This window comes from Kitasatospora sp. Xyl93, from assembly GCF_055383135.1.
On record NZ_AP029185.1, the window covers coordinates 7330001 to 7386173 of the forward strand.

At 74.6% G+C, this 56173-nt stretch carries 50 protein-coding genes and 2 rRNA genes (2 of these 52 cut by a window edge); 31 read left to right on the top strand and 21 right to left on the bottom strand.

Annotated elements, in window-relative coordinates; genetic code table 11:
- Positions 1-2293: ribosomal RNA gene (locus tag ACZ5GH_RS31830) — 23S ribosomal RNA — on the top strand (it extends 827 nt beyond the left edge of the window).
- A gap of 80 nt (positions 2294-2373) precedes the next feature.
- Positions 2374-2490 (top strand): 5S ribosomal RNA (gene rrf, locus ACZ5GH_RS31835).
- Positions 2491-2557: 67 nt separating this feature from the next.
- Here rrf and pcp read toward each other — a convergent pair.
- From pcp to ACZ5GH_RS31860, 5 genes are all read right to left on the bottom strand, one after another.
- Complete coding sequence (gene pcp, locus ACZ5GH_RS31840) at positions 2558-3244, bottom strand: pyroglutamyl-peptidase I (RefSeq protein ID WP_387754086.1); 687 nt, start codon at positions 3242-3244, stop codon at positions 2558-2560.
- Between the two features lie 192 nt (positions 3245-3436).
- Positions 3437-4648 carry an alpha-hydroxy-acid oxidizing protein gene (locus tag ACZ5GH_RS31845; RefSeq protein WP_387754045.1) on the bottom strand — a complete coding sequence of 404 codons (1212 nt, stop codon included), beginning with the start codon at positions 4646-4648 and terminating at the stop codon, positions 3437-3439.
- 175 nt (positions 4649-4823) lie between these two features.
- Positions 4824-6071 (bottom strand): MFS transporter, encoded by a 1248-nt coding sequence (locus tag ACZ5GH_RS31850; RefSeq protein ID WP_387754042.1) that lies wholly within the window; start codon positions 6069-6071, stop codon positions 4824-4826.
- A gap of 84 nt (positions 6072-6155) precedes the next feature.
- On the bottom strand, positions 6156-6989 hold the full coding sequence (locus ACZ5GH_RS31855; RefSeq protein ID WP_464336004.1) for a MerR family transcriptional regulator: 834 nt from the start codon (positions 6987-6989) through the stop codon (positions 6156-6158).
- Between the two features lie 78 nt (positions 6990-7067).
- Positions 7068-7982, bottom strand: a complete 915-nt coding sequence (locus tag ACZ5GH_RS31860; protein ID WP_464336005.1) for an alpha/beta fold hydrolase — start codon at positions 7980-7982, stop codon at positions 7068-7070.
- 367 nt (positions 7983-8349) lie between these two features.
- Between ACZ5GH_RS31860 and ACZ5GH_RS31865 the strand changes: the two genes are divergently transcribed.
- From ACZ5GH_RS31865 to ACZ5GH_RS31880, 4 genes are all read left to right on the top strand, one after another.
- Positions 8350-9750: a DUF2079 domain-containing protein gene (locus ACZ5GH_RS31865; RefSeq protein WP_464336006.1), complete on the top strand. Its 1401-nt coding sequence runs from the start codon at positions 8350-8352 to the stop codon at positions 9748-9750.
- A gap of 96 nt (positions 9751-9846) precedes the next feature.
- Positions 9847-10251 carry a GntR family transcriptional regulator gene (locus ACZ5GH_RS31870; protein WP_387754031.1) on the top strand — a complete coding sequence of 135 codons (405 nt, stop codon included), beginning with the start codon at positions 9847-9849 and terminating at the stop codon, positions 10249-10251.
- A gap of 168 nt (positions 10252-10419) precedes the next feature.
- On the top strand, positions 10420-11328 hold the full coding sequence (locus ACZ5GH_RS31875; RefSeq protein ID WP_464336908.1) for an ATP-binding cassette domain-containing protein: 909 nt from the start codon (positions 10420-10422) through the stop codon (positions 11326-11328).
- The gene (locus tag ACZ5GH_RS31880) at positions 11325-12323 is read left to right on the top strand and encodes an ABC transporter permease (protein WP_464336007.1); all 999 of its coding nucleotides are present in this window, start codon (positions 11325-11327) and stop codon (positions 12321-12323) included. The genes ACZ5GH_RS31875 and ACZ5GH_RS31880 overlap by 4 nt, the downstream gene beginning before the upstream one ends.
- Positions 12324-12419: 96 nt before the next feature.
- On the opposite strand, the gene ACZ5GH_RS31885 is transcribed toward ACZ5GH_RS31880, so the two are convergent.
- Together ACZ5GH_RS31885 and ACZ5GH_RS31890 are read right to left on the bottom strand one after the other, a co-directional pair.
- Positions 12420-13076, bottom strand: coding sequence for a response regulator (locus ACZ5GH_RS31885; RefSeq protein WP_387754022.1), 657 nt, complete (start codon positions 13074-13076; stop codon positions 12420-12422).
- A complete protein-coding gene (locus ACZ5GH_RS31890) occupies positions 13064-14338 on the bottom strand; it encodes a sensor histidine kinase (protein WP_387754019.1) in 1275 nt (424 codons plus the stop codon). The genes ACZ5GH_RS31885 and ACZ5GH_RS31890 overlap by 13 nt, the downstream gene beginning before the upstream one ends.
- A 190-nt stretch (positions 14339-14528) precedes the next feature.
- Between ACZ5GH_RS31890 and ACZ5GH_RS31895 the strand changes: the two genes are divergently transcribed.
- Entirely contained in the window at positions 14529-15554 is a 1026-nt protein-coding gene (locus ACZ5GH_RS31895) for a hypothetical protein (protein ID WP_464336008.1), read from the top strand.
- 26 nt (positions 15555-15580) lie between these two features.
- Here ACZ5GH_RS31895 and ACZ5GH_RS31900 read toward each other — a convergent pair whose 3' ends face one another.
- Positions 15581-16642, bottom strand: a complete 1062-nt coding sequence (locus tag ACZ5GH_RS31900) for a GlxA family transcriptional regulator (protein WP_387754015.1) — start codon at positions 16640-16642, stop codon at positions 15581-15583.
- Between the two features lie 138 nt (positions 16643-16780).
- Between ACZ5GH_RS31900 and ACZ5GH_RS31905 the strand changes: the two genes are divergently transcribed.
- Both ACZ5GH_RS31905 and uppS read left to right on the top strand, forming a co-directional pair.
- Positions 16781-17371 carry an isochorismatase family protein gene (locus ACZ5GH_RS31905; RefSeq protein WP_387754012.1) on the top strand — a complete coding sequence of 197 codons (591 nt, stop codon included), beginning with the start codon at positions 16781-16783 and terminating at the stop codon, positions 17369-17371.
- 153 nt (positions 17372-17524) lie between these two features.
- The gene (gene uppS, locus ACZ5GH_RS31910; RefSeq protein ID WP_464336009.1) at positions 17525-19492 is read left to right on the top strand and encodes a polyprenyl diphosphate synthase; all 1968 of its coding nucleotides are present in this window, start codon (positions 17525-17527) and stop codon (positions 19490-19492) included.
- Here the strand turns inward: uppS and ACZ5GH_RS31915 are convergent.
- The gene (locus ACZ5GH_RS31915; protein ID WP_387754008.1) at positions 19446-20117 is read right to left on the bottom strand and encodes a hypothetical protein; all 672 of its coding nucleotides are present in this window, start codon (positions 20115-20117) and stop codon (positions 19446-19448) included. The two genes, uppS and ACZ5GH_RS31915, sit on opposite strands and share 47 nt — an antisense overlap.
- A 406-nt stretch (positions 20118-20523) precedes the next feature.
- Here ACZ5GH_RS31915 and ACZ5GH_RS31920 point away from each other — a divergent pair, with 406 nt between their 5' ends.
- The 4 genes from ACZ5GH_RS31920 (at position 20524) to ACZ5GH_RS31935 (ending at position 23146) form a co-directional block, all read left to right on the top strand.
- A complete protein-coding gene (locus ACZ5GH_RS31920) occupies positions 20524-21303 on the top strand; it encodes a DUF2071 domain-containing protein (protein WP_387754005.1) in 780 nt (259 codons plus the stop codon).
- Positions 21300-22172 (top strand): class I SAM-dependent methyltransferase, encoded by an 873-nt coding sequence (locus tag ACZ5GH_RS31925; protein WP_464336010.1) that lies wholly within the window; start codon positions 21300-21302, stop codon positions 22170-22172. Before ACZ5GH_RS31920 ends, ACZ5GH_RS31925 begins: the two co-directional genes overlap by 4 nt.
- On the top strand, positions 22169-22591 hold the full coding sequence (locus ACZ5GH_RS31930; RefSeq protein WP_464336011.1) for a hypothetical protein: 423 nt from the start codon (positions 22169-22171) through the stop codon (positions 22589-22591). The genes ACZ5GH_RS31925 and ACZ5GH_RS31930 overlap by 4 nt, the downstream gene beginning before the upstream one ends.
- A gap of 78 nt (positions 22592-22669) precedes the next feature.
- Positions 22670-23146: a hypothetical protein gene (locus ACZ5GH_RS31935; RefSeq protein ID WP_387753996.1), complete on the top strand. Its 477-nt coding sequence runs from the start codon at positions 22670-22672 to the stop codon at positions 23144-23146.
- Positions 23147-23171: 25 nt separating this feature from the next.
- Here the strand turns inward: ACZ5GH_RS31935 and ACZ5GH_RS31940 are convergent, their stop codons facing one another.
- Both ACZ5GH_RS31940 and ACZ5GH_RS31945 read right to left on the bottom strand, forming a co-directional pair.
- Positions 23172-23819 carry a response regulator gene (locus ACZ5GH_RS31940; protein ID WP_387753993.1) on the bottom strand — a complete coding sequence of 216 codons (648 nt, stop codon included), beginning with the start codon at positions 23817-23819 and terminating at the stop codon, positions 23172-23174.
- Entirely contained in the window at positions 23804-25024 is a 1221-nt protein-coding gene (locus tag ACZ5GH_RS31945) for a sensor histidine kinase (RefSeq protein ID WP_387753991.1), read from the bottom strand. The genes ACZ5GH_RS31940 and ACZ5GH_RS31945 overlap by 16 nt, the downstream gene beginning before the upstream one ends.
- A gap of 163 nt (positions 25025-25187) precedes the next feature.
- Between ACZ5GH_RS31945 and ACZ5GH_RS31950 the strand changes: the two genes are divergently transcribed.
- Together ACZ5GH_RS31950 and ACZ5GH_RS31955 are read left to right on the top strand one after the other, a co-directional pair.
- Positions 25188-25967 (top strand): ABC transporter ATP-binding protein, encoded by a 780-nt coding sequence (locus ACZ5GH_RS31950; protein ID WP_387754084.1) that lies wholly within the window; start codon positions 25188-25190, stop codon positions 25965-25967.
- A complete protein-coding gene (locus tag ACZ5GH_RS31955; protein ID WP_387753988.1) occupies positions 25967-28342 on the top strand; it encodes an ABC transporter permease in 2376 nt (791 codons plus the stop codon). Before ACZ5GH_RS31950 ends, ACZ5GH_RS31955 begins: the two co-directional genes overlap by 1 nt.
- An 18-nt stretch (positions 28343-28360) precedes the next feature.
- Here the strand turns inward: ACZ5GH_RS31955 and ACZ5GH_RS31960 are convergent, their stop codons facing one another.
- A complete protein-coding gene (locus ACZ5GH_RS31960) occupies positions 28361-29134 on the bottom strand; it encodes an alpha/beta hydrolase (protein WP_387753986.1) in 774 nt (257 codons plus the stop codon).
- Between the two features lie 198 nt (positions 29135-29332).
- Here ACZ5GH_RS31960 and ACZ5GH_RS31965 point away from each other — a divergent pair, with 198 nt between their 5' ends.
- Positions 29333-30139, top strand: a complete 807-nt coding sequence (locus tag ACZ5GH_RS31965) for a mechanosensitive ion channel family protein (protein ID WP_387753983.1) — start codon at positions 29333-29335, stop codon at positions 30137-30139.
- 10 nt (positions 30140-30149) lie between these two features.
- On the opposite strand, the gene ACZ5GH_RS31970 is transcribed toward ACZ5GH_RS31965, so the two are convergent.
- On the bottom strand, positions 30150-30503 hold the full coding sequence (locus tag ACZ5GH_RS31970; RefSeq protein WP_387753980.1) for a DUF6401 family natural product biosynthesis protein: 354 nt from the start codon (positions 30501-30503) through the stop codon (positions 30150-30152).
- Positions 30504-30678: 175 nt separating this feature from the next.
- Here ACZ5GH_RS31970 and ACZ5GH_RS31975 point away from each other — a divergent pair, with 175 nt between their 5' ends.
- The 4 genes from ACZ5GH_RS31975 (at position 30679) to ACZ5GH_RS31990 (ending at position 34052) form a co-directional block, all read left to right on the top strand.
- Positions 30679-31389 (top strand): AAA family ATPase, encoded by a 711-nt coding sequence (locus ACZ5GH_RS31975; protein WP_464336012.1) that lies wholly within the window; start codon positions 30679-30681, stop codon positions 31387-31389.
- 95 nt (positions 31390-31484) lie between these two features.
- Positions 31485-32471 carry a zinc metalloprotease gene (locus ACZ5GH_RS31980; protein ID WP_387753975.1) on the top strand — a complete coding sequence of 329 codons (987 nt, stop codon included), beginning with the start codon at positions 31485-31487 and terminating at the stop codon, positions 32469-32471.
- Positions 32472-32689: 218 nt separating this feature from the next.
- Entirely contained in the window at positions 32690-33151 is a 462-nt protein-coding gene (locus ACZ5GH_RS31985) for a universal stress protein (RefSeq protein ID WP_387753972.1), read from the top strand.
- A 52-nt stretch (positions 33152-33203) separates the two neighbouring features.
- Complete coding sequence (locus tag ACZ5GH_RS31990; protein ID WP_464336013.1) at positions 33204-34052, top strand: DNA-formamidopyrimidine glycosylase family protein; 849 nt, start codon at positions 33204-33206, stop codon at positions 34050-34052.
- Here ACZ5GH_RS31990 and ACZ5GH_RS31995 read toward each other — a convergent pair.
- A complete protein-coding gene (locus ACZ5GH_RS31995; protein ID WP_387753966.1) occupies positions 34000-34635 on the bottom strand; it encodes a nucleoside/nucleotide kinase family protein in 636 nt (211 codons plus the stop codon). The two genes, ACZ5GH_RS31990 and ACZ5GH_RS31995, sit on opposite strands and share 53 nt — an antisense overlap.
- A 121-nt stretch (positions 34636-34756) precedes the next feature.
- On the bottom strand, positions 34757-36079 hold the full coding sequence (locus tag ACZ5GH_RS32000) for an outer membrane protein assembly factor BamB family protein (RefSeq protein WP_464336014.1): 1323 nt from the start codon (positions 36077-36079) through the stop codon (positions 34757-34759).
- Positions 36080-36229: 150 nt separating this feature from the next.
- Here ACZ5GH_RS32000 and ACZ5GH_RS32005 point away from each other — a divergent pair, with 150 nt between their 5' ends.
- A complete protein-coding gene (locus tag ACZ5GH_RS32005) occupies positions 36230-36796 on the top strand; it encodes a Uma2 family endonuclease (RefSeq protein WP_387753960.1) in 567 nt (188 codons plus the stop codon).
- 8 nt (positions 36797-36804) lie between these two features.
- Here the strand turns inward: ACZ5GH_RS32005 and ACZ5GH_RS32010 are convergent, their stop codons facing one another.
- Entirely contained in the window at positions 36805-37137 is a 333-nt protein-coding gene (locus ACZ5GH_RS32010; RefSeq protein ID WP_387753957.1) for a DUF4326 domain-containing protein, read from the bottom strand.
- 126 nt (positions 37138-37263) lie between these two features.
- Here ACZ5GH_RS32010 and ACZ5GH_RS32015 point away from each other — a divergent pair, with 126 nt between their 5' ends.
- From ACZ5GH_RS32015 to ACZ5GH_RS32040, 6 genes are all read left to right on the top strand, one after another.
- On the top strand, positions 37264-39792 hold the full coding sequence (locus tag ACZ5GH_RS32015) for a SpoIIE family protein phosphatase (protein ID WP_464336015.1): 2529 nt from the start codon (positions 37264-37266) through the stop codon (positions 39790-39792).
- A 145-nt stretch (positions 39793-39937) separates the two neighbouring features.
- Positions 39938-41602, top strand: coding sequence for a sensor histidine kinase (locus ACZ5GH_RS32020; protein ID WP_464336016.1), 1665 nt, complete (start codon positions 39938-39940; stop codon positions 41600-41602).
- 149 nt (positions 41603-41751) lie between these two features.
- Positions 41752-42426 (top strand): response regulator transcription factor, encoded by a 675-nt coding sequence (locus tag ACZ5GH_RS32025; protein WP_387754081.1) that lies wholly within the window; start codon positions 41752-41754, stop codon positions 42424-42426.
- 550 nt (positions 42427-42976) lie between these two features.
- Positions 42977-43741 carry a transglycosylase family protein gene (locus tag ACZ5GH_RS32030; RefSeq protein WP_387753951.1) on the top strand — a complete coding sequence of 255 codons (765 nt, stop codon included), beginning with the start codon at positions 42977-42979 and terminating at the stop codon, positions 43739-43741.
- A 528-nt stretch (positions 43742-44269) separates the two neighbouring features.
- Positions 44270-45037 carry an SDR family NAD(P)-dependent oxidoreductase gene (locus tag ACZ5GH_RS32035; RefSeq protein WP_387754078.1) on the top strand — a complete coding sequence of 256 codons (768 nt, stop codon included), beginning with the start codon at positions 44270-44272 and terminating at the stop codon, positions 45035-45037.
- Positions 45038-45147: 110 nt separating this feature from the next.
- The gene (locus ACZ5GH_RS32040) at positions 45148-45747 is read left to right on the top strand and encodes a TIGR03086 family metal-binding protein (protein ID WP_464336017.1); all 600 of its coding nucleotides are present in this window, start codon (positions 45148-45150) and stop codon (positions 45745-45747) included.
- Positions 45748-45880: 133 nt separating this feature from the next.
- Here ACZ5GH_RS32040 and ACZ5GH_RS32045 read toward each other — a convergent pair whose 3' ends face one another.
- Both ACZ5GH_RS32045 and ACZ5GH_RS32050 read right to left on the bottom strand, forming a co-directional pair.
- Complete coding sequence (locus ACZ5GH_RS32045; RefSeq protein WP_387753947.1) at positions 45881-46348, bottom strand: (2Fe-2S)-binding protein; 468 nt, start codon at positions 46346-46348, stop codon at positions 45881-45883.
- A gap of 62 nt (positions 46349-46410) precedes the next feature.
- The gene (locus tag ACZ5GH_RS32050; RefSeq protein WP_464336018.1) at positions 46411-48876 is read right to left on the bottom strand and encodes a xanthine dehydrogenase family protein molybdopterin-binding subunit; all 2466 of its coding nucleotides are present in this window, start codon (positions 48874-48876) and stop codon (positions 46411-46413) included.
- A 478-nt stretch (positions 48877-49354) separates the two neighbouring features.
- Between ACZ5GH_RS32050 and ACZ5GH_RS32055 the strand changes: the two genes are divergently transcribed.
- Both ACZ5GH_RS32055 and ACZ5GH_RS32060 read left to right on the top strand, forming a co-directional pair.
- Positions 49355-50617: an MFS transporter gene (locus ACZ5GH_RS32055; RefSeq protein WP_464336019.1), complete on the top strand. Its 1263-nt coding sequence runs from the start codon at positions 49355-49357 to the stop codon at positions 50615-50617.
- 129 nt (positions 50618-50746) lie between these two features.
- Positions 50747-51601 (top strand): Mut7-C RNAse domain-containing protein, encoded by an 855-nt coding sequence (locus tag ACZ5GH_RS32060; RefSeq protein ID WP_464336020.1) that lies wholly within the window; start codon positions 50747-50749, stop codon positions 51599-51601.
- A 54-nt stretch (positions 51602-51655) separates the two neighbouring features.
- Here the strand turns inward: ACZ5GH_RS32060 and ACZ5GH_RS32065 are convergent, their stop codons facing one another.
- Together ACZ5GH_RS32065 and ACZ5GH_RS32070 are read right to left on the bottom strand one after the other, a co-directional pair.
- Entirely contained in the window at positions 51656-52732 is a 1077-nt protein-coding gene (locus ACZ5GH_RS32065) for a restriction endonuclease (RefSeq protein WP_464336021.1), read from the bottom strand.
- Positions 52733-52852: 120 nt separating this feature from the next.
- A complete protein-coding gene (locus tag ACZ5GH_RS32070; RefSeq protein WP_387753935.1) occupies positions 52853-53668 on the bottom strand; it encodes a hypothetical protein in 816 nt (271 codons plus the stop codon).
- A gap of 109 nt (positions 53669-53777) precedes the next feature.
- Between ACZ5GH_RS32070 and ACZ5GH_RS32075 the strand changes: the two genes are divergently transcribed.
- Positions 53778-54278, top strand: coding sequence for an inorganic diphosphatase (locus ACZ5GH_RS32075; protein WP_387753933.1), 501 nt, complete (start codon positions 53778-53780; stop codon positions 54276-54278).
- An 83-nt stretch (positions 54279-54361) separates the two neighbouring features.
- Here ACZ5GH_RS32075 and ACZ5GH_RS32080 read toward each other — a convergent pair whose 3' ends face one another.
- A complete protein-coding gene (locus tag ACZ5GH_RS32080; RefSeq protein WP_464336022.1) occupies positions 54362-55621 on the bottom strand; it encodes a pyroglutamyl-peptidase I in 1260 nt (419 codons plus the stop codon).
- A gap of 69 nt (positions 55622-55690) precedes the next feature.
- On the opposite strand from ACZ5GH_RS32080, the gene ACZ5GH_RS32085 reads away from it, so the two are divergent.
- On the top strand, positions 55691-56173 hold the beginning of the coding sequence (locus tag ACZ5GH_RS32085; protein WP_387753927.1) for a cytochrome P450 family protein. 711 nt of this gene lie beyond the right edge of the window; only the first 483 of its 1194 coding nucleotides appear in the window; its start codon is at positions 55691-55693; its stop codon lies beyond the right edge, outside the window.

A 56173-nucleotide genomic window follows, 5' to 3' on the forward strand; every position in this document is an offset into this window, starting at 1 on the left:
GGAGGACCGAACCCACCAGGGTTGAAAACCTGGGGGATGACCTGTGGTTAGGGGTGAAAGGCCAATCAAACTCCGTGATAGCTGGTTCTCCCCGAAATGCATTTAGGTGCAGCGTCACGTGTTTCTTGCCGGAGGTAGAGCACTGGATAGGCGATGGGCCTTACCGGGTTACTGACCTTAGCCAAACTCCGAATGCCGGTAAGTGAGAGCGTGGCAGTGAGACTGTGGGGGATAAGCTCCATGGTCGAGAGGGAAACAGCCCAGAACACCGACTAAGGTCCCTAAGCGTGTGCTAAGTGGGAAAGGATGTGGAGTCGCAGAGACAACCAGGAGGTTGGCTTAGAAGCAGCCACCCTTGAAAGAGTGCGTAATAGCTCACTGGTCAAGTGATTCCGCGCCGACAATGTAGCGGGGCTCAAGCACATCACCGAAGTCGTGTCATTGCAGCAATAGGGCCAACGCCTGCTGTGATGGGTAGGGGAGCGTCGTGTGCCGGGTGAAGCGGCGGTGGAAACCAGTCGTGGACGGTATACGAGTGAGAATGCAGGCATGAGTAGCGATACAAGAGTGGGAAACTCTTGCGCCGATTGACCAAGGGTTCCTGGGTCAAGCTGATCTGCCCAGGGTAAGTCGGGACCTAAGGCGAGGCCGACAGGCGTAGTCGATGGACAACGGGTTGATATTCCCGTACCCGCTTTGAAGCGCCAACGCTGAACCTCTTGATGCTAAGCCCGTGAAGCCGGCCTGGAGTCTTCGGACGAAGGGACGTGGTGGAGCCGGTGACCCAACGGGGTAGTAGGTGAGCGATGGGGTGACGCAGGAAGGTAGTCCAGCCCGGGCGGTGGTTGTCCCGGGGTAAGGGTGTAGGCCGTGAGGTAGGCAAATCCGCCTCACATGAAGGCTGAGACCTGATGCCGAGCCGATTGTGGTGAAGTGGATGATCCTATGCTGTCGAGAAAAGCCTCTAGCGAGTTTCATGGCGGCCCGTACCCCAAACCGACTCAGGTGGTCAGGTAGAGAATACCGAGGCGTTCGGGTGAACTATGGTTAAGGAACTCGGCAAAATGCCCCCGTAACTTCGGGAGAAGGGGGGCCATTCCTGGTGATGGGTCTTGCACCTTGAGCTGGGGGTGGCCGCAGAGACCAGCGAGAAGCGACTGTTTACTAAAAACACAGGTCCGTGCGAAGCCGTAAGGCGATGTATACGGACTGACGCCTGCCCGGTGCTGGAACGTTAAGGGGACCGGTTAGCTTGGTTTCGGCCAGGCGAAGCTGAGAACTTAAGCGCCAGTAAACGGCGGTGGTAACTATAACCATCCTAAGGTAGCGAAATTCCTTGTCGGGTAAGTTCCGACCTGCACGAATGGCGTAACGACTTCTCGACTGTCTCAACCATAGGCCCGGTGAAATTGCATTACGAGTAAAGATGCTCGTTTCGCGCAGCAGGACGGAAAGACCCCGGGACCTTTACTATAGCTTGATATTGGTGTTCGGTTCGGCTTGTGTAGGATAGGTGGGAGACTGTGAAGCAGCAACGCCAGTTGTTGTGGAGTCGCCGTTGAAATACCACTCTGGTCGTGCTGGATGTCTAACCTGGGTCCGTGATCCGGATCAGGGACAGTGTCTGGTGGGTAGTTTAACTGGGGCGGTTGCCTCCTAAAGGGTAACGGAGGCGCCCAAAGGTTCCCTCAGCCTGGTTGGCAATCAGGTGTTGAGTGTAAGTGCACAAGGGAGCTTGACTGTGAGACTGACGGGTCGAGCAGGTACGAAAGTAGGGACTAGTGATCCGGCGGTGGCTTGTGGAAGCGCCGTCGCTCAACGGATAAAAGGTACCCCGGGGATAACAGGCTGATCTTCCCCAAGAGTCCATATCGACGGGATGGTTTGGCACCTCGATGTCGGCTCGTCGCATCCTGGGGCTGGAGTAGGTCCCAAGGGTTGGGCTGTTCGCCCATTAAAGCGGTACGCGAGCTGGGTTTAGAACGTCGTGAGACAGTTCGGTCCCTATCCGCTGTGCGCGTAGGAGTGTTGAGAAGGGCTGTCCCTAGTACGAGAGGACCGGGACGGACGAACCTCTGGTGTGCCAGTTGTTCTGCCAAGGGCATGGCTGGTTGGCTACGTTCGGGAGGGATAACCGCTGAAAGCATCTAAGCGGGAAGCCTGCTTCGAGATGAGCACTCCCACCTCCTTGAGAGGGTAAGGCTCCCAGTAGACGACTGGGTTGATAGGCCGGATATGGAAGCCCTGTGAGGGGTGGAGTTGACCGGTACTAATAGGCCGAGGGCTTGTCCTCAGTTGCTCGCGTCCACTGTGTTGTTCTGAAACAACGACCCCAACCCAGCGTGGTTGGTGCGGTTGACAGTTTCATAGTGTTTCGGTGGTCATAGCGTGAGGGAAACGCCCGGTTACATTCCGAACCCGGAAGCTAAGCCTTACAGCGCCGATGGTACTGCAGGGGGGACCCTGTGGGAGAGTAGGACGCCGCCGAACAATCATTGCTGAAGAACCCCCATCCGGGACCCGGATGGGGGTTCTTCGCGTTTACGGGCCGACATCGTCAATTGCCGCCCCGGCGGGACAGCCAGCTCCGTCGGCGCGGTGCGGCCACCGTGGCGGAGGTCGGCGGGTGGAGGGCGGCCACGGCACTGCGGATCAGGATGCGCACCCCCTCGGCGGCCGTCTCCGCCGCCATCGACGCGCTCTTCTCCTGACCGGACGTCTGGCTGGGCAGGTAGGGCAGGCGGACGAAGCCGCCGCGCAGTTCCGGGCGTTCGGTGGCGATCAGGTGTGCCAGCCCGTAGAAGACGTGGTTGCAGAGGTGGGTGCCGGCGGTGTGCGAGAGGGTGGCCGGGATCCCGGCCTGCTGGACGGCCTCCACGCAGGCCTTCACCGGCAGGGAGGAGAAGTACGCGGCCGGGCCGTCCGGTACGACCGGCTGGTCGATCGGCTGATGGCCCTTCCGGTCGGGGGTCCGGACGGCGTCGTCGAGATTGACCGCCACCCGTTCGACCGTCAGGTCCGGGCGGTTGCCGCCCTGGCCCGTGGCGATGACCAGGTCCGGCCCGAACCGGGTGACCGCCCGGCGCAGTTCGGCGATCGAGTCGCCGAACGCCCAGGGCAGCTCGGCGAACTCCAGGGCCACTCCGGCCGGCGGACCGGCGGCGACCAGCCGGCCCGCCTCCAGCGAGGAGTTCAGTCGATCGCGGCCGAACGGTTCGAAGGCGGTCAGCAGGACGCGGATGATGGCGGACCTCCCAGCTTGCGGGATCGTACGGACCCGATTTGTGCCGTTCGAGCGTAGGGCCGTCCCGAATGTCCCGGCAAGCCCCACTGGTTCCCGGTGGGCACCATGACCTGAATTCACGTCAGATCCGGCTCGGCGCATCAGGTCCGGCGCGGTGCACCAGGTCGGGTGCGGCGCATCAGGTCCGGCACATCAGGTCCGGCGCAGCGCGCCGTCCGCGCGGAGGGAGGCGAGCGTGGGGTAACCGTCGACGGCCATCAGGAGGTCGGCCTCGGCGAGCAGGGAGCGCAGCACGTGGACGATGCCGTCGGTGCCCTCCAGCGCCAGGCCGTAGGCGTACGGCCGGCCCACGCCGACGGCGGTGGCCCCGAGGGCGAGCGCCTTGACGACGTCGGTGCCGGAGCGGACGCCGGAGTCGAAGAGGACGGGCAGGCCGTCGGCGGCCGCGACCACGTCGGGGAGCAGGTCGAGGGCGGCCAGCCCGCCGTTGGCCTGGCGGCCGCCGTGGTTGGAGCAGTAGACGCCGTCGACGCCGCCGTCCCGGGCGCGGCGGACGTCCTCGGGGTGGCAGAGGCCCTTGAGGATGATCGGCAGGTCGGTGAGCGAGCGCAGCCAGGGCAGGTCGTCCCAGGTCAGCGGGTTTCCGAAGACGCCGGCCCACTCCAGGACGGCGGCCTGCACGTCCTCCTCCGGCGCCTTGGCGAGGCGGGCGCGGAACACCGGGTCGGAGGTGTAGTTGGCCAGGCAGTGGCCGCGCAGCTGCGGGAAGTTGGCGGTGGCCAGGTCGCGCGGGCGCCAGCCGGTGACCCAGGTGTCCAGGGTGACGACGATGCCCCGGTAGCCCGCGGCCTCCGCCCGGTGCACCAGGCTCTCGGCCAGCGCCCGGTCGGTCGGGGTGTAGAGCTGGAAGAAGCCGGGGGTGCCGCCGAACTCGGCGGCCACCTGCTCCAGCGGATCGACCGTCAGGGTGGAGGCGACCATCGGCACGCCGGTCCGGGCGGCGGCGCGGGCGGTGGCCAGGTCCCCGTGGCCGTCCTGGGCGCACAGGCCGATCACCCCGATCGGCGCCATGAACAGCGGGGTCGGCAGGCGCAGGCCGAACAGCTCCACCGACAGGTCCCGCGTGCTCGCGCCGACCATCATCCGCGGCACCAGGCCCCACCGCTCGAAGGCGGCGACGTTCGCCCGCTGGGTGGACTCGTCGCCGGCCCCGCCCGCGACGTAGGAGAGCACCGAGGGCGGCAGCGCGGTGCTCGCCCGGGCCTCCAGGTCGGCGAAGGCCATCGGCATCGTCGGCAGGACGCCGCCGAGACCGCGCAGGTAGATCTCGGTCTGGTAGTCGCCGAACCGCCCGTGGAACGCCTGGTGCCCGTGGAACGCCCGATGGGTCTGCTGGCTGTCCATCCGCTGGCCGTCCTTCCGCCCTCGCCCGCCCGGGACCGTCCCGGCCGGCGGTGCCGCCGGCCCGCCCCGCTGTACGGGCGGACGGGCTGACGGCACCCCGGCATTCTCACCACGGACGGACCGGAGGGCCAGGGTCCGGCGACGGGTGCGTGGCGGCGGCGCCCACGGCGCGGGGTCACTGCGCCGGTTCGGGGCGGACCCGGTGGCCGTACCGCCACGCGGTGGCGGCGGCGAGCAGGGCGACCGACCCGCCGAACACCATGACGGTGCCGGGGGAGGAGTGGTCCACCACCAGGCCGCCGGTCAGCGCGCCGATCGAGAAGCTCGCCTGGAACGCGGAGGTGAACACCACGCCGGCGCCCTCCGGGGCGTGCGGGGCCGCGGCGAGGAACCAGCTGAGCGAGCAGACCGGGACGGCGCCGTACGCCACGCCCCAGAGCGCCAGCAGGACGGCGGCGCCCGGACCGCCGGTGCCCAGGAGGGGCAGCAGCAGGGCCGCGCCGGCGAGCAGCACGGCCGCCGCGCCGAACACCGGCCGCAGTGCCCGGGCCGCCCGGCCGCCGGCCAGGAGGTTGCCGAGCAGCCCGGCGGCGCCGTAGACGAGCAGCAGGGCGGTGATCGGACCGGGGCCGACGTGGGTGGTGTCGGCGAGGAAGGGCGTGACGTAGGTGTAGCTGCCGAAGTGGGCGACCACGATCAGGAAGGTCACCGCGACGCCGGTACGGGTGCCGCGGCCGGCCAGCAGACCGCGCAGCACGCCCAGCCCGGTGACGGTCAGCGGGGGCAGCGGCGGCAGCGACCGCAGGAGGGCGACCAGGGCGAGCAGGGTCAGCGCGGCCATCGCGAGGAAGGCCGCCCGCCAGCCGGCCAGCGAACCGAGGAACACCCCCGCCGGCACGCCGAGCACCGAGCCGAGCGGGACGGCCGAGAAGATCACCGTGTTGGCGCGTGCCCGCCGGTGCTCGGGGACGAGGCGCGGGGCGAGCCCGGAACCGATCGACCAGAACGCCCCGATGACCAGGCCGAGGGCGACCCGGGCGGCCAGCACCGCCCAGTAGGCGGGGGCGAACGCGCTGAGCAGGTCCGCCAGGGTCAGGACCAGCAGCAGCGCGCAGAGCATGGTCCGCCGGTCCGCGCGCCTGGTCGCGACGGTCACCACGGGTGCGGCCACCGCGGCGACGATGCCGGGCAGGGTCATCATCAGCCCGGCCGTGCCGTCGGAGATCCGGAAGGTGGCGCCGATCGGGGTCAGCAGGCCGATCGGCAGGATCTCGGTGGTGACGATGGAGAACACGCCGGTGGTGACGGCGAGCACGGCGAGCGTGCCGCCGTCCCGGGGGCGCGGGTTCCGGGTGCGCGGGTTCGGGGTGGGCGGCTCCGGGGCGGGCGGGGGAGTGGAGCGGACGTTGGCGCCGGTCGGCATGTCGGGGGTCCCGTCGACGGGTGGTGGGTGTCTGTCCCGAAGTCCACCAATTCGACGGGGGGTTGGGCTGGCGTGAATCCGACGTCAACGCTTCCGGGCCGGTTCGGCGGCCCGGCGGTGTGCGGCGGTCGGGCGGTCATCGGTGCCGCTGCGCCGCGCGGCGGCCCGGCGTTCCCCGGCGCTCCCGCGCTCCGCGGCGAGGCGGCGCTGCTTCGCGCGGTGGGCGAGCACGTCCAGGATGCGCTGCCAGGTCGGCGAGGCCTCGGCGATCCGGGAGAAGATCACCTCCTGGTTCCCGGGCCGGCGGTTGTCCCGCCCGTGGGCGATCTCCCAGGTGTCCAGCTCGTCGATCAGCCGGTCCACCCGCGGATCGTCCGGTTCCCAGTCGAGCGACTGGTCGCAGAGGAGGAACAGCCGCAGCGTCCCGGGGTCGTCGAAGCTGGCGTTCTTCTCCCGGACGCCCTGGCGCAGGGCTTCCGGGTCCAGGGTCTGGAGCAGGATCCAGGTGTCGCGTTCGAGCAGTACGGACGGCTCGCTGACCCCGAGCGCGCGCATCCGGTCCAGGATGGCGACGACCTCGGGCGGCAGGGCGAGCCGCTCGCCGCTCGCCAGGTCGGCGATCCGGCGGCGGTGCTCGGCGAGTCGGTCGATCCGGCGCTCCAGTTCGGCGTCGAGGTCGGTGACGGCGGCGGCGAACTCCTCCGGCTCCGCCCGCAGCAGCGCGTCGATCCGGGCCAGCGGCACCCCGGCGTCGGCGAGCGTCCTGATCCGGATGAGGTCCACTGCCGCCTGCGCGCTGTACCGGCGGTAGCCGGAGGCGTCGCGCTCGGGCTCGGGCAGCAGCCCGACCTGGTGGTAGTGGCGGACGGTGCGCACGGTCACGCCGGCGGTTGACGCGAGTTGACTGATCGTGAGCACCGTTCCCGCTCCGCCCTGTTGAAAGCCCGTCGAGATCGACGCCGAGATCGACGCCACGGTTGACGTCGAGGTCGAAGTCTAGGCGCGGCCCGCCCGGTCCACGACGTCGCGGATCGCCTGGACCACGTCATCGACCCGCTCGAAGACGAACTGGCTGTGGCCGGTGTCGGTGAGGATGCGCTGCTCCCCGTTCGAGACCGAGTCGGCCATGGCCGCGTACAGCCGGGTCTTGCCGTCGTGCATCGCCTGGAGGAGTTCCTCCGACATCAGCGCCTGCTGGCCGGGGTCGATGCCCAGCGGGGTGAGCGCGATCAGCGGGACGTCGGGCAGGTCCGCCCCGGCCCGCAGCTCGACGGCCAGGTCGGCCATCGAGGCGCGCTCGGCCATGCCGGCGTGGATCCAGCGCTCGCTCACGTGGTACTCGACCACCGCGTCCCGGACGTCCGCCGGGTAGTCCACGAGGAGCTCCGTGGCCATCTGCCGGATGGCCGGGAGGCCCTGCCGCAGCTGTTCCTCGGTGGGCGACATCCGCACGCCGGCGGCCAGGCTGCCCTCGGCGGGCACGTAGTCGTCCCAGTCCCGGTGGAACGCGTCCAGCCAGACCAGCCCGGCCACGTCCTGCGGGTAGAGCTGCGCGAACCCGTGGGCGTAGGCGCCGCCGACCGAGTGCGCGACCAGGACGTACGGGCCGGGAACGCCCTGGGCGTCCAGCAGTTCGCGCAGCTCGGTGGCGACCTCGGCGGCGGTGCGCGGCAGCGGGGCGTCGTCGCTGAAACCCGTGCCGCCGCGGTCGTACACCACGGCGGTGGTGAACTCCGAGACGCCCTGCTGGACGCCGAAGTAGTCCAGGCCGATCGCGCTGGCGCCGGGCAGGAGGACGACGGCGGGCCCGCCGCTGCCCTGGCGGTGCAGGTAGAGACGGCGGCCGTCGACCTCCTGGAAGCCGCCGATCGGGGGGTGGAGCGGGGTCGGGGTGGTGCTGTCGTTCGTCATGCGGCAAGCCTCCAACCCTGACGTAGCGTCAAGGTCAAGCGGCTGTCTCCGGCGGCTCATCGCGGGCACCGTCCCAGCCCTTTCGGGGGTGCTGCGGGGCCTTCGCGGGCAGCCCGGAGGCCCGGTCGGCGTCGTCCGGCCGGGTTTGACGGCGCTGCGGGGTTCCATCACCCTTCCACTAATCGAATAGTGAAAGGGTACTTTGCCGATGCCCGCTTCCTCCTCCCCGCCCGCCGCGCCGTCCTCCCCGCCCGCCGTGCCGTCCTCCCCGCCCGCCGCGCCGTCCGGCCGGGCTGTGCGACCCGAGCGGACTGCACGACCCGCCCGGCCCGCGCGGGTCGCCGTGCTCGCGCCGGCCGTCCGGCGGGTGAAGCCCCTCGTCCGCCGCCCCGCCGTGGCCGCCCGTCGCCCCGCCGTGCTCGCCTGGGGCCTGGCGGCCGGGTTCGCCGCGCTCTACGCCTGCGTCGCCGTCAACCGGCACCGGCGCGGCCTCACCAAGGCCTACGACCTGGGCATCTTCGAGCAGGCCGTCCGGGCGTACGCCCACGGGCAGGCGCCGATCGTGCCGCTCAAGGGGCCCGGCTACCACCTGCTCGGGGACCACTTCCACCCGCTGATCGCCGTCCTCGCCCCCGTCTACCGGGCCTTCCCTGGCCCGCTCACCCTCGTCGTCGCCCAGGCACTGCTGATGGCGCTGGCAGTCGTCCCGCTGACCCGCTGGGCCCACGAGGTCGCCGGGCCCCGGGTGGCGCTGCTCGTCGGCTGCGCCACCGGGGCCTCCTGGGGGATCGTCCGGGCGGCGGCAGACGACTTCCACGAGATCGCCTTCGCCGTGCCGCTGCTCGCCTTCGCGGCCACCGCGCTCGGCCGGCGCCGTCCGCTCGCCGCCGCGCTCTGGTCACTGCCGCTGCTGCTGGTCAAGGAGGACCTGGGGCTGACGGTGGCCGCCGTCGGCGCCCTGATCGCCTGGCAGGCCCGGCGGGAGCGGCACCGCACCCCGCTGCCCGGGCTCGTGCTCGCCGCCGTCGGCCTCGCCGCGACCGCGCTCGCGGTGCTCGTCGTCCTGCCGGCGTTCAACCCGGGCGGGGGATTCGACTACTGGCGTCAGCTGGACGGCGGCGGGCAGCCCTCGCCCTGGTCGCTGCCGCTGCGGCTCGGCTGGCCGCCGGTCAAGTGGCTGCTGCTGTTCCTGCTCGCCGCCACCGCCGGCTTCGTCGGACTGCGCTCCCCGCTCCTGCTGCTCTGCGTGCCCACCCTCGCCTGGCGGTTGGCGTCGTCCAACTCGCACTACTGGGGCGTCAGTTACCACTACAGCGCGGTGCTGATGCCGATCGCGGTCGCGGCCCTGGTCGACGCCCTGCGCCGGGTGGACGCGCGGCGGGCGAGGCGGGCGCTCGCCGTCAGCGCCCTGGTGACCGCCGTGACGCTGCCGCTCTACCCGTTGCACGAGGTGGTGATGCCCGAGGCCTGGCGCACCTCGCCCCGGCTCACCGAGACCCGGGCGCTGCTCCACCGGATACCCGACGACGCCACGGTCGCCGCCTCCAACCGGCTCGCGGCGCAGCTGACCGGCCGGGCGGAGGTCACCCTGGTGTGTCGGGCGCCGGAGGGCCCCGGACCGCAGTGGGTGGCCGTCGACCTGCGGGACCCGAGCGTGCAGGCCCCGTGCTCCACCGCCGACACCGCCCGGATGCTGGCCGGCTACCGGGAGCGCGGCTACCACCCGCTGATCGAGCGGGACGGCCTGCTCCTGCTGCAGCGCCCCTGAGGGTTCGGACGGGACGGACCCCCCGGGTCAGGCTTGACCCACGCACCGCGGTGGGCCACCATTCCACTATTGAACTAGTGAAAGGCCGAATCGCCGGTGATCGAGTACCGCATCGAGCGGCGCAGCGGCGTCTCCACGTACCAGCAGATCGTGCAGCAGACCAAGCAGGCCCTGCGGCTCGGGCTGCTGCAGCCCGGGGACAAGCTGCCGACCGCCCGTGAGGTGGTCGAGCTGACCGCGATCAACCCCAACACCGTGCTGAAGGCCTATCGCGAGCTCGAACGCGAAGGGCTGGTCGAGCCCCGCCCGGGGCTCGGCACCTTCGTCCGGCGCTCGCTCGCCCGGCCGGAGGCGGCGGCGGACGGGCCACTGCGCGCGGGCCTGGTCGGGTGGGTGGACCAGGCCCGGGGGGCCGGACTGGAGCGCGAGGACATCGCCGCGCTGATGGCCTCCGTCCTGGAGCAGCGCTTCGACAGCGGGGTCCCCGGCTCCGACGGCTGAGGCCTCGACAGTGAGGCCACGGGCCTCGACGACAACCGGGGCTTGACGCCTCGACGTCGGGCTGTGGATCGCCATACCGGGGACCGAGACTCCCCGGCAACACCGAACAGAGAACAGTGGGGGGACCGGGTGGACGACCCGACGACCACGGCGCCCGCGTCGGCGCCGCTGCCGGAGGCCGGGCAGGCGCCGGCCCTGGAGGCCGAAGGCCTCGGCAGGAACTACCGGGGCGGCTGGGCGCTGCGCGGCTGTGACGTCGCCGTCCCGGCCGGGCGGATCTGCGGCGTGGTGGGCCCCAACGGCGCGGGCAAGAGCACCCTGCTCTCCCTCGCCGCCGGCCAACTCAAGCCCACCGAGGGAGCGTTGCGGGTCCTCGGCGCCCCGGCCGGCGCGCCCCAGCTGCGCGCCAGGGTCGCCTACGTACCGCAGGACAAGCCGCTCTACCCGGGCCTCACCGTCGCCGAGACGCTGCGGATGGGCCGCGAGCTCAACCCGGTATGGGACGAGATGCTGTCCCAACAGATCATCGCGCAGGGTGAGTTGAACCCCAAGGCGCGGATCGGCTCGCTCTCCGGCGGCCAGCGCACCCGGGTCTGCCTCGCGCTGGCGCTCGGCAAGCTCCCCGAGCTGCTGCTGCTCGACGAACCGATGGCCGACCTCGACCCCCTCGCCCGGCACCAGCTGATGGGCACCCTGATGTCGGCCGCCGCCGAGCGCGGCACCAGCATCGTGCTCTCCACCCACATCCTCCCCGAACTGGACGGCGTCATCGACCACCTGCTCCTCGTCCAGCGCGGACGTATCCGGCTGGCCGGAGACCTGGAGGAGATCCTCGACGGACACCGCCTGCTCACCGGCCCGGCCGCCCAGGGCGCCCTGCCGGCCACCGCCTCGGTGGTCGAGCGGCGGGTCAGCGGCCGCCGGGCGATCGCGCTGGTTCGCACCGGCGAGCCGGTGGACGGGAAGTGGGAGAGCGAGCGGCCGAGCCTGGAGGAACTGCTGCTCGGCTACCTCCGCGCACCCGCCGATCCGGACGACTCGCACGACTCGAAGGGCCCGAACGAGGTGGCCGCATGAGCACGACCGTCCTGCCCGACCGCGCCACCACCCCGACCGCCACCACCGCGCCCGGCCTGCGCGGGCTCCTGTGGCTGACGTTCCGTCAAAACCGTGTCTTCCTCCGGGCCTTGGTCGCGCTGCTGCTCGTGGCAGCGGCCGACCTCCTCTGGATCCACGTCCTCTGCCAACGCACCATGGACGAGCTGCGCCGGTCCGGCTGCGACAGCTCCGACTCCTGGTCCCACACCGACTGCTGGACCGTCTACGAACCGATCCACTCCCCGACCTTCTGGTACGTCCAGGTCCTCCAGCCCGCCGTCACCGCTGTCCCGCTCCTGATCGGCGTGTTCGTCGGCGCCCCGCTGCTGGCCCAGGAGTACGAACGCGGCACCATCCGCCTGATCCGCGCCCAGTCCGTCAGCCCGATCCGCTGGCTGGCCGTCCGCCTCGCCGTCCCCGGCCTCGCCGTCCTCGCGGCCAGCGGCCTGCTCGCCGTGCTGATGACCTGGGTGTGGTGGACGGACATCGTGCACGGCCCGTACGCCTTCGACCCGCCGTTCCAGTTCTTCACCTACCCGGCGCTCGGCCTCGCCCCGATCGCCTGGTCCGTGTTCGCCCTGAGCCTCGGCGTCCTCGTCGGCCAACTCGTCCGCCGCCTCGTGCCCGCGATGTTCCTCACCGGAGCCCTCGTCGCCGTCGCCGTCGGCCTCGTCCGCTGGGCCCGCCCGTACTTCCACCCCATCGTGGACCAGGTCGCCGCCGTGGGCACCCCCCAACCCACCAACGCCTGGCTCCTCGGCCGCGGCATCGTCCTGCCCGACGGCACCCGCGCCAGCACCGACACCTGCCTCTTCTCCTTCCAGGACAACCCCAGCTGCGACATCGCCACCGCCTCCTGGGCCCGCTTCCACCCGGCCGACCACCTCGTCCCCATCCAACTCGTCGAGGCCGGCCTCCTGCTGACCCTCTCGGCCCTCCTCCTGCTCACCGTCTTCCGCCGCATCCGCGCCTGAGGGTCGCGGATTCCTCGGCGGGCCGTCGGAGCCGAGCCGCCGCTGCCCGACGGGCGGCAGCGGCTCGATCCGTTCCCGCCCGTCGGATGGTGGGGGTCAGTCGTCCGCGTGGGCGCGGAGGTAGGTGAGGACGGCGCGGACCCGGCGGTGGCCGGTGTCGGGGGTGGGCATGCCGAGCTTGTCGAAGATGTTGCCGATGTGCTTGTTGACCGAGCTCTCGGCGAGGAGGAGGAGTCGGGCGATGGTCGGGTTGTTGTGGCCCTCCGCCATCAGGGCGAGCACCTCGCGCTCGCGCGGGGTGAGGGCGGCCAGCGGGTCGGGGGCGGTGCGGTGGGCCATCAGCTGGGAGATGACCTCCGGGTCCATCGCGGTGCCGCCCTCGGCGACGCGCCGGAGCGCCTGGAGGAACTCCTCGGCGCGGCCGACCCGGTCCTTGAGGAGATAGCCGACGCCGGTGGCGCTCTGGGCGAGCAGCTCGGCGGCGTAGGTGCGTTCGACGTACTGGGAGAGGATCAGGACGGGCAGGGCGGGCAGTCGGCGGCGGGCCTCGACGGCGGCGCGCAGGCCCTCGTCGCGGAAGTCCGGTGGCAGCCGGACGTCGACCACGGCGACGTCGGGGCGGTGGTCGAGCAGGGCGGGCAGCAGGTCGTCGCCGTGCTCGACGGTCGCGCACACCTCGTGACCCTCGCTGTGCAGCAGCAGGACCAGGCCCTCGCGGAGCAGGGCGTTGTCCTCGGCGATCAGGATCCGCACGGGATCTCCACTTCCAGAACGGTCGGGCCCCCGGGCGGGCTGGACAGGCGGGTGGTGCCGTCGAACGCCGCGACCCTGCGGCGCAGGCCGGGCAGCCCGCTCCCGGCACCCTCGACGGCGCCACCCCGGCCGTCGTCCTCGACCCGGACGGTGATGGCGGAGGCGGTGATCCGCAGCCGGACCAGGGCGCGGCGGGCGCCGCTGTGCCGGGCGACGTTGGCGAGCGCTTCGGAGACCACGAAGTAGGCCGCGGCCTCGGCGGCGGCCGGTGCGCGCGGTGGCGGGTCGGCGGCGGGGCCGGGGGAGGGACCGGCGGACGCCTCGGGTGTGGCCGGCTCGACCCGGGTGGGGACGGCGCAGCGGGCGGCGAGCGACCGTACGGCCTCGTCGAGGCCGCGGTCGGCGAGCAGCGGCGGGTGGATGCCGCGTACCAGGGCGCGCAGTGACTCCAGGGCCTGTTCGGCGACGAGTTGGGTGGAATCCACCAACGCCGCCGCCTGCTCGGGGCGTTGGTCGAGCGCGCGGCGGATCATGCCGAGCCGGAGCGAGACGGCCACCAGGTTGGCCTGGGCGCCGTCGTGCAGGTCCCGTTCGATCCGGCGCAGTTCGGCGGCATGGGCATCCAGCGCCGCGGACCGGCTGGTGGTCAGCTCCTGGACGCGCCGGGCGAGCGAGGTGCGGGGCCGGGCGACCAGCAGCCGGCGGGAGGCCCGGGCGTGCAGGTCGGCGGCCGGCCGCAGCGCGGCCAGGGCGACCGCGGCGTAGCCGACCCCGACGGCCGCCGCCGCGACGGCCGTCGGCCAGGAGTCGACGGTCACCAGGATGATCCGCCCGCGTTCGGCCGGCAGCAGTCGCCACCACACCGGCGCGGCCAGCCAGTTGACGGCGTGGCTGCACAGGGTGAGGGCGGCCCCGCAGAGCAGTGTTCCGGCGGTGCCGTGGGCGAGCAGCCACACCAGGTCCTTGCGGACGGCCGGATCGCGTACGGAGACCCGGTCGCCGTACGGGGTGTGCAGCGGCTCGCCGCCCAGCCGGCGGCCGACCAGCCGCCGGTGGAACTCGGCACCGCGGCGCAGTAGTTGCAGGGTCGGCCGGAGGAACGGCAGGCCGAGGCCGACCGGGCAGAGGGCGAGGACCACCAGCAGCAGGCCGAGCCCGACCAGCGCGGCCAGCCCCGTGCCGAGGCAGAGCAGGAGGTAGCCGGCGGCGGCGGGGGAGCGGCGCACCGTGGCGCCGATGGCGGGGCGGACCGCCGACCGCACCGTGGACGCGGCAATCCTGGACGTCCGCACGACTGTTCAGCGCCCCCGAGCGTCCGAGCCGACTTTTCGATCACCCTAGCACCGGCGCCGGAACCGGCCGCGGCCTGCGGGCCCTCCGCCTGCGGGCCTTCCCTGGCGGCGGGCGCGCCGCCACAATGGGCCGGTCGATCGCGGAAGTGGGGGGACCGGGGTGGAATGGCTGCTGGGGATCGGTGGTGCCCTGCTGCTCGGGGTGCTGACCAATCTGGTGTACGACTTCGCCAAGTTCGGTAGCTCGCGGCTCGGTTCCCGGGTGCCTGCGCCGCGCGTCCGGCGGGCGAGCCTGACGGCGGCGGCTCGGGCGCACGACGTGCGGGCGGACGGGCTGGCACCGCTGATCACCTGGTCGGCGACCCGGCCGCTGACGCCGAACACGCTGGTGACGGCGCACCGCGGACGGGTGGAGCGTCCGCACGCGCTGGACACGGTCGGGTGGGCCGACGAGGTGGCGCGCCAGCGGGCGGCCGGTGCGGCCGGCCGGACGGCGTACATCACGCGGCTGACGGTCGATCACGGCGAGCACGGCGGCGCGCGGGCCTGCGAGGTGGACATCGCCGAGAGCGACTACGCGGAGTGCATGGCCACCACCCGGCTCGGCCGGGAGGACCCGGAGGCGGCCCGGCTGCTGCACGAGGCGCTGGACCAGGGCCTGACGAGCTTCGTGGCCGTCGCGCCGCCCACCATGGTCAGCGCCTGCGTCGCCGTGCGGGACCGGCTGGGCCGGCTGCTGCTGCTCCGCCGCTCGCTGGCGGTCAACACCTTCCCCGCGCAGTGGACGGTCGGGATCAACGAGACGATGAAGTACCGCGACGAGCCGGGCGCCGCCGAGGACTTCTACGGGCTGGTCCGGCGGGCGCTGGAGGAGGAGTTGGGGCTGTTGCCGGAGGACGTCGGGCCGACCGCGATCACCTGGCTGGGCTGGAGCGAGCCGGCGTCCTGCTACACCCTGGTCGCCACCGTCCGGTCCCGGCTCGACGCGGCCGAGATCGACCGCCGCCGCGAGGCCTGCCACAGCACCTTCGAGCACGACATGGCCGTCTGGGTGCCGTTCACCCGCCGTACGGTCTCCGAGCTCGTCGAGGGTGGCACCTGTCCGGACGGCTCGCGGCGCTGGTCGTACCTCGCGCCGCTGGTGGCCTGGGAGGCCTGGCGGGCGGCGCAGCAGGGGCGGGCGTAGGCCGGAACGGGCCCGCCGCGCCGGGTTCACCGTACGGCTGCCGTGACCTCCCCCTCCGCGGTCGTCGCCGCTTCCGCGGTTCCGGACGGCGTCGCGGTCGCCGTCCGGAACCGCTGCCGGTAGTCGGTCGGGGTGGTGCCGAGGCGGCGGCGGAACGCGCGCACCAGGGTGTCGACGGTGCCGAACCCGCAGGTGGTGGCGACGCGTTCGAGCGTGGCGTCGGTGGACTCCAGCTGGTGGCGGGCGAGTTCGACCCGGGCCGACTCGACGTAGGCGCTCGGCGTGGTGCCCAGCTCGGTCTTGAAGATCCGGGTCAACTGCCGTTCGCTGACGTGGGCGTGGGCCGCGAGGTCCGGGACGGTGAGCCGCCCGGAGAGGTTGCGCAGGATGTGGTGGCGCAGCTCCTCGATCCGCCGGGTGGTCGACACCGGCTCCAGCGGAACGCTGAACTGGCTCTGGCCGCTGGGGCGTTTGAGGTACATGACGAGCTGGCGGGCGACCCGCAGCGCCAGCTCCTCGCCGAAGTCCTCGGCGACCAGCGCGAGCGACAGGTCCAGGCAGGCGCTGATGCCCGCGCCCGTCCAGATCCCGCCCTCCCGGATGAAGATCGGGTCGGCGTCGACCTCGACCTCCGGGTGCTCCTCGGCGAGCTGGCCCGCCGTGGACCAGTGGGTGGTGGCGCGCCGCCCGTCCAACAGCCCGGCGGCGGCGAGCAGATGGGCGCCGACGCAGACGCTGGCCACCCGGCGCGAGCGGGCGGCCAGCGTACGGACCCGCTCGACCACCGCGGGGTCGGTCAGCGCGCGGACGCGGCGGCGGTCGTCCACCTCGACCGAGCCGGGCACCAGCAGGGTGTCGATCCGGCTCCGGGCGGCTTCGTCGAAGGTGAGGTCGGGCAGGATGCGCACGCCCGCCGCGGTGGTGACCGGGGCCGTCGTCTCGGCGGCGAGCACGACCCGGTAGCCGGTGGCGTCGTCGGTCTCCCGGCGGACCAGCGAGAACACCTCGGGCGGGCCGGTCACGTCGAGGAGGTCGACGCCCTCGAACAGCACGATGACGATCAGCCGCTGCACGGCGTGGGCGGTCACGGGTCCCTCCTCGATGTCGGAATCTGCATGTTAGGCGACATTGCCGACACCCGAGCGCCGCCCGTAGCGTTCGAAGGGCCGGTCACACCAGGTGTGACCTGCGAGAACCCCGACTCCCGACCATGAAGGCGGTACCCCGTGCCCACGACGACCCTGCGCACCCTCAACGGCCTCGACGAGACGCCGGCCGCGCTCGGCGACTCGACCCTGATCATGATCGACTACCAGAACACCTATGTGCGCGGCGTGATGGAGCTGGAGGGCTGGCGGGAGGCGCTGGACGCCGGCGCCGATCTGCTCGCCCGGGCCCGGGCCGCCGGCGCCACCGTGATCCACGTGGTCAACGACGGCGGCGAGGGCACCCCGTACGACGTCCGGGCCGAGATCGGGCACATCCACCCGAGCGTGGCGCCGGGCGAGGGCGAGCGGGTGGTGGTCAAGCGGGCGCCGGACGGCTTCGTCGGCACCGACCTGGGCGAACTGGTCGACGCGGCCGGCCACCGGGACGTCGTCCTCGCCGGGTTCATGACCCACATGTGCGTCGCCTTCACGACGGCCGGCGCCTTCCTGCGCGGCAACCGCCCCACCGTGGTGGCCGCCGCCTGTGCCACCCGGCCGCTGGAGTCGGCGGGCACCGCGCTGACGGCCGCCCAGGTCCACCGCGCCGCGCTGGCGACGGTCGGCGACCTGTACGGGGTGGTGGTGGAGTCCCCGGCCGACCTCGGCTGAATCCCGGCCGGGCCCGGCCCGGGCGGACGTTCGACGGCCGCTCGGCGGGTGTACGGCGGCGGCTGTACGGGGCGGCCCGTCCGGATCGCCACCGATCCGCCCCCGCCTCGTTGACCAGACGGCGCACGGTGTCGGCGGCGGGAGGGAGGGGCCATGGCGGGGAACGGGCCGGCGGTGGTGGGCGGCTCGCCGGAACTGGCCGAGTCGTACCGGGTCTGCGAGCAGGAGGTGGCCGGTCACCTGGCCTCGCTGCGGGCGATCACCGACACGCTGCCGCCCGAGGTGCGCCCGCACTTCCACGCCGTCAACGCCTTCGCCTCCCGGTCCGACCGGATCGCCGACACCGGGGACGCGGATCCGGGGGAGGCGGACGCCGGGGACGCGGACACCGACGACGGCGCGGGTGCGGGCGCAGACGCCGACACCGGGGCCGGCGGCCGCCACGGCGGTGCCGACCCCGCCGAGCGGCAGCGCCGGTTCGCCCGCTGGCGGGCCGACACCCTGGCCGAGCTGGCGGCCGGCCACAGCCGGCACCCGCTGCGCCGGGCCTTCGTGGACACCGTGGGCCGCTGGGCGCTGGACCCGGCGCTGGTCGAGGAGTTCCTGGACGCCACCCTGGCCGACGGCGCGCGTCCGCCCGCCTTCGAGACCCCGGCGGACCAGCGCCGCCACCTGCGGGGCGTCGCGGGGACGATCACCGAGCTGTGGGCCCCGCTGCTGGGGGCGCACGGCCCGCGGGCGGCGGGCGCGCTGTCCGCGCTGGGGGAGGCCTGCCAGCTGGCCGACATCCTGGAGGACCTGCCGCTCGACCTGGCGGCCGGCCGCTGCTACCTGCCGCAGGGCGAGCTGCGCCGGCTCGGTCTGACCGCCGCCGACCTCGGCCGGCACGGAGGCCAGGCCGGAGACGGGTCCGGAGACGGGTCCGGAGACCGGGACGACCGCCGGGAGGAGCACCGGGACCGGGACGCCCTGGACGAGCTGCTCGACGGCCAACGGGCCCAGCTGCACCGGCTGTTGCAACAGGCCCTGCCCGCCACCTGGCTCGCCGCCCCCGGCTGCCGCCCGTTCCTGCACACCCTGCTGCTCGGCGCCCAGCTCCAGTACGACGAGATGGCCCTGCTGCGCTCACGCGTCCTGACCGACGGCCTCACACCGCTGAGCGCCGACGGCACCACGCTCCGCCGCCGCGCCCGGTCCGAGCCCTCGGAGGGCACGCCCGCCCACGTCGCCGTGATCATGGACGGCAACCGCCGCTGGGCCGAGGCCCGGCGGCTGCCCGCCCAGCACGGCCACCGGGCCGGGCAGCGGGCCGCGCTGCGCCTGGTCAACGCGGCACTGCGGCTCGGCATCCGGCACCTGAGCCTGTACGCGTTCTCCACCGAGAACTGGGACCGCCCGCCGGAGGAGCTGACCGAGCTGTTCGACTCGCTGGCCGACGGCCTCACCCGCAGCGCGGAAGGCCTGCACGCGCTCGGCGTACGGATCCGCTGGTGCGGCCGGCGGGACCGGGTGGACGAATCGCTGGCCTCCTCGATCGCGCTGGTGGAGAGCATGACGTCCAACAACGGCACGCTGACCCTGACGGTCTGCGTGGACTACGGCGGACGGGAGGAACTGGCGGCCGCGGCGCGCAGCCTGGCCGCCGAGGCGGTGGCCGGCGCGATCCGCCCGGAGGCGATCGGCCCGGCCGACCTCGCCCGGCACCTGTACCTGCCGGACCTCCCGGACGTCGACCTGCTGATCCGCACCTCCGGGGAGCAGCGGATCAGCAACTTCCTGCCCTGGCACCTCGCGTACGCCGAGCTGCTGTTCGACCCGACGCCGTGGCCCGACTACGACCTGGCCGGGCTGCGCGCGGCGGTCCGGGCCTACGCGGCCCGGGAGCGCCGCTTCGGCGGCGTTCCCACCCAGTCCCGACAGCCTCCCCAGCCCGCACAGCCCCCGCACGCCGCGCAGTTCCCGCACGCCGCGCAGCCCCCGCCGGCCGCGCACCCCCCGCACGCCGCGCCGGACGGGAAGCCGTCGCAGGGCTGGAAGCCCCCGCAGCCCCGCGACGCCCCGCCCGCCGTCGGTGCTACTCCTGCGCGGCCGGGGGAGGCGTGTACGTCCCCTCGGCCGTGACGTACCCCAGCACGGTGTCCACGGTGACCGGGTGCGGGCCGTAGTTCGTGGTGTACGCGTCCACCGCCTCCTGGGTGGGGCGCAGCGGCACCCCGCTGAGCCGGACCTTCATCGGCTGCCCGGCCGGCACCGGCTGGGCCGTCAGCTTCCCCTCCGCCAGGCCGCAGTGGAAGGCGGAGCGGTGCCCCATCTCGGCGCCGCCGACCTCGCACCGGCCGGAGGCCAGCCCGTCGCGGACGGCGCCGACCAGCTTCACCACCTCGTAGTCGCCCTGCGCGGTGCGGACGGAGACCCCGCCCTCCAGCGCCCCGTCGCCCTGGGCCTTCGGCGGGTTCGCGAGGGACGGGTCGCCCTGGGCCGAGCGGACCGGCAGGCGCACCCCCGGGCCCCACTCGTCCGGTACCAGGCGCGCCGGAGCGACCACGTCCACCTTCGCCCCGAAGCGGTCCAGTTGGGCCTGGGCCGCCGGTGTCCAGCGCACCTCCACCCACCCGTCGGTGAGCGTGCCCAGGTTTCCCGAGCGGCCGGTGCCGTCGTCGACGGCACCGGCCGCCGCCCCGGTGAGCCACCCCAGCAGGGGGGTGGCCAACGCCGCGCCCAGCAGCGTCCGTCGCGTCGTGCTCATCGTCCCGATCCGTCCTTCCCTGGCCGCCGATTACGGCCCCGGGACGGATCATCCGTCCACCGGCCGTCCCCGGGGCCGGAGCGGAGGGGGAAACCACCCGTGTGGGGGGCGCGGAGCCGTGGTCCCGGGTGGTTCGTCCGGAGATCGACGCCCCCTGGGGCACCCGCACACCCCCTCACCGACCGGTACGCCCCGCGGAGCGCCCCGGGACCGTCCGGGAGGCGCCCGGATGCCACCCCGAACCCGAGTTGAACGCGTTCAAAGTCGTGCGCCATGATGAGGCCGTGCGAGAACACCCCACCGCGGCCTGCGGAGGGGGACGGCCCCGTGCTGCCCCGTCACGCTTCGGGGCCCGCAACCCGTCATCCGCAACCCCCCCACCCCGTACCGGACCACGGAGTCGACCGTGCGACACCTGCTGCAACGCCACCCCTTCGCGATGCGCACCCACTTCGCGCACTCGCTCGTCCTCACCTACGCCCTGCCGCCGCACCTGCTCGCCCCGCTGGTGCCGCCCGGCCTCGCCCTCGACACCTACACCGACCCCGGCGGCACCGAGCACGGGTTCGTCGCGGCCGCCGTCGTGGACACCCGGGCGCTGCGACCGGCCGCGCTGCCCGCCCGCCTCGGCCGGGACTTCATCCTGACCGGCTACCGGGTCTTCACCCGCTTCCCGACCCCCGGCGGCCGCACCATGCGCGGCCTGCGCATCCTGCGCTCCGACACCGACAGCCGGATGATGGCGCTCGGCGGCAACGCCTTCTCCCGCTACCACTACCGGCACGCCCGGATCGGCACCCGGCTGGTCGACGGCACCCTGGAGTTCAAGGTCGTCAGCGGCGACGGCCGCGCCGACCTGCACGTGCGCGCCGACCTCGGCAGTGCCCCCGCCGCCCTGCCTCCGGGCAGCCCGTTCGCGGATGCCCGGGCCGCGCGCCGCTTCGCCGGGCCGCTGCCCTACACCTTCGAGTACGAGCCGCAGACCCGCTCGATGATCGTGGTCAAGGCCACCCGCGCCCACTGGGACCCGGCCCCGGTGGCCGTCCAGGTGCCCCGGCTCACCTTCTTCGACCACGGCCCGCTGGCCGGCAGCCGGCCGGTGCTCGCCAACGCCTTCCACGTCGCCGGCCTCGACTACGGCTGGCACGCCGGGGAGCGCCGCAACCTCACCGGAGCCGCCCGATGACCACCCCCGCCCCGACCGAGCCCGGCCCGCGTGCCGCTCGCCCGCACGCCGCTCGCCCGCACGCCGCTCGCCCGCGCGCCGTCTGCGCGGCCGTCCTCTGCCCGTCCACGGCCGGGCTCCCCGGCCCCCGTCCGTCCGGCGTGCGCGAAGTCGTCCGCTACAACTGGCCGATGTACGCGGCCGGCGCGCTCACCGTCGCCGCCGGTCGGGTGCTGGCCCGCCGACTGCCCGGCCCGGCCGCCGCGCTCGCCCGCACCGCCGCCGCCACCGCCGCCGGGTACCTCGCCCTCAGCACCCTCGCCACCTGGTGCGTCTACGACCGCTCCGAGCTCCACCGCTACGACTGGCTGCCCGAACTGCTGCCCGAGGGCCCCGGCGACCACCTGGTGGTCAGCACCGGCCTGGACGAGGCCAGCCGCCCGCTCGCCGCCCGCCACCCCGAGGCCCGCGGCCGGCTCGCCGACCTGTACGACCCGGCGCTGACCGCGAGCGGCTCGATCCGCCGCGCCCGCCGCCACGCCCCGCCCGCCCCCGGCGGCATCCCGGCCCGCCCGGACGCGCTGCCCGCCGCGACGGGCGCCCTGGACACCGTGTTCGCCGTCTTCGCCGCCCACGAGCTGCGCCGGCCCGCCGACCGCACCGCCCTGTTCGCCGAGGCCGCCCGCGCCCTGCGCCCCGGTGGCACCCTGCTGCTGGTCGAGCACCTGCGGGACGCCGCCAACACCGCCGTCTACGGCCCCGGCGCCTGGCACTTCCTGCCCCGCGGCACCTGGCTGCGGCACGCCGCCGAGGCGGGCCTGCACCGGGCCGCCGAACGCCGGATCGCCGGGCTGGTCACCGTCTTCGCGTTCCGGAAGCCCGCGTCATGACCGGACTGCTCACCCTGGAAGGCCAGTTGCGGCTGGTCGGCGCCGCGCTGCTGGGCGTCGGCCTGGTCCACGTGGTGCTGCCCCGCGCCATCGGCTGGCCCGCCGACCTGTCCGGCACCACCCTGCTGACCCGGCAGGTCTCCTACGCCCACCTCTTCTTCATCGGCCTCGCCTGCGCCCTGCTCGGCCTGCTCCCGCTCCTCCTGGCACCCGACCTGCTCGCCGGCGGCCGGCTCGGCACCGCCCTGCTGGCCGGCCAGACCCTCTTCTGGGGCCTGCGCTGGCTCTTCGAGTTCGCCTACTTCTCGCCCCGGCTGTGGCGCGGCGACCGCCTGCGCACCGCCGCGCACATGGGCCTGTCCGTGCTGTGGACCTGGGTGGCGACGGTCTTCGCCGCCGCCCTCTGGCACACGGTCTAGGATCAGTCACGACCTCAGGAGCCCACACACCCCCTCAAGGATCATGCGGTGACCGTTGCTTTTCCCCGTGCTCGCGCCGTGCGTTCGGCCCTGTCGGCCGGCGCCGTCCTGCTGGCGGCCACCTCCTGCTCCGGTTCGGCCGACGCCCCGCTGACCGCCGCCCAGGCCAAGCAGCAGACCGACAAGTACTTCAGTGAGACGTTCCTGGCCTTCCCGAAGCCGATCTCGCCGGTCGTCGAGCGGGACGGCGAGGAGAAGTGCTTCAAGAAGGACGCCCCCTCGGAGCCGGACGGCCGGGTCAAGGCCGTGACCTACCGCTTCCTGCGGGACATTCCGGCCGATCACCACGACACGATCTTCGACGCGTTCCGCGGCCACCTCGTCGTGGCCGGGTTCAAGGTCACCGACAGCAGGCCCGGCGTGATCGTCCTCACCAACCCGGACAACGGCTTCAAGGCCTCCGTCTCGGACGGCGACAACTGGCCCGCCACGCTGGTCGCCGGATTCGAATCCCCCTGCGTCTGGCCCGAGGGCACCAAGCCGCCCACCGGGTGAGCCGACCGGTCGGCTCCCGCCGCCGTCACGCCCCCAGGTAGCGCAGCACCGCCAGGACCCGCCGGTGGCCGTCCACGTCCACCGGCAGGTCCAGCTTGGCGAAGATGTTGCCGATGTGCTTGTTCACCGCCGCGTCGCTGATGAAGAGTTCCGCCGCGAGCGTGGCGTTGGAGCGGCCCTGGGCCATCAGCGCCAGCACCTCGCGCTCGCGGGCGCTGAGCCGCTCCAGCGGGTCGTGCCGAAGCCGCACCAACTGCTGGACCACCTCCGGGTCCACCACCGTCCCGCCGCCGGCCACCCGTTCCAGGCCGGCCATGAAGTCGGCGACCGCGCCCACCCGCTCCTTCAGCAGGTAGCCGACCGAGCGACCGCCGTCGGAGTCCAACAGCCGCATCGCGTAGGACTGTTCGACGTACTGGCTGAGCACCACCACCGGCAGCCCCGGGCACTCCCGGCGCAGTTCGACGGCCGCCCGCAGGCCGTCGTCGCGGTTGTCCGGGGGCATCCGGACGTCCGTGACCACGAGGTCCGGCCGCTCCGCGCGCACGGCGGCGACCAGGGCGTCCGCGTCCCCGACGGCGGCGAGGGTCTGGTGCCCGAAACGGTGCAGCAGGCCGACCAGCCCCTCCCGGAGCAGGACGGCGTCCTCGGCGACGATCACCCGAAGCGGCACGGTATCTCCACGTGGAGCAGGGTCGGACCGCCGGCCGGGCTGGACACCCGCATCCGGCCGTCGACGGCGGTGAGACGGTCGGCGAGCCCGGTCAGCCCGCTGCCGAGCGCCGGGTCCGCGCCGCCGCGGCCGTCGTCGGCGATCTCCAGGACGAGCAGGTCCGCGTGGTAGCGGCCGGAGACCCGGGCGCGGTCGGCGCCGCTGTGGCGGGCGATGTTGGTCATCGCCTCGCTGATCAGGTAGTAGACACCGGTCTCCAGCTGCCGGGGCAGCCGGCCGGGCAGGTCCAGGTCGACGGTGACCGGGATCGGGAACCGGCTGGCCTGCTCCCGGACGGCCGCGGCCAGCCCGTGGTCGGCCAGTACCGGCGGGTTGAGGCCGCGCACGATCCGGCGCAACTCCTCGTGGGCGGCACCGAGTTGCTCCTGCGCCCGGGTCAGCTGCGGGCCCAGCGGCGAGCCCGGCGGGACGTCCAGGTGCATCAACCCGAGCGTCATCCCCAGCGAGACCAGCCGCTGCTGCGCGCCGTCGTGCAGGTCCCGCTCGATCCGCTGCCGCTCGGCGTCGAAGGCGTCCACCAGCCGCGCCCGGGAGGCCTTCACCTCCCGCAGCTCCGCGCCCAGCTCCGCGTCGCGCGGGGCGAGCAGGGTCCGGGCGAGGGCCGCCCGGGCGCCCGCCCAGGAGGTCACCGTGTACGGGGAGGCCAGCAGCACGAAGGCCCCGAAGACCGACCACGGCCAGGTGGAGCCGTCGAGCGACGAGAAGCAGAGCGCCGGCACCCCGAAGGAGAAGGACAGCACCAGCAGGTCCAGCCACCACAGCGCGGCCGCCGAGACCAACGCGAAGCCCAGTTCGCGCCAGGTCGCCGGCTCGGTCAGCCGGGTGGCCGCCCAGGCGCGCAGCCCCGGAGCGTCCGGCGCCCGGTGCGGGTCCTCGGCCGGGTCCAGGTCCACCAGCCGCAGCCGGCGCCGCTCGACGGCCGCGACCGCCACCGCCGACAGCACCACTCCGACCAGCGGCGCCACCCCCACCAGCACCACCAGCAGCACCGCACCCGCCACCAGCCCGGCGGCCAGCACGGCCATCGCCGCGGCCCCCACCAGCACCCCGCTCGCCAGGTACGCCAGTGAGCGCCACGGCCACGCGGACGTGAGGAAGCTCAACGGCCGTTGGGCCATCGCCTGCCATGCCGTTCTCGGACGCATGCGACGAACAATAGTGCGGCGGGGCGCCGGGCGGGGTAGTGCAGGCACTACCTCCCCGGTAGTGCCCGGATCAGTGCCCCCGACCTGCGGGTTCGCTGGAATGTCCGGCATGACGAACCATCGGGAACCCACGGCGGACGGCGGCGCCGCCGAACAGCACGACATGGCGGAACAGCACGGCATGGCCGAACAGCACGGCGTGGTGGAACTGCACGACCTCCGCAAGGTGCACGGCACCGGCGAAGGAGCCGTGACCGCACTCGACGGGGTCACGCTCGGCTTCCCCCGCGGCACCCTGACCGCGATCATGGGGCCCTCCGGCTCCGGGAAGTCCACCCTGCTCCAGTGCGCCGCCGGCCTGGACCGGCCCACCGGAGGCCGGGTGCTGCTGGCCGGCCTCGACCTCGGCGCCCAGAGCGAGCGCCGGCGCACCGAACTGCGGCGCCGACGGATCGGCTTCGTGTTCCAGGCGTACAACCTGGTCGAGTCGCTGACCGCCGCCCAGAACGTCGAACTGCCCTCCCGCTTCGCCGGCCGCGGGAACGGCGGGCCGGTCGGCCGCGCGGAGGTGACCGCCGCGCTGGACGCCGTCGGACTGGCCGACCGCGCCGGGCACCGGCCCAGCCGGCTCTCCGGCGGCCAGCAGCAGCGCGTCGCCCTGGCCCGGGCCCTGGTCACCCGCCCCGACGTGCTCTTCGCCGACGAGCCCACCGGCGCGCTGGACACCCGCACCTCGGGCCAAGTCCTGCGGCTGCTGCGGCGGTTGGTGGACGAACAGGCACAGACCACGGTCATGGTCACCCACGACCCGACGGCCGCCGCCGTCGCCGACACCGTGGTCTTCCTCCAGGACGGCCGGATCGCCGACCGGCTGGACCTGGACGGCGACACCGCCCGCTCCGCCGCCGCCGTCGCGGCCCGCATGGCCCGGCTGGAGGCGTGATGCTGATCCTCGCCAACGTCCGCGAGCGCTGGGCCGGGTACCTCTCCTGCTGGCTCGCCGTGCTGGTCGGTGTCGCCCTGATCACCGCCACCCTGACGATCCACGAGTCCGCCCGGCCCGCCGTCCAGCCCCGCCTCGCCGCCGCCCCCGCGCTGGTGCTGCCGCCGCAGGCCACCGACCGCGGTGGCAGCCCGAAGGACCGCGTCCCGTGGAGCCCCGCCGAGGCGCAGTCGCTGACCGAACGGCTGCGCGCGGTGCCCGGCGCGGCCGCCGTCGTGGTGGACCGCGTCTTCTACGCCCAGGCCGTCCGCGACGGCCGGCCGCTCCCGGACGACGGCGCGGCCGAGGCCGGCCACGGCTGGTCCTCGGCCCGGCTGGCCCCGTACCGGCTGCTCACCGGCCGGGCCCCCGACACCGCCGACGAGGTGGTGGTCGACCAGGCCCTCGGTGTCCCGGCCGGCGCCCGGCTGACCGTCAACCTCACCGCCGGACGCGGCGAGTTCACCGTCGTCGGCACCGTGGACGGCCCCGGCTACTACCTCAGCGACGCCGCGGCCGCCCAGCGCGACCCCGGCGTCCGGACGATCGCCCTGCTGCCCACCCCCGACACCACGCCCGCCCGCCTGGCCGCGGCCGCCCGTACGGCCGTCGGCGACGGGGCGACCGTGGTCACCGGCGACGGCCGCGCCGCGCTCCAGCCCCGCCACGTCGAGCACCGGCGCTTCCTCGGCACCCAGCTGATCGGCGCGCTGGCCGCCCTCGGCCTGTTCACCACCGGCTTCGTGGTCGCCTCGATGCTCGTCCTCGCCACCGGCCTGCGGCGCCGCGAACTCGGCCTGCTGCGCACCCTCGGCGCCACCCCGGGCCAACTGCGCCGGATGGTCCTCGGCGAGGCCGCCGTGGTCGGCCTGCTGGGCTCGGCGGCCGGCTGCCTGGCCGGCCTCGCCGCCGCCCCACTGCTGCGGGACGCCCTGCTGCGCCTGGACGTCGCCCCGCCGGGGCTCGCCGTCCGGGTGACGGCCTGGCCGCTGCTCACCGCCGCGGCGGTCGGCGTCGGCGTCAGCGTGCTCGGTGCCTGGGCGGCGAGCCGTACGGCCGTCCGGGTCGCACCGCTGGAGGCACTGCACGAGGACCGCACGGCGGAGCGGAGGCCGAGCCGCGCCCGGCTGGCCGCCGGACTGGCCGTGCTCGGCCTCGGCACCGGCTGCGCCGTGCTCACCGCCACCTCCGCCGCGGACCGCCGGGTGGGCCTGGCGATCACCGCCACCATGGTGCTGATCACGGCCGCCGCCCTGCTCGCCCCGGTCCTGGTCGGCCCCGTGGGCCGGGTGGTGACCGCGCCACTGCGGCGGCTCGGCACGGCCGGACCGCTGCTGCTGCGGGCCGGGCTGACGGCCGGCGCGGGCCGGGCCGCCGCCACGGCGGCCCCGGTGATCGCGGCCGTCGGGTTCGCGGTGCTGCTCAGCGGCGCGGTGGAGACGATGCGGGCGGCCTACCCGGCCGGCCAGGCGCTGCGGCTCTCCGGCCAGGCGATCGTCACCAACGACGGCACCCCGGGCCTCACCGACGAGGCGGTCGCCGCCCACCCGGTCGGCAAGGCCGCCCTGCCGACCCGCGCCTTCGTCCACCGCGCCGACGGGACGACCGCCGTGATCGACGCCCTCGGCTCCCGGGACCCCGCCTGGGACCGGCCCGGCGAGGCGGTGCTGGGGGAGTCCATGGCGACGTGGCTGGGTGTGACGGCCGGGCAGCAGTACCCGGTCCGCTTCGCCGACGGGGCCACCGTCCCGCTGCGCGTCGCCGGGATCCTGCCGGACGACCCCGCCCGCGGCGACTTCGTCCTCGCCCGGAGCCTGGTCCGCGCCCACGACCCGGCCGCGCTGGGCGACGACCTCTTCGTCCCGGCGGGCACCGAGGCCGTCGCGGTGGTCCCCGGCACGGCCGTCCACGACGCCGTCCGCTACGCCCTGGACGACTACGACACCGACGCCCGGCTGACCGACAGCCTCGCCGCGATGCTGATCGCCGTCGCCGTCGGTTACAGCTCGATCGCCACCGCCAACAGCACCGCGCTGTCCGCCCACGGCCGCCGCCGCGACCTCGCCGTCCTGCGTTCCACCGGAGGCACCGTCCGCCAACTGGTCCTGCTCGCCGCGGCCGAGGCGGCCCTGGTGACCGCCGTCGCCACCCTGCTGGGCCTGCTGGCGACCCTGCCACCGCTGGCCGGCCTCGCCTCCGGCCTCTCCCAGAGCACCGGAGCCCCGGTCGCCCTCCACCTGAACCCGGCCGCCCTGGCCGCCGTGACCTGCGCCTGCCTGCTGTTGGCGAGTGCGACGAGTGCGGTGGTGACGTGGCGCTCGCTGCGCCGGCCGTGAGGCGGGGACCGGCCGGGTTCAGCCGTGACGCTCCTGGGCCGGGAGGCCCGGGGCGCGGCGGGGCTGGGGCGGGAGGGGGAGGGTGAGCGCCTCGGGGGAGGCGGCCGGGAGGGCGAGGGCGGACGCGGTCTCGGCGGGCAGGGGGTGGAGACCGAGGAGGGCCGTGGTGAGGCGGGTGGTGGCGCGGTGCCAGTCGGGGATCCGCTGGAGCATGGCGTGGCCGCTGCCGGTGACGGTGTAGCCGCAGACCCGGGCACCGGCCGCGCGGCTGCGGGCGGCGAAGGCGCGGGTCTCGGCGGGCGGGGTGACGGTGTCGCGGTCCCCGTGCAGCATCAGCACGTCCCGTCCGGCGAGCTGGTCGCACGGGTCCTCGGCCGGGCACCACGGTGCGAGGGCGACCAGCCCGGTGACGGACGGGTGCCCGCCGGCCTGGAGCGCGGCGCGCCCGCCCATCGAGTGGCCGACCAGCACGGTCGGCACCGGCCCGAGCAGCGCGGCCAGTTCGTCGAGCGCGGCGGTCGCGTCCCGCGCGGCGTCGGCCCGTTCGCCGTTCCAGCCGCGGTGGCGGTAGCGGACGGTCCCGACGGCGACCCCGGCGTCCGCGGTCGCCCTGGTGAGTCCGCGCAGGAAGCCGTGCATCCGCAGCAGCGGCAGGTTGAGCCACCCGGGCCGGGCGAGGTTGTGCTCCTCACCGCCGTGCAGCACCAGGACGGCGGCCCGCGCCGCCTCCGGCCGTACCTGCCAGTGCAGCGCCCGGTGGTCCACCGCGCGCTTCGCCGCCGTACCGCTCACTGCCGCACCGTCCCGTCCGTCCCGCCCCGTGGCCCGTCCCCCGGATCGTCACTGTACGCGCGCGGACGGCCGGACCGTTCACCCGAGGGGACCATCCCGGACAGCGGGCGCGCGCGGCCGCGGCGGGCTCCTGCTATCCACGAAGGGTGGGGGCCGGAAGCGCCGCTCGTGGCGCCGTGTCACCGAGTGGAGGACTCCATGGCTCAGCAGCTCGCACTGTCCGTCGACTTCGGGTCGGGTTTCACCGAAGCCTGGTCGAAGATCGCCAAGGTCATTCCGCAGTTCATCGCCTTCCTGGCGATCCTGGTCATCGGCTGGTTCGTGGCCAAGGCGATCGCCAAGGTCCTCGACCGGGTGCTGCGCCGGGTCGGCTCGGAGCGGGTCGCGGCGCGCTCCGGAGTGGCCGCCCACCTGGCCGGTTCCAAGTACGACATGACCGGCATCATCTGCAAGGTCGTCTACTACATCGTCCTGCTGATGGCGCTGCAGCTGGCGTTCGGCGTCTTCGGCCCGAACCCGATCAGCACGATGATCCACAGCATCGTCGCCTGGCTGCCGCGCGCCATCGTCGCCGTGGTGATCGTGGTGGTCGCGATGGCCATCGCCAACGCGGTGCGCGACATCGTGGGCAACGCGCTGTCCGGCGCCTCGTACGGGCGGACGGTCTCCACCCTGGTCTGGGCGTTCATCGTCGGCCTCGGCGTGATCGCCGCGCTGGGCCAGGCCGGGATCGCCACCGCGATCACCGGACCGGTGCTGATCGCCGCGCTCGCCACCATCACCGGTGTGCTGGTGGTCGGGGTCGGCGGCGGCCTGATCATGCCGATGCGCCAGCGCTGGGAGCGGTGGCTGGACGACGCCGAGCGGGAGACCGCCCGGCTGCGCGGCAGCTCCTACCAGGCCGGTCGTTCCGACGCGCTGTCCAACCAGCCGGTCCGGCCGACCACCCAGACCGGCCTGGGCACCCCGCCCGCGCCGGGCATCGAGGGCGACCAGAACCGGTAGCCGGAGAGGCTCAGACCTCCAGCAGGCCCTGCTCGCGCACCAGCCAGCAGACGGCGGTGAGCCGGATCACGGCGTAGTCGTAGCCGACCGGCTCCCGCCAGCCGATCTCGGCGAGCGCGTCCAGGAAGCCCAGCGCGTAGTCCGACAACTCCTCACGGTCCAGGGGCCGGGGCGCGAGCTCCGGCCCCTGCGCGTACAGCAGCTCCCGCAGCATCGCCGCGTGCTGGTCGACCGCCGCGACGAAGCCGGGCTCGAAGGCGAACTCGGCCAGCCGGGGCGTGAAGGCCGTCACGATGCCGGGCAGCGGGCAGCCGGCCGGCTCGTCGGGGGAGCGCCGGAAGGAATCGTCGGAGGTGGCGAACATCCGTCCACGTTAGGCGAGCCCGGACGCGGGAACGGACGCCCGTGACGGTTCCGTGCTGAGACCTTGGCCACCCCGGCGGCGCGCCCGGGACGTTCCGTGTTCCGGCGGATCCGCTCCGCCGACCACCGGGTGGTCCGTACCCGCCCGGGCCTGCGCCCTTTACTCGCCCTTTTGAATGCGACATGCTCCTCGGACGGGAACGGCGGGGGGAGACCGGGTGAGCGGGACGAGAACGGTGCGGACGGCGGCGGTGCCGCCGGTGCCGCCGCCGCGCGCCGCCGGGGAGCGGGTCGTCCTGCCCGCGCCGCACGACCCGCCCGTACGGCACGAACTGCGCGGGCCCGGGCCGACGGTCCTGCGCTACCCGGCCGGGGACCTGCTGGTCGTCACCGGTCTGCCCGGCAGCGGCAAGAGCACCCTGATGCGCCGCTGCGTCCGCGCCCCGCTGGTCGACTCCCAGTTGGTCCGCGAGGAGTACCAGGCCCGGCTGCCCGGCCGGCTGCCGTACGCGCTCTACCGCCCGCTGGCCCGGCTCGCCCACTACCGGCGGCTGCGCCGGGCGGTGCTGGACGGCGGGCCGCTCGCGGTGCACGACTGCGGCACCCAGCCCTGGGTGCGGGCCTGGCTGGTCCGGGCCGCCGCCGCGCAGGGCCGTCGGGTGCACCTGCTGCTGCTCGACGCCGACCCGGCCGAGGCACTGGACGGGCAGCGGCGGCGCCGGCGCGTCGTCTCGCGCTACGCCTTCGCCCGGCACCGGGCCGCCGTCGCCCGGCTGCGCCACCGGATCCTCGACGCCGGACTGCTGCCGGCCGGCTGTGCGTCGGCCGTGGTACTCGACCGGGCCGCCGCGCGCGCCCTGCGGGAGATCGACTTCACGGCGTCGTAGTCTCGGCGAGTCCGCGCCGGGCGGCGCCGGCGGGTCCGGCCGGAGCAGGCCCGGAGCGCGGCCGAGACTCCGTCAACTCCCCGTCAGGAGCGCTGATGCGCCGTACTGCCCGGGTGCCCTCGCGTGCCCCCCGTCTGTTCCCCTGCGCCGCCGCGCTGGTCGCCACGGCCGGTCTGAGCCAGTTCGCCGCCCCGGCCGCCCCGGCCGCGCACCTCGCCGCCGCTCCGGCCGCCGCTCCGGCGGTCGCGTGCGCGGACGACGGCGCCGGTGCCGCCGCCAGGCTGCCGGCCGGCAGCCGGCCGAGCCGGGACCCGAACGAGGTCAGCGCCGCGCAGGCCCGGGCGATGCAGGCCGACCTCGGCCGCCGGCTCGCCCAGCTGGGCACCGGCCGGGTCCGGGCCGGCGCCTCCGTCACCGTCCCGGTCTTCTTCCACGTGATCCACGACGGCGACGCCGGACGGCTGGACCAGGCCGCCGTGTCCGGCCAGATCGACCACCTCAACGAGAGCTACGGCGGCCAGGGCGAGGGCAACGTCGGGAGCCCGTTCCACTTCGAGCTGGCCGGCACCGACTGGAGCGACAACGCCTCCTGGTACACCGGCATGACCCCGGGCTCGGCGGCCGAGCGGGAGATGAAGACCGCGCTGCGCAAGGGCGACCAGGGCACCCTCAACCTCTACACCGCCCAGCTCGGCGAGTCCCTGCTCGGCTGGTCGACCTTCCCGAACGCGTACCGGACGAACCCGACCGACGACGGCGTGGTGGTGCTCGACGCCTCGCTGCCGGGCGGCGCCGCCACCCACTACGACGAGGGCGACACCGCGACCCACGAGATCGGCCACTGGCTCGGCCTCTTCCACACCTTCCAGGGCGGCTGCCGGGCCCCGGGCGACTACGTGGACGACACCCCGGCCGAGCGCGGCGCCGCCTCCGGCTGCCCCGAGGGCCGTGACACCTGCACCAGCCCGGGGGCCGACCCGATCCACAACTTCATGGACTACAGCTACGACGCCTGCATGACCCGCTTCACCCCGGGGCAGGTCAGGCGGATGGCCAACGCCTGGGCGGCCTACCGGAGTTGAGTGGGGGCAGCGGCTCGGCGGTACCAGGGGCCCGGTGAAGCGCCGGAACGGCGGCGGGGCCCCGCCCGGCATCCGGACATCCCCCAGGCCGTAGCCGCCTGCCGCAGTGGAATCGAAAGCCGGAGGCCGCCTCCGGCGTGGCAGCTACCGGCCATTTGTCCGATTTGATCTATGTTCGGAGGGTCGGGACCGATCAGAGCAACCGAAGGAGCAGGGGCATGAGTGCCAATCCCCGGATCGTCGTCGGCGTGGACGGCTCGCCCGCCTCGGAGCAGGCGCTGCGCTGGGCGATCGACTACGCGAAGGCCGTCGGCGGGACGGTCCACGCGATCGCCGCCTGGGAGTACCCGGCCTTCTACGGCTGGGCCGGGCAGGGCGTGCCGACGGTCGAGACCTTCGACCCCGAGGAACTCGCCGGGAAGACCCTCGGCGACACCGTCGCCAAGGTGGCCGGCGACGACGCCGGCGTGCGGATCACCGAGAGCGTGATGCCCGGCAACGCCGCCCAGGCACTGCTGGAGGCCGCCAAGGGCGCCGCGCTGCTCGTCGTCGGCAGCCGCGGCCTGGGCGGCTTCTCCGGAGTGCTGCTCGGTTCGGTCAGCCGCCACCTCACCGAGCACGCGCCCTGCCCGGTGGTCGTGGTGCGCGAGGCCCACGGCGCCGCGCAGCAGTCGGAGTAGCGCGGAGGGGGCCGCCGCCCCGCCGGGCCGCCGCGCGGACCAGAATGGAGGCATGCCAGAAGGTGACTCCGTCTACCGCGTGGCGGCCCGGCTGCACGAGGCCCTCGCCGGACAGCCGCTGACCAGCGCCGACCTGCGGGTGCCCGCGTACGCCACCGCCGACCTCACCGGCCGCCGGGTGCTGGAGGTGGCCCCGCGCGGCAAGCACCTGCTCGCCCGCTTCGAGGGCGGCCTCACCCTGCACACCCATCTGCGGATGGACGGCCGCTGGGAGGTCTACCGCCCGGGCGAGCGGTGGAGCGGCGGCCCCGACTGGCAGGTCCGCGCCGTGCTCGGCACCGACCGGGGCACCGCCGTCGGCTACCGGCTGCCCGTCGTCGAACTGCTGCGCACCACCGACGAGCAGCGGATCGTCGGCCACCTCGGCCCCGACCTGCTCGGCCCCGACTGGGACCCGGTCGAGGCCGTCCGCCGGCTCCTCGCCCGCCCGGGCCGCCCGGTCGTCGAGGCCCTGCTCGACCAGCGCAACCTCGCCGGGATCGGCAACGTCTACGCCAACGAACTGTGCTTCGTGGCGGGCGTCACCCCGTGGACCGAGGTCGGCGAACTCCCGCACCCCGACCGGCTGGTGGAGCGCGCCCGGCAGATGCTGGAGGCCAACAAACTGCGCCCAGGCCACATCACCACCGGCGACACCCGGCCCGGCTACCAGCACTGGGTCTACGGCCGGGCCGGACGGCCGTGCCCGCGCTGCGTCACCCCGGTGGCCGCCGGCCGCCAGGGCTCGCCGCCGCGGGACCGGGCGGTGTTCTGGTGCCCGTACTGCCAGCGCGGGCCGGCCCCGGAGTTCACGGCCGCTCGACCAGGGCGGGGTGGCGCGGGTCGTCCACCCGGACGGTGACGTCGGCGGCCCCGGTGGGCCCGGTCTCCGCCTCGTAGCGGGCGAAGGCGGGCAGCGTCCACTGCTGGTCGGCCGGGGTGCGGCGGGCCAGCGCGGCCGGGCTGAGCGCCAGGTGGACGGTCAGCTCCAGCGGCAGCCACCGGCCGAGCAGCAGCGCGCCGTCCAGCAACAGCACGCCGCCGGGCGGGAGTTCGGTGTACGGGGCGCGGGTCGAACGGTCGGTGACCGGGTCGCGCAGGGAGGGCAGGACGCGGCCGCTGCCGCCCGGCTCCAGCGGGTCGAGCACCTCGCGGGCCAGCGCGCCGTCGTCCAGCCAGAGGTCGTGGAAGGCGTCAGCGTCCCGGTGGCCGTACTCGAGCCGGATCGAGGCCGGGCGCAGGAAGCCGGAGGCCGAGACCCGCAGCGTCGGGTGGCCGCGCAGCCGCAGCGGCTCCACCAGGGCGTCGGCGAGCGCCTCGGGGCGGGCGGCCGCCGCGCCGTCCACGGCCACCCGCAGGCGCCGGGCGCCGGCGTCGGGCAGGGCGGCGATGCGGTCGGCGAGCAGCTCGGCCAGGTTGTCGGGGGAGATCGGGCGTACCTGCATCGGGCCATCCTGCCGTGTCGGGCCGTCCACCGTGTCGGGTCCTCCGGACGGTCCGTGCCGTACTGACGGTCCGTGTCGGCCTGGTGGACCGTGCCGTCCCGCCGTTCCCTCGGGCGCGCGCTCAGTTCAGCGGCAGCGCGTGCAGGACGTCGTCGTGGCCCGCGTAGAGGCGGCCGCCGTCGGAGGCGAGGGTCCAGACGTCCTTGCCGGGGCCGGAATCGTGGAAGGTCCAGCGGAGTTCGCCGGTCGAGGTGTGGATCGCGGCGACCCCGCCGACCGCCGTACCCGGGACGAACAGCGTCCCGTCGCCGGTCAGCGGACGGCTGCGGCGGTCCAGCGGGAACGGCAGCCGGCAGGACCAGAGCACGGCGCCGGAGGACGAGTCGTGGCAGGTGACGACGCCCTGGTCCCACGGGACGTAGACCTGGGGGCCGTCCGGGAGGGGCGGCAGCGCCCGCCGGGAATCGTCCCGGGCGGGGGAGTGCGTCCAGGCCGGCTCGCCGGTGGCCCGCAGCGCACGCACGCCGCCGTTGCCGTCGGGGACGAGGAAGCCGCCCGCGTCGCTGACGCACCAGCGCTGGTCCTCCTCACCGGGGGCGGTCCACAGCTCGCGGCCGGTGGCGGCGTCCCGGACCACCAGCTCGGCGCGGCCGCCGAGGAAACGGACGCAGGCGAGCAGGTGGCCGCCGCTGTGGGTGGCGGGGGTGACGGGCTGTTCCTCCTGCTCGGTGCGGACGGACCAGAGCAGGGAGCGGTCGGTGACCCGCAGCGCGAAGACCCGGTTGTCCGCCGGGGTGCCGTCGGCCCGCGGGCGGCCCCAGGAGTAGCCGTAGAGGACGCCGGGGTCATGGCGGTCGTAGCCGGACAGCCGGGTCTGCCCCTGGAGCTCGTCGGGCAGCGGCAGGCTCCAGTCGGCGGCGGGGTCGGTGAAGTGGCGGGCCTCGACGTGGCCCTGGAACGTGGTGAAGAGGTGGTCGGGCCCCAGCACCAGCTTGCCGAGGGTGTCGAGGTCGCTCGGCCAGTTGCGGGAGGGCGGCGGGTCGAAGACCAGCAGCCGGCCCGGGGTCCCCTTGGCGGGGTCGAGGACCTGCAGACCGTTCTTGGAGAGGTAGAGGGGCCGCCCCGGCGGGTCGGTGAGCCGCTCGGGCGTCATCGCCTCCGGGCCGCGGTAGGTCCAGAGCGGCGTCGGCCCGGACAGCGCGGTCGGGGCCGGCCTGGTCGGCTCCGGCGCGGGCAGGGCGCCACCGACACCCGAACGGCCGAACGCCCAGGCGGCTCCGCCCGCCGCGAGCACCCCGGCCCCGGCCAGCAACCGCCGCCGACTCGGCCGCGGCCGCTCCCCGCCGCCCGCGACCACGTCCTCGCTGGCCTCGCCGCCGCCGGTTTCCCCGTCCCACTGCCACGACGACTCGCGCGCGGGCCCTCCGGACGACGGCGACTGCATACGGCTCTCGCTTCCCCACCGGCGGCCCCACGCCACCACCCGCCCGGAGAATATCGAACAGTTCCCGAACCGTCCGAAACCCCCGCAACGCCCGTACTAGGCTGTGGCACACAGCACGAGGCCCGCCCAGCAGCCCAGGGGAGGTACGCCGTGACGGCCGAGATGATCGCACCCGAGTGGATGCACCGGCAGATCACCAGTGAGCAGTACGACTCCTGGACCGATGAGCAGTGCGCGGGCATCGAGATCGTCGACGGGATGGTGGTCGTGTCCCCGAGCGCTTCCAAGCGGCACAACCGGCTCGCCCGGTTCCTGGCGAACGCCCTGGACGAGGCGGGTGGCGTCGAATGGAACGCCGACACCGACTTCGACGTCCGGCTGCAGGACGTACCGCTGAACAACCGCCGACCGGACGTCGTGGTCTACCGCGCGGACACGATCGACGAGTCGCCGACCAGACCCCACCACGTCCTGCTGCTGGTCGAGGTGGTCTCGCCGGGCTCGGAGACCACGGACCGGGTGGTCAAGCTGGACCAGTACGCCAAGGCGGGCATCCCGTTCTACTGGCGGGTCGAGCAGGCCGCCGGCCGGGTGCCGATCGTCCACACCTACGTACTGGACGCGGCCGGCGCCGCGTACCGGGTGGGGGAGCTGTTCACCGGGCTGGTCAAGGCCGTGGTGCCGTATCCCGTGGAGGTGGACCTCTCCGGGGTCTGACGGCGGCGTCAGTGCTTGCCCGGCGGGTGGTCGGCCAGGTCGGCGAGGACGTCGGCGTGGCAGGGGAGCGGGGCGCACCAGCAGCCGAGGCGGTGGCCGCGCAGGGGCGGGACGAGGGCCAGCAGCTCCGGGTGGGCGAGCAGGTGGGCGCGGTACTTGACGACCATCTCCTCCCGGGTGAGGTCCGGCCCGGGCCGGTACGGGCAGTGCAGCGGGGACTCGTCGAGGTGCCAGCCGCCGCGGTGCATGGCGCGGCCGACGTAGACGACGTCCTGGTACCCGGGGTCGTCGCGGTGGCCCTTGAGGTTGACCACGGTGGTGCGGCGGGAATCGCTCGGCATGCCGTCCATGCTGGGGCACGCCGGGCCCCCGGGCAGCTCGGGGCGTGTCCCGCGGGCCTCAGCCGGGCCCCGGTGCGGGTGCGGACTCGCCTTGACACGGTTGCGGGCCGGGCGTAGCAAAAGAGCATGCGCCATCCGCACGCGACCGGTGGGGCCCCTGGTGCGCGGCCCGGTCCGGACCGGCCGCGGGAGCCCGGGTCCGGCGCGGAGGCGGACCGGTCGGCCCCGAGGTCCGTCCAGGACACCGTCGGGCAGGCGGACCACCGGCGGGACGAGCTGTTCGCCGAGGCGGTGCGCCGGGTGCTCGGGACCACCGGGGCGTACGGCGCGCTGGTGTACCTGCGCTCGCGGGACCGCCGGTCGCTGGTGCTGCGCACGGTCGCGGGCGTACCGCTGGCGGTGATCAGCCCGTTCCGGCGGGTGCCCGCCGCCGGGCCGATGCCGGTCGCGGCCTGCTTCCGGACCGGGCACGTGATCACCCTGACCGACACCGAGGACACCATGCGGCGCTTCCCGCAGCTCGCGGTGGGCATGCCGTACGACTTCGCCTCCGCCTGCGTGCCGGTGGCGCACGGCGGGGAGCGGTTCGGGGTGCTGAGCGGACTGTGGCCCGCCTCGGACGAGGGGGTGCCGGAATCGGCCGTCCGGCGGCTGACCGAGGTGGCCGACCGACTGGGCGCCGAACTGGCGGGGTTGGCGGAGCCCGCGCAGTCGGTGGAGCCGGGCGGCGAGGTGGCCGTGGTGGAGCTGCCGCCACCGGCGGTGCCGGCCACCCGGGTCGGGCTGTTCGACTGGGACGTCGCCACCGGGGCGCTCGCCGCCGACGAGCGGTTCCAGGAGATCTTCGGCTTCGGGCCGGGTGAGTTCGACGGCACGGTGGCCGCGCTGAACCGCCGGGTCGCCCCCGGCGACCTGCCCGAGTTCCGGGCCGCCGCCCGCATCGCGCTGGAGCGCGGCGAGGTGCTGGCCGCCCGGGTCCGGGTGCTCGGACCGGACGGCCGGCCCTACCCGGTGGAACTGTGGGCGCGGGTGCCCGTGGCGATCTCCGACGGCCGGACCCACCTGGTCGGCGCGGTGCTGGACGCACGGGCCCTCACCGCCGCCGCGGCCGCCGTCGAGCGGCTGCACGAGGGCGTGTTCTCGCTCGACCCGGACGGCCGGATCAGCTACGCCAACCACGCCGTCGAACCGCTGCTCGGGGCCCGCCGCGAGGAGCTGATCGGCCACCAGCCCTGGGAGGTGCTGCCCTGGCTCGCCGACCCCTTCTACGAGAACCGGTACCGCGCCACCCTGCTCTCCCAGCAGCCGACCGCCTTCCTGGCCGCCCGCCCGCCCGCCGGCTGGCTCGCCTTCTCCCTCTACCCGGACGCGCACGGCGTCACCGGCCGGGTGTTCGCGGCCGAGGCACCGCCGGGCGCCGCCGAACCGCCCGTCACCCCGCCGCCCGCCGCCCGCACCGGGGTGGGCGACACCCACCACCTGCTCCAGCTGGCCAGCGCGCTCACCGAGGCCGTCACCGTGCGGGACGTCTGCCGGGCGGTGGCCGAGGAGATCCTGCCGGCCTTCGGCGGCCAGGAGCTCGCGATCTACGCGGTGCGCGAGCAGCGCCTCCACCTGCTCCTGCAGACCGGCTACCCGGACGGCTTCCTGGACGCCTTCGAGGGCCTGCCGACCGACGCCCGGGTGCCCGGCTCGGAGACGCTCAGCACCGGCACCCCGATCTTCTTCGAGTCGGTGCGCGAACTCGCCGCCACCTACCCCGGCCTGGCCCTGGACGAGATGGGCGCCTGGGCCTTCCTGCCGCTGATCGCCTCCGGCCGGCCGGTCGGCAGCTGCATCCTCGGCTTCGACCTGCCGCGCTCCTTCACCGTGGAGGAGCGCGGCCTGCTCACCGCGCTCGGCGGCTTCATCGCCCAGGCCCTGGAGCGCGCCCGGCTGTACGACGCCGAGTTCACGCTCGCCCGCGGGCTGCAGCAGGCGCTGCTGCCGCACCGGCTGCCCGAGGCGCCCGGCATCCGGATCACCGCCCGCTACCTGCCCGGCACCCAGGGCATGGAGATCGGCGGCGACTGGTACGACGCGATCGTCACCGGCCCGGACGTCACCCTGGTGATCGGCGACGTCGAGGGCCACAGCGTCGGCGCGGCCGCCACGATGGGGCAGCTGCGCAGCGCCGTGCGCGCCTTCGCCACCGGCGGCGACCCGCCCGACGAGGTGCTCGCCCGCACCAACCGGCTGCTGCTCGACCTCGACCCCGGACTGCTCGCCAGCTGCTGCCTGGTCCGGCTGACGCCGGCCGTCGGCCTCGCCCGGATCGCCCGGGCCGGGCACCTCCCGCCGGTGCTGCGCCACCCCGGCGGCCGGACCGAGGCGCTGTACGTCGCTGGTGGGCCGCTGCTCGGGGTCGACGAACGGGCCGACTACCCGGTCAGCGACCTGCGGCTGGGCCACGGAGCGGTGCTCGCCCTCTACACCGACGGGCTGGTGGAGGACCCGGCGGTGGCGATCGACCAGGGCGTGGAGCGGCTGCGGGCCGCGCTGGCCCGGGCCCCGGCGGGGGAGGGACTGGAGCAGACGGCCGAGCGGCTGCTGCGCGAGGTCGGCTCGACCCGCCGGGTGGACGACGTGGCGCTGCTGCTCACGGCCTTCGGCTGACCGGCCCAACGGTCGGGCCCCGGTGAGCAGCTGACCGGCGGTCGGGCGGGCCCCTCGCCGGAGCCCGTCCAGGCGACTTTCGTCGGCACCGGGCGGCGACGAAGGAGGACGGCGGGCGCCCCGGCCGGACCGATAGCCTCGACGCGTGGAAGCGATCGCGCGGGCCTGGAAGACAGTGGTACGGACGGCGCTGCCGGGGCCCTGGCGGCCCCGGCGGGTGGTCGGCGAGGCGGTGCTCGCCCTGGTGATGGGCGGGTTCGCCGCGCTGCTGGAACTGCTCTCCAACAGCGGTCTGGCGGTGTCCTTCGGCCTCGCCGTCGCGGTGCTGTGGGTGCTGCGCAGGGGGCTGCCGGCCACCGTGCTGCTCGCCGCCGCGGCCCTCGCCGGCTGGGCGGTCGGGCCGATGCCGCTGCTGGTCTGCGCGGGCTGGACGGCCGGGGCGCGGATCCGCCGGGTGTGGTCGCTGGTCGGCGCCTTCGTCGTGGGGTGGGTGCTGTTCACCGCCACGGGCGTACTGAAGGACTTCACCTCGCTCTCGCCGAAGCTCGTCCTGCCGTTGTCGCTCGGCTTCTTCCTGGTGTCCGCCGTGCTGCCCGCGCTCTACGGCCGCTACCGGGCGCAGCGCCGCGCCCTGCTGGACGCGCTGCGCGAGCGCAACGAGCAGCTGCTGCGCGAGCGGGTCATGGTGGTGCACCAGGCGCGGCTGCGCGAGCGGCACCGGATCGCCCAGGACATGCACGACAGCCTCGGCCACCAACTGGCGCTGATCTCGGTGCACTCGGGTGCGCTGGAGGTGGACCGGACGCTCACCGACCGGCAGCGCGAGGCGGTCGGAGTGCTGCGGCAAGCGGCGGTCGCGGCGATGCGCGAGCTGCGCGAGGTGGTCGGGGTGCTGCACGACGAGTCGACGGCGCTGCCGCCCACCCCCGGGCCGGCCGCCGCCGGGCCGCCGGCCCGGGGCGGGGTGGACGGTGTCGGGGAACTGGTGGAGTCCTCCCGGGCGGCCGGGACGGAGATCGAGCTCACCGTGGAGGGCGAGCGGCGTCCGCTGTCGGCCTCCGTCGACCACGCGGCGTACCGGATCGTGCAGGAGGCGCTCACCAACGCGCACAAGCACGCCCCCGGCGCGCCGATCGGCGTCGCGCTGCGGTACGAGCCGGACGCGCTGGTCGTGGAGGTGACCAACACCCGCGCGCCGGAGCTCGTGGGGGCACGGGTCGGCGCGGGCGCCGCGGTCAGCGGCGGCCAGGGGCTGGCCGGCCTGCGGGAGCGCGCCCGGTTGGTCGGCGGCATGGTGCACGCCGGTCCCACGCCGGAGCACGGCTTCCGGCTGGCGGGCGTCCTCCCGTACGAGGGGGCGGAGCAGGACGCGGCGGCGACGGGCGGGGCCGAGGACTGGACGGTGGACGGCCTGCCGCCGGTCGAGGAGGCGGAGGGCCGGCGGCGCAGCCCGGCGATGGGCTGCGCGCTCGGGGTGGTGGTGGTCGCGCTGGTCGTGCTCGGCCTGCTGGTCTGGAGCGTGGTCGCCTTCGTCAAGGGCACCAACGACGCGACCGTGCAGAAGCCGATGTACGACCAGATCAGGGTCGGCACCGCGGAGACGGAGGTGCTGCAGACGCTGCCGCGCGGCAACGACTTCTTCACCGACACGTACAAGGGGACGGGTCCGGAGGCGCCGGTGGGCGCGCACTGCCGCTGGTTCGTCCTGAGCGGTGCGCCCGGTGCCGGCTGGAACGAGGAGCACGTGGCGCGATTCTGCTTCCGGGACGGGGCGTTGGTGGAGAAACAGGAGTACGTCGCCCGGGTCTGAGTGCCCCCGTGCGCGGGCGGGTGCTCCGACCGGTCCGGTCCGGGCCGGTTTCGGAGCGCGGTGGTCGGGACCGGGGTGGTTCGGAGCGGCCCGCCGGGATGTGAGGATGGTGCCGCAGCCGAAGCACCGTTCGAGGGGGAATGACCAGCGTGATCCGAGTCCTCGTCGCCGACGACGAGCCGCTGATCCGGGCCGGGATCAGGATGATCCTCGGCTCCGCCGACGACATCGAGGTGGTCGCGGAGGCCGCCGACGGGCGGGAGGCGCTGGAGCTCGCGCGGGCGCACCGGGTGGACGTCGTGCTGCTGGACATTCAGATGCCGGTGATGGACGGGCTGACGGCGCTCGCGGAGCTGGCGAAGGTCGCCCCCGGCGCGCGGGCGTTGATCCTCACCACCTTCGGGGAGCGCGAGAACGTCCTGCGCGCCGTGACCGAGGGCGGGGCCGGCTTCCTGCTCAAGGACACCGCGCCGAACGAGCTGATCCAGGCCGTCCGGGCGGCCGCGGGCGGCAACGCCTTCCTCTCCCCGGCCGCCACCCGGCACATCGTCGACTCGCTGGCGTCCGGGCGCAGCGCCTCGCTGGCCGCCCGCGCGGTGGCGGCGCGGCGCCGGCTGGAGGTGCTCACCCCGCGCGAGCTGGAGGTGTTGGCGCTGCTCGGAGAGGGTCTGTCCAACGCCGACGCGGGAGCGCGGATCCACATGAGCGAGGCGACGGTGAAGACCTACGTCAGCCGGATCCTGGCCAAGCTGGGCTGCGAGAACCGGGTCCAGGCGGCGCTGTTGGCCCGGGACGCGGAGCTCGACGGCCGTCACGTCCAGTGATTTCGCGGTCTCGGTGAGTAGCGGCCGTGACGGATCCCACTCGGCGACGGTGCGGAACCGGGAACTCCGGGTGCGGTGGTGACGGTGCGTCACCTGACGATTCCTCGGCGTGGATGGCGTGTGAGCTTTCTCGGAGGGATAGATGTGAGCGAGGGCACGGAATTCGACCATTTGATCTTGAAAATACGGTCAAAAATGGTCAAATCGGGCACCTTTTCTTGATCTGTACCGCCGGTAACAGTCAACTGACCTGCGGCGTCCAAGAATTGCTTGCTGCGTCCGGGTGATGCCCCCTAGCTTCGTTGGCGGCGCAACGAGCGCCACCCGGGTTCACCCCGACGCACTGCCCGCCGCCTGACCAGCGGCGCGAGGGCGGTGCCCGCCGACCAGGCCGGCTCGAACAGGCCGTCGGCGCGCGGAGGTGACCGGGGCGGCACGGCACGTCCGACACGTGTCCGGCCGCCCGTCGAGTGAGGTGAGCGAAAAACTGCCGGCCCCTGTCCCGGGCCTGGTTCCGCATGCCCACCCGGGACTTGTCGAGAGGACTTGTATGAATCCCCGTCACGAGACCGCCGCTGCCACCGACACCACCGCCACCGCCAAGCGCCACCGCGTTCGGATGGCGGTCGTCGCGGGCGCCGCCGTCGCGGCCCTGCCGGTGGCCGGCCTCGTCACGGCCACCTCGGCCTCCGCCGCCACCGCCTCGACCTGGGACGCCGTCGCCCAGTGCGAGAGCGGCGGGAACTGGAGCATCAGCACCGGCAACGGCTTCCACGGCGGACTGCAGTTCACCCCGTCCACCTGGGCCGCGTACGGCGGGACCGCCTACGCCGCCCAGGCCGGCAAGGCGACCAGGGCGCAGCAGATCGCCGTCGCGGAGAAGGTCCTCGCCTCGCAGGGCCCGGGCGCCTGGCCCGTCTGCTCGCAGAAGGCGGGCCTGGGCAGGGGCGGCGCCCCGGCCGCCGTCGACACCTCCGACGGCGCGGCGGCCAAGCCGGCCAAGCCGAGCACGAAGGCGGCCAAGCCCGCGGCCAAGCCGGCGGCGAAGCCCGCCGCCGCGCCCGTCGCCAAGCCGGCGGCCAAGTCGCAGGCGCCCAAGGGGCAGCCCGCGGCCAAGCCCGCGCAGTCCGCGCCGGTCACGCCGGTCGCACCGAAGAACACCGCGGCGGGTGGCTACACCGTCAGGAGCGGTGACACCCTGAGCGACATCGCGGCCAAGTTCGGCACCGACACGGACAGCCTCTACCGGAACAACGTGCGCGTCATCGGCGGCGACCCGGACCTGATCTTCCCGGGCCAGACGCTGGCCGTCTGACGGGATCCGCGCCCGACGGGCTTTCGGCCTGACGTCCCTTCTGCCTGGCGGGATCCCCGCCTCGCGGGTCCGGTCCGACGGCCGACGCCTGACGGAGCCTTCGAACCGGCCGAGCGGCCACCCTGGACGGGGGTGGCCGCTCGGCCGGTTCCGTCGCGTTGGCGGGCCGTTCACGGGCCGTTCGGGGGCTGTTTCGCGGGCTGCCCCCGGGTGGCCGACCGCGCGGGGGCGCGGTGTTCCCCGTGTCGACGGGGCCGGCAGGAGTCGGCGGGCGTCGGCAGGGTCCGGTTCGGAGGGTCCGGGGCGGCGGACGGAAGGTCGTGCCGCCGTTCGCACGCGCCGGAGCCGACCCGGCGGCCGGTGGCCGGTGGTCCGACCGGTGGCAGGTGCGCACGCCGGGGCGCGGGGCGCTTGGAAGCGTTGTTGAACGTTGAACGCAACGTCCGAATACCGCCGGAGGTTTGAAGCGCGCCGGACCAGGATCGAGTCATGTCCGAGATCGGAACGAGGAGTTCTGGAGAGATGACCATGAACGGTGCGGCAGTGCGCAACGGTGGCGACGGCCTCGACGGCAAGGTGGCCCTGGTGACCGGTGGCAGCCGGGGAATCGGGGCGGCGGTCGCCCTGCGGCTGGCGGAGGACGGCGCCGACGTGGTGCTGACCTACCAGGGCGGCGCGGAGCGGGCCGAGGAGGTCGTCGCGAAGATCACCGCGATGGGGCGGACCGGCTGGGCCGTACGGGCGGACAGCGCCGACCCGCAGGCGGTGCAGGGCGTGGTCGAGGCCGTCGTCGAGCGGTTCGGGAGGCTGGACGTCCTGGTGAACAACGCGGGCGTCGGCGTCCTCGGCCCGATCGGCGAGCTCACGCTGGAGGACGTCGACCGGACGCTGGAGGTGAACGTCCGTGCCCCCTTCCTCTACGCCCGGGCGGCCTGCGCGCACCTGGCCGACGGCGGGCGGATCGTCACCGTCGGCAGTTGCGTCGCCCAGCGCGTCGCCTTCCCCGGCGCCACGCTGTACGCGACCAGCAAGGCGGCGCTGATCGGTCTGACCAAGGCGCTGGCCCGGGAGCTCGGGCCGCGCGGGATCACCGCCAACCTCGTCCACCCCGGGCCGATCGACACCGACATGAACCCGGCCGACGGCCCCTCGGCGGAGTTCCAGAGCGGGCTCACCGCGCTCGGCCGCTACGGCACCGGTGCGGAGGTCGCCGCCGCCGTCGCCTACCTGGTGGGCGGGGACGGCCGGTACGTCAGCGGCGCGGAGCTGGCGGTGGACGGCGGCTTCGCCGCCTGACGCGCGGGGGCCGCACGGTGTCGTGCCGGGCGGTGGTCGGCGCCCGCGCTTACGATCACCCGGCACGACACCGCGCTCCCGCACCGGGACCCCGTACCGAGAGGTGTGCCATGACCGCAGCGGAAGACCCGATCGGGCTGCTCGCCCGGGCCCTCGCGCAGACCGCCGGGCTGATCGACGGCACCGGCGTCGAGCTGGCCGGCCACCCGACGCCCTGCCGCTCCTGGGACGTCGGCGACCTGGTCAGCCATCTCCTGTACGACCTGCGGCAGTTCACCGTACGGGCGAAGGGCGGGCAGCCGGACTGGTCGCAGCCCTTCGACCGGGTCGAGGAGGACTGGCTGCACGCCTTCGAGGCCGGGGCGGAGGAGCTGGTAGGCGCCTGGCGCGCGGCCGGCGACCTCGGCGGCACCCTGGAGGTCCCCGGCTTCGGCACCCTGCCGGCCCGCTTCCCGGTGGACCAGCAGATCGCCGAATTCGCCGTCCACGGCTGGGACCTGGCCCGCGCCACCGGCCAGTCCACCGAGGGCCTGGACCACGAGGTCGCACGCGTCGCGCTGGCCTGGGCCGAGGGCGCGCTCAAGCCCGAGTACCGCGGCGCCGAGGAGGACCACCACGCCTTCGGCCCCGCCGTCGCCGTGCCCGAGGACGCCCCGGCGTACGACCGGCTCGCCGCCTTATTCGGCCGCGACCCCCGGGACGCGCCGTAGGCCCTGTCCGCGGATCAGCGGGCGGACCGGACGACGAGCCCGGCGACGCGGAGTCCCCGCCCGGCGGGCGGTGGCGGGCTTCTCGTGACGGGTGGCGAGGCCGCGCAGGGCCGACCGGCGGTGCCGGTCCGGATCAGTGCTCGGCGGCCCGCCGGGCGGCGGCCTGCTTGATCGCCTCGCGGATGCGCGGGTAGGTGCCGCAGCGGCAGATGTTCTGGATCTGGTCGATGTCCGCGTCCGTCGGATTCGGGGTGCGGCGCAGCAGGGCGACGGCGGTCATGATCTGGCCCGGCTGGCAGAAGCCGCACTGGGCGACGTCGCAGGCGAGCCAGGCCTCCTGGACCGGGTGCAGGACCTCGCCGTCGGCCAGGCCCTCGATGGTGGTGACGGTGTGGCCCGCGCAGTCCTTGACGGACCGGGTGCAGGGCTGGAACTCCCGGCCGTCCAGGTGGCTGGTGCAGGCGCGGCAGACGCCCACCCCGCAGCCGTACTTGGGACCGGTGACGCCGAGCTTGTCGCGCAGGACCCAGAGCAGCGGCATGTCGTCCGGGGCCTCGACGGTGACGGGCCGCCCGTTGAGGACGAAGGTGTGGGTGGGCATGGGGAGTCGGGATTCCTCGGCTGGTGGTCAGGAGTCTTGGCGGGACATGAGTTGGCGGTGCGTCAGAAGTTGATCGGGAAGGAGCGCGGGCTGGTGCCGGTCGCCCGGGCGTAGGCGTTGGCGACGGCGGCGGAGGCGGCCGGGACGCCCACCTCGCCCGCGCCGCCGGGCGGTCCGCTCGGCGGCATCAGGTGGATCTCGACCACCGGCGGGGTGTGCCGCTGCCGGGCGTAGTGGAAGTCGCCGTAACTGCCCTCCCGGAAGGCGCCGTTGTCCAGGTGGTTGCCGGCCCGGAGGATCACCGAGATGCCGTCGACCAGCGCGCCGGTCAGCTGGGCCTCCAGGCCCCTGGGGTTGATCACCCGGCCGACGTCGGCGACGATGACGGCCCTGGTCACCCGGGGGTCGGTCCGGTCGGTGGCGTCCAGCTCGACCAGGTAGCCGACGCAGGCGCTGTGCTCGTCGTGGTAGCCGATCCCCTGGGCGTGGCCGGGGGGCATCGGGCGGCCCCAGCCGCCCCGCGCGGCGAGCTCGTCCAGCACCGCCCGCCCGGCGGCGCCGCGCATCCGGGCGCGGCGGAAGGCCAGTTCGTCCTCGCCCATCCGGCGGGCGAGTTCGTCCATCATGATCTCGTCGGAGACCCGGACGGTACCCGAGTAGACCGAGCGCCAGCTGCCGGTGTTCAGCTCCAGCGGCAGTTCGGCGAGCAGCTGGGTGGGCACCCCGACGTCGTACGGGATCTTCTCGGTGAGCAGGAAGAACAGCTCGGAGGCGGTGAGGCCGGCCAGCGGGAGGTCGTAGCCGGCGGCGGTGAGCATGTCGCCGAGGCCGTGGCCGAGGTCGGTCCGGACGCCGGCCACGTGGTGCTCCCAGCTGAACACCTGGCCGAGGCCGTAGGTGGCCCGGACGAGGTGGTGGCTGGCCGGGCGGACCCGGCCGTGGCGCATGTCGTCGTTGCGGGTCCACATCAGCTTGACCGGGCGGCCGGCGGCCTTGGAGACCTGGGCGGCCTCCAAGGCGGCGTCGAAGAACAGCCGTCGGCCGAACGAGCCGCCGCCGCGCACCACGTGGACGGTGACGGCCTTCTCCGGCAGGCCGAGTTCGGCGGCGATGGTGCCCTGGGCGAGGATCGGGCTCTGCGCGGCGAACCACACCTCGGCCCGGTTCGGCCGGACGTCGGCGACGGCGGTGAGCACCTCCATCGGAGCGTGGTTGACGAAGGCGAAGTCGAACTCCCCCTCCACCCGGTGGGCGAACAGCGGCGGCGGGAGGGACGGCAGCTGGGCGGCGCGCAGTCGGGACCGCACGTCGGCGTCGGACAGGCCGACGACCGGGCCCGGGTTCCAGGTGGTGCGCAGCGCGTCGCGGGCCTTGAGCGCCTGGTCGAAGGTCTCGGCCAGGACGGCGACGCCGCTCGGGATCCGCACCACGCCGAGGACTCCGGGCATCGCGCGGGCGGCGGAGGCGTCCAGGGACCTGAGCGTGCCGTTGACGGTGGTCGGGCGGGCGACCACGGTGGGCACGGCGCCCGGGATCCTGAGGTCCCCGGCGTACTGGGCACGCCCGGTGACGATGTCGCGGGCGTCGATCCGGCCGGTCGGCCGGCCCACCAGGCGCAGCTGGTCGGGGTTCTTGGGGACGGCCGGGACGGCGGGGGCGGTGACGCCGGCCGCCTCGGCGGCGAGGTCGCCGTAGCCGAGGCGGCGGCCGTCGGGCGCCACGACGGCGGAGTCGGCGGTGCGCAGGGTGGTCGCGGGAACGTTCCAGCGCTTGGCGGCGGCGGTCACCAGCCGGGCCCGGGCGGCGGCGGCCGCGGCGCGCACCGGGTCGTACAGCGAGCGGATCGAGTTGGAGCCGCCGGTCAGCTGGTTGAAGACGAGTTCGGGGCGGGCGTCGGAGAGCGGGACGTCGACGTCGGAGAGCCGGGCGTCGAGCTCCTCGGCGACGATCATGGCGATCGCGGTGGTGAGGCCCTGGCCGACCTCCAGCCGGGGCAGGTGGAGGACGGCGCGGCCGGCGGGGGTGACTTCGAGGACCAGCAGGTGCGCGGTCGGCAGCCCGGCGATGATCATCGCGTCGCCGAGGTCGACGATGTCCGGGATGCCGGGCAGGCCGATCAACTGCTTCGGGAGGGCGGTCTCGTGGACCGGCACGGAGCCCGCGGGGGGAGCGGGGGCGGCGGCCCGGGCGGTGGCGGGCGCGGCGGTGTCGACGCCGAGGCCGGCGGCGACGGTGAGGGTGGGTGCGGCCAGCAGGTAGGTGAGGAAGCGCCGGCGGCGGGGGCCGCCTGCCGTCGCCCGGGAGGCCGGGCCGGTCGGAGCGGCCGGGGCAGTGGGGCTGGTCGGAGCGTCGGCGGCGTACGGGAGGGCGTGGGCGAGCGGGTGTCCGGCGTCGCCCGGCTGGCCGGTGGAGTCCGAGGGGGCGATGGAGGTGCTGATGGGAGGACACCCTTCGAGCCGGAGGCGGCGACGGAACGGGCGGCCGGGGCGGCCCCGGCCCGGTGCCTGGTCGCGAATGCCGTTGAGCATAGGAGGGCGCTACTGAGGGGTCAACACGGTCAAAGCGGGCCCCTGGTCGGCCCGATCTCGGTTTCGCGCCGGTCGGCGGAGGCGGATTCGGAGCGGGTACGGACGGCGCTTCGCAGGCGCGGGCGAGGCCGGTTCGGTACCGCTCCGAAGGGCGCGGAGGCGCCAACTGACGCCCCTCGCACGAGGGTTCAGCGGTCGGTCGGCGGTACGGCGGCGCCGTGGATTGGCCCAGGGAATTCCTTGATCACTGGACCGGTCCACTGGGCCGGTTCCTCCGTAGGGTAGGGGGCGTGCCGGAGCCGGCGGCGGTGGAGACCGACTCCGCGCGCCGCCCGTCCGGGCGCACCGAACAAGGGTGACGGACCGTGATGAGGTTTACGGCCGTGGACGGGTGCGGGTGACGGACCGTGAGGACGTCCACGGCGGCCGGGTGTCCGGGGCCGGCGGGTGATCCCCGCGAACGAGTGAAGGAGAAGCAGTGCCGACCGACCGAGCCGCCCGTCGGGGCGCCCTGCCGCCCGCCGGTCCCCAGCGGACGCTGGCGGCCGCCCAGTTGGCCGCCGCCGTCGGCGACGGCGCCTACTACACCTGCTCCGCGCTCTACTTCACCCGGGTGGTCGGGATGTCGCCGACCGCCCTCGGGCTCGGCCTCACCCTCGCCTGGGCGCTCGGCTCCCTCGCCGGCGTCCCGCTCGGCTCGCTCGCCGACCGGCGCGGCCCCCGCCGCACCTCGGTGGCGCTCGCGCTCGGCACGGCGGCCGTGGTCGCCGCCCTGCTGGTGATCCGCTCCTACCCGCTGTTCCTGCTCGCGGTCTGCCTCTACGCCACCGCGCAGTCCGGCCTCACCGCCGCCCGGCAGGCGCTGGTCGCCGCCCTGGTGCCGCCCGCGCAGCGGACCGCGCTGCTCGCCCACGTCCAGTCGACCCTCAACGGGGGACTGGCCGTCGGCGCGGCGATCGGCGGCATCGCGCTCGGCGTCGGCACCCGTACCGCCTACCTGGCCGCCTTCGCCGTCACCGCGCTCGGCTTCCTGCTCGGCGCGCTGGTCCTGCGGCGGCTGCCCGAAGCCCCGCCCGCGGCAGGGCCGTCGGACGCCGGGCCGCGCCTCGCCGTGCTGCGCGACCGCCGGTACGCCGCCGTCACCGCCGTCAACGCCGTCCTGCTGCTGCGGATGCCGCTGCTCAGCCTGATCATCCCGCTCTGGATCGCCGCCCGCGCCCCCGGGATCGGCTGGCTCGGCTCGGCGCTCTTCGTGCTCAACACCCTTGCGGTGCTGGCCTTCCAGGTCCGGGCGGCGCGGGGCATCACCGGCCTGGACCCGGCCGCCCGGGCGGTGCGCTCCGCCGGGCTGCTGCTGCTCGGCTCCTGCGCCGTCTTCGGACTGTCCGCGCTGGACGTGCCGGTGTGGGCGGTCGGCGCGCTGCTGGTCGCGGCCTCCGTCCTGCAGGTGACCGGGGAGATGCGGCAGTCCGCCGGCAGCTGGCAGATCGCCTTCGACCTCGCCCCGCCCGGGCGGATCGGCCAGTACCAGGGCTTCTTCGGCACCGGCATCGCCGTCGCCCGCACCCTCGGGCCGCTGCTGCTCACCGCGCTGCTGCTGGAAGGGGGCCTGGCCGGCTGGCTGGTCCTGGGCGGAGTGTTCCTCGTGGCGGGGTACGCGATGGGCCCGGTCGCCCGCTGGGCGGCGCGGGACGGCCGTCACGCGGTGACACCGCCGACACCGGTGGCCGCGGGCGCCTGACCTCGGACCTCGCGACGGCGGGGATGTCACGACGGCGGGGATGTCGCGACGGCGGGGCGGCGGGGACCTTGCGGGCGGCGGGCCGGAAACCGGTGGCCCCGGCCCGCCGCCCGCTGGCATGCTGGCCGCGTGGACCGACCCCAGATCTCGCTCGACTTCGCCCCCGAGCTGCACCTCTTCGTCTCCGCGCCCCGGCGGGCCGGCCGCACCGCGCTGGGCACCGACGGCACCTCCACCCTCGGCCACGTCGTCGAGTCCCTGGGCGTCCCGCTCACCGAGGTCGGCGCACTGCTGGTGGACGGCCGGACCGTGCCCGACACCCACGTCCCGGCCGACGGCGAGGAGATCGCCGTCCGCGCCGTGGCCAGGCCGCAGCCCTCGCCCGTCCCCGCGCGCTTCCTGCTCGACGTCCACCTCGGCACCCTCGCCCGCCGGCTGCGCCTGCTCGGCGTGGACGCCGCGTACGAGAACCCCGACATCGGAGACGCCGCCCTGGCCGCCCGCTCGGCCGCCGAACAGCGGATCATGCTCTCCCGCGACCGCGGCCTGCTGCGCCGCCGCGAACTGTGGGCCGGCGCGTACGTCTACAGCCACCGCCCCGCCGAGCAACTGCGCGACGTGCTCTCCCGTTTCGCGCCGCCGCTCGCGCCCTGGAGCCGCTGCACCACCTGCAACGGCACCCTGCTCCCGGCCACCAAGACCTCGGTGCGCGAGCAGCTGCGGGACGGCACCGAGCGCTCCTACGACGCCTTCGCCCGGTGCACCGACTGCGGCCAGGCCTACTGGCGCGGTGCCCACCACGCCCGGCTGGAGGCGATCGTCACCGAGGCGGTGCGCGACTTCGGCGGCGGCGGCGACGGCCGGACGGGCGGGCCGAGCGGTTCGGGCGGGACCGGCGCCACCGGCCAGGAGCCCGGGGACGGCCAGGGCCGGGTCGTGGTCGTCCCGGGGTGGAGCGCTCCGGCGGACGGCCCGTTGTCGTAGAACACCAGGGCCGTCGTACGGGGCGCCCGGCCCGGGCCGGACGCCCCGCCCCCGTCAGGCGTCCACGACCTCCAGCCCGTACGCGATCACGGCCTGTCGCAGCCCGCCCGGGTACCCGGCGAGCGCCGGGGTGAACTCCCAGTCCCCGGACGGCTCGCGGTCGAACCGGCCGAGCCGCATCGCGGTGTTGGTCTCCGCGCCGTCCGCCAGGTGCACCACGGCCGCGTCCTGCCCGGAGCCGGCCTCCAGGATCAGCGCCGGCCCGGCGAACCCGCCCATGGTGGCCTCCGGGTGGTTCTCGGTGTCGGCGGCGGCGATGACGACCAGCCGGTCGACCTCGGCGGGCAGCGCGTCGAAGTCGACCATCAGGCAGGCGTTCGCGTCGCCGTAGCCGGTCACCAGCCGCACCGAACCGTCGGGCGTCGAACCGTTGTTGTAGAACACCAGGTGGTCGTCGGAGAGCGCCACGTTCCCGGTGCAGACCAGGGCGGCGATGTCGTACTCCTCCTCCCCGGTCCAGTGCAGCAGCAGCCGGGACGGCTCGGTGGCCACCTCGATCGCGGGCAGCCCGTCCAGGGCGCCGGCCTCGGCGGCGGCCTCGTCCTGGGCGTCCGCGAAGACCTCGTGGAAACCGTGGTGCTTGAGCAGGCCGACCAGCTCGGCGCCGTTGAGCAGGGTGATCGGCTTGCCCGCGACGAACTGGTGCGAGCTGGGGCCGAACCTGCTGGTGGTGACCAGGACGGCCTTGGTCGCGGCCTGGTCGTGCCGCAGCGTCCCGTACAGGTCCCGCACCGCGGAGGGCGCCACCGTGTCCCGGTACCGCTTCACCTGCACGATGACGTTGCCGCCGCGGAACGGGTCCGGGTCGATGCCGCGGACGTCCACCCCGCCGTCCCGCGACCGGGCGGTCAGCTCGACCTTCATGCCCATCGCCTCCATCAGCCGGGCGATCAGTCCCTCGAACTCGACCGGGTCCATCGCCAGCAGCAGCTGGAGCTCGCGGACGCGCCTCGCCATCCGGCCGCGGTTGGCGTTGGTGTCGTCGCGGAGGTGTCGGAACAGCGCGCGCTGCGCGCGGCGTTCGTCGGTGTCGGGGTTGCTGAGGCGGTGGAGCTTCCGGCTCCGGGACATGGGCGTGCCCCCTCTTGCATGGTGACGGTTGTTGCAGGCGTCACCGTAGGGGAATCGTGGACGAAGAACTGCCGGGCCGTCAGTTCGCCGCACAATCGAGACCTGGGGCGACGCGCGGCGCTACGGCGCCCGCAGGTCCAGGGTCCAGGCGTGGGTGGTGTAGGCCCCCATGCGGGTGGGATGGCGTTCCACCAGGTTGACGGTGAGGCGGTCGGCGGTGCGGTGCAGCGAGCCGCTGAAGCGCGGCCGGTCCTCCGGGGGCAGGGGCAGCAGTTCGGCCAGCACGGCGTGGTCCAGGTCCCGGCCGACCGCGCGCAGCACCCCCGCGTCCAGCACCAGCAGGGTGCCGTCCGACAGCACCAGCGGCGGCGGGGCCTGCGGGTCGGTGAGCCGCGGGCCGGGCTCGATCCGGCCGCCGGGCAGCAGGCGGACCACCCGGCTCCCGGTGGGGTGGCGGCGGTCCGTCTCGACCACCCGCAGGCCGCTGCCGACCACGTAGTGGCCGTAGCTGCGCCAGGAGTCGACCAGGGCGCCGTCCCGGTCGTACGCCCAGGTGTCGAAGGTGTCGTAGCCCTCCAGGCCGAGCACGAAGCGGCCGCCGCCGAGCGCCGCGCCGCGCTCGCCGCGCAGTTCGGCGACGGTGCGGCCGTCGGCGAGGTCCAGCAGCAGGGCCGGGCCGAGGTGGCCCCAGGCGGTGTACTCGAAGGAGTCGGTGGTGACCAGCGCCCGTCCGGAGGACAGGTGCGCCGCGTTCGGACGGCCCGGGCAGGACCGCCGCCAGCGGACGCCGCCGGTGGCGTCGGCGCAGACGAGTCCGCCGTCCCGGGCGTGCAGTTCGATCCCGTCCCGGCGGGCCAGCGGCCCCTCCGGGAGCCCCTGCGGCCGACCGCCCCTGCGGCGACGGTGGTCCAGGACAGTGACCCGCCAGCTCCCCATGTGCCGGATGGTAGTGGAGCCGGCTGAACGGCGGGGGTGCTTTCGGTGGCCGCCCGGACGGCGGACAATCCCCGCAGAAGCCGAGGAGGAGCCGAAGGAGGAGGCCGCGGTGGAGTTCGAGGTCATGATCGAGATCCCGCAGGGGTCGCGGAACAAGTACGTGATGGACTTCGTCGCGGGCCGGATCCGGCTGGACCGCACCCTCTTCACGGCCACCGCCTACCCCACCGACTACGGCTACGTCGAGGGCACCCTCGGCGGCGACGGCGAGCCGCTGGACGCCCTGGTGCTCGGCGGCGAGCCGGCCGTCCCCGGCTGCGTGCTGACCTGCCGGGCGGTGGGCCTGTGGGTGATGCGCGACGAGCGCGGCCCGGACCAGAAGGTGCTCTGCGTGCCGGCCCGCGACCCGCGCTACGCGGACCTGCGGGACATCGGCGACCTGCGCGAGTTCGACCTGCTGGAGATCACCCACTTCTTCCAGGTGTACAAGGACCTGGAGCGCGGCAAGTCCGTCGAGGGCTCGCACTGGGCGGGCCGCGACGCCGCCTACGCCGAGATCGCCGAGTCGCGCGCCCGCGCGGCGGGCACCCGCTACGCCGACCCGGCGTAGCGGGTGCCCGGGGCCCGGGACGAGCGGCCGGTCCCGGACCGGCCGTCAGGACTGGGGTGGGGCCGACCGGGAAGGACGGCCCGTCAGAGCCGGACGGTGCTCAGGATCGCCCGCACCTCGTCGCCGATCGCGGCCTCGTTCCGCTCGAACTCCGGTGCGGTGAGCAGGTCCGGGTCGGACGGCAGCCCGGTCAGCACCGGGGTGTGCAGATGGCCGCCGGGGAGGTCCGGGGCGAGGAACGCGCGCAGCCGGTTGGAGCGGTAGGCGACCTCGTTGGAGAGGTACCCGCCGCCGCCACCGGCGACCGCGCGGGAGCCGGGGGTGGGGCCGTCCGGCCGGAAGACCGGGGCGGTGGCGCCCGCCGGGATCTCGGTGACGAAGGTGTTGAGCAGCACCGGGAAGGGCTGCTGGACGGCCGTCATGGCGTCGGTCGGCAGCGTGGTGCGGATGAACTGCGGCCCGGGGCCCAGCCCGGGGGCGTCCACCGGGTGCAGGAAGGTGCCGCCGGAGAGCGCGGCCACGTTGTCGGTCGCCGGGTCGGCGGAGCGGGCGCGCCCGGCCCACCGCTCCAGGGTGAACTTGCCCGGGTAGCCCTGGCTGATGCTGGTGATCAGGTCGGCGGACCGCCGGCCCGGCCGCAGGTGCGGGGCGAAGGCGCGCTCCACGATGCCGTCGTCGAAGTCCCCGTAGCGCACCGGCAGCACGACCGCCCGGACCTCCGCGGTGCTGCCGTCGGCGAGCGTGATCCGCTGCCCGTGCAGCTGCAGGACGGCCGAGCCGGAGGGGTTGGCGCGGCGCGGCTCGGTGTCCAGGCCGAACGGGTCGAAGCCGCTGACGAAGATCCTCCGGACGTCGGGGGCGGCGCTGAAGCCGTCGTCCAGACCGCGTGAGGCGTCCTCGAAGCGGGCCCGCAGCGCGGCGTGGTCGACGTCGAACCCGGGCTGCCAGCGCGCCAGTCGGACGGTCATGGCGAGCCTGGTCCAGTACAGCGGGCGGTCGTCCCGGGCGGGCAGGTCGCCGCTCGGGCGGCGGCCCTGGGCGCGGTCCAGGCCGGCCTGCCAGAGCGTCCGGCCCCAGGCGGCCACCACCCGCTCGGCCTGCCGGGCGTTTCGGGCGGCGCACAGGGCGGAGGGGAAGGCCCCGGGCAGCTCGCCCAGGCCGGAGCGCTCGGTGAACCCGGCCGTACGGGCGTCCTGGAGGCGGGCCTGCTCGGCGTCCAGCGGTACGGTGGCGGAGGTGCGGCAGCCGGCCGGGGCGGCCTGGGCGGCGGCCGGGGCCAGCAGGGCGGCGAGCGTTCCGGTGAGTGCGGCGGCCAGTCCGGCGGCGCGGCGTAGACATGTCATGTCCGCTGACAATAGGTCCGGGCCTGACGGCCCGCCAGGGTGCCGCCGCGCTGCCCGTAGGCTGGGCCGGTGACCTCGCCCGACCTCTCCCTGAAGACCCTGATCGCCGACCCGTACGGCGGCTACACCCGGCTGCGCGCCGACGCCCCGGTCCACCGGGTCATCGGCCCGGACGGCCTGCCGTTCTGGCTGGTGACCCGCTACGCCGACGTCCGCCAGGCGCTCGCCGACCCCCGGCTCGCCCTCGACAAGGCGCACGCCGCGCCCGGCAACTACCGGGGCTTCGCGCTGCCGCCCGCGCTGGACGCCAACCTGCTCAACATGGACCCGCCTGACCACACCCGGATCCGGCGGCTGGTCTCCCAGGCCTTCACCCCGCGCCGGGTCGCCGCCCTGCGCGCGCCGATCGAGAAGGTCGCCGAGCAACTGCTCGACGCCATCGAGCCGCTCGGCCGCGCCGACCTGCTCGCGACCTACGCCGCGCCGCTGCCGATCACCGTCATCTGCGACCTGCTCGGCGTCCCCGAGGACGACCGGCACGACTTCCGCGCC

Bases quoted from the DNA above. Each gene is read 5' to 3' on its own strand.
- ACZ5GH_RS31845 (WP_387754045.1), bottom strand. From the start codon at position 4,648: ATGGACAGCCAGCAGACCCATCGGGCGTTCCACGGGCACCAGGCGTTC.
- ACZ5GH_RS31850 (WP_387754042.1), bottom strand. From the start codon at position 6,071: ATGCCGACCGGCGCCAACGTCCGCTCCACTCCCCCGCCCGCCCCGGAG.
- ACZ5GH_RS31860 (WP_464336005.1), bottom strand. From the start codon at position 7,982: ATGACGAACGACAGCACCACCCCGACCCCGCTCCACCCCCCGATCGGC.
- ACZ5GH_RS31880 (WP_464336007.1), top strand. From the start codon at position 11,325: ATGAGCACGACCGTCCTGCCCGACCGCGCCACCACCCCGACCGCCACC.
- uppS (WP_464336009.1), top strand. From the start codon at position 17,525: ATGGCGGGGAACGGGCCGGCGGTGGTGGGCGGCTCGCCGGAACTGGCC.
- ACZ5GH_RS31915 (WP_387754008.1), bottom strand. From the start codon at position 20,117: ATGAGCACGACGCGACGGACGCTGCTGGGCGCGGCGTTGGCCACCCCC.
- ACZ5GH_RS31925 (WP_464336010.1), top strand. From the start codon at position 21,300: ATGACCACCCCCGCCCCGACCGAGCCCGGCCCGCGTGCCGCTCGCCCG.
- ACZ5GH_RS31930 (WP_464336011.1), top strand. From the start codon at position 22,169: ATGACCGGACTGCTCACCCTGGAAGGCCAGTTGCGGCTGGTCGGCGCC.
- ACZ5GH_RS31945 (WP_387753991.1), bottom strand. From the start codon at position 25,024: ATGCGTCCGAGAACGGCATGGCAGGCGATGGCCCAACGGCCGTTGAGC.
- ACZ5GH_RS31950 (WP_387754084.1), top strand. From the start codon at position 25,188: ATGGCGGAACAGCACGGCATGGCCGAACAGCACGGCGTGGTGGAACTG.
- ACZ5GH_RS31955 (WP_387753988.1), top strand. From the start codon at position 25,967: ATGCTGATCCTCGCCAACGTCCGCGAGCGCTGGGCCGGGTACCTCTCC.
- ACZ5GH_RS31965 (WP_387753983.1), top strand. From the start codon at position 29,333: ATGGCTCAGCAGCTCGCACTGTCCGTCGACTTCGGGTCGGGTTTCACC.
- ACZ5GH_RS31970 (WP_387753980.1), bottom strand. From the start codon at position 30,503: ATGTTCGCCACCTCCGACGATTCCTTCCGGCGCTCCCCCGACGAGCCG.
- ACZ5GH_RS31975 (WP_464336012.1), top strand. From the start codon at position 30,679: ATGCGACATGCTCCTCGGACGGGAACGGCGGGGGGAGACCGGGTGAGC.
- ACZ5GH_RS31980 (WP_387753975.1), top strand. From the start codon at position 31,485: ATGCGCCGTACTGCCCGGGTGCCCTCGCGTGCCCCCCGTCTGTTCCCC.
- ACZ5GH_RS31985 (WP_387753972.1), top strand. From the start codon at position 32,690: ATGAGTGCCAATCCCCGGATCGTCGTCGGCGTGGACGGCTCGCCCGCC.
- ACZ5GH_RS31990 (WP_464336013.1), top strand. From the start codon at position 33,204: ATGCCAGAAGGTGACTCCGTCTACCGCGTGGCGGCCCGGCTGCACGAG.
- ACZ5GH_RS31995 (WP_387753966.1), bottom strand. From the start codon at position 34,635: ATGCAGGTACGCCCGATCTCCCCCGACAACCTGGCCGAGCTGCTCGCC.
- ACZ5GH_RS32000 (WP_464336014.1), bottom strand. From the start codon at position 36,079: ATGCAGTCGCCGTCGTCCGGAGGGCCCGCGCGCGAGTCGTCGTGGCAG.
- ACZ5GH_RS32010 (WP_387753957.1), bottom strand. From the start codon at position 37,137: ATGCCGAGCGATTCCCGCCGCACCACCGTGGTCAACCTCAAGGGCCAC.
- ACZ5GH_RS32015 (WP_464336015.1), top strand. From the start codon at position 37,264: ATGCGCCATCCGCACGCGACCGGTGGGGCCCCTGGTGCGCGGCCCGGT.
- ACZ5GH_RS32030 (WP_387753951.1), top strand. From the start codon at position 42,977: ATGAATCCCCGTCACGAGACCGCCGCTGCCACCGACACCACCGCCACC.
- ACZ5GH_RS32035 (WP_387754078.1), top strand. From the start codon at position 44,270: ATGAACGGTGCGGCAGTGCGCAACGGTGGCGACGGCCTCGACGGCAAG.
- ACZ5GH_RS32040 (WP_464336017.1), top strand. From the start codon at position 45,148: ATGACCGCAGCGGAAGACCCGATCGGGCTGCTCGCCCGGGCCCTCGCG.
- ACZ5GH_RS32045 (WP_387753947.1), bottom strand. From the start codon at position 46,348: ATGCCCACCCACACCTTCGTCCTCAACGGGCGGCCCGTCACCGTCGAG.
- ACZ5GH_RS32050 (WP_464336018.1), bottom strand. From the start codon at position 48,876: ATGCTCAACGGCATTCGCGACCAGGCACCGGGCCGGGGCCGCCCCGGC.
- ACZ5GH_RS32065 (WP_464336021.1), bottom strand. From the start codon at position 52,732: ATGTCCCGGAGCCGGAAGCTCCACCGCCTCAGCAACCCCGACACCGAC.
- ACZ5GH_RS32070 (WP_387753935.1), bottom strand. From the start codon at position 53,668: ATGGGGAGCTGGCGGGTCACTGTCCTGGACCACCGTCGCCGCAGGGGC.
- ACZ5GH_RS32080 (WP_464336022.1), bottom strand. From the start codon at position 55,621: ATGACATGTCTACGCCGCGCCGCCGGACTGGCCGCCGCACTCACCGGA.